Source organism: Vibrio sp. F13, from assembly GCF_020806305.2.
In the GTDB taxonomy this organism is placed as follows: Bacteria; Pseudomonadota; Gammaproteobacteria; order Enterobacterales; family Vibrionaceae; genus Vibrio; species Vibrio crassostreae_C.
Genome location: NZ_CP170175.1, coordinates 3168262 through 3224524 on the forward strand (window position 1 = coordinate 3168262; position 56263 = coordinate 3224524).

The following is a 56263-nucleotide window of genomic DNA, read 5'->3' on the forward strand; positions in this document are numbered from 1 at the left end:
TGACTAACTCATTACGTCAGATAGCATCATTATACGAAATTCCTGTAGACGAACGTGATTGGGGGATTTTAGATCTCAACTTAGGAGAATTTGTAGGATATGTAGGTGAATTTTACGAGGTTAGCTAACAAGCGCTTCAAGTAAGATTGTGCAACGCTTGGATTTGTAATGTTTGGTCTTCGTTTAATATTAAACGTGGTGTGTTTCTATTGCATTGGTTGCACCTATTTAGGACGTTATGTGTTTCATGAAATTGGAGGTAGATCTTGTTAGATAAGCTAATTGTTGTGGTATTGGGTGGTCTAGTTGGTTTCTCATTAACCCTCGTAAAGGAATCACTTGCAGCAAGAAAGTCTAAAGCCGCAGAGACGCACTATCTAGCTATTATCGTTACTAGTAGTCTTGAGCGTTTTATTATTGGTTGTCGAGAAGTTGTCACTGATGAAGGCTATGAAGATCAGCAAGGTTTAATGCGTTCAAATTCCCTAATTCCGACGTTCGAACCGCTAGAGTTAGAGGTTGACTGGAAAATACTCCCTCAAGATTTACTCTACAGCTTGTTAAGCCTCCCTCAGTTGATCAACGAAGCTAATGTATATATCTCTGCAACCAGTGAGTACGTGGCGACACCTCCTGATTATGAAGAGTATTTTGAAGCCAGAAAGACGAAGTATGCTTCTTTAGGTATGTTGGCTATTCAAATGTCTGAGCAACTTCGGCTTTTAGGTAACTTGCCTAAACGGAGAATAGAAGAGTGGGGAGATAAACAGGCGTTCCTACTGGCGCTAAAGGAGATCGGAGAAAGAGAGGTTGAACGGTTAGAATCTCGAAAGAGAATGTTCGATTCATTAAAAGCTCAAGAATACGGAAAATAAACTGTTCAGTACTAAGATCCAACGCTTAGTACTATCCATTTAAATCAGTGTTTCTCGATTAATAGAGTATCCTTGCATAGATGATAGCGCTGCTTGCACCTCTATTCATCATCAGTTTCACGGAGGAAACATGACAAGCGACCAATTATTGGAAAAGGCACTTTATAGCAGTGCCAGCATCCACCAACCTCATTCTTTAAAAGCTTATTTGGCTGCGAATCACCTTAATGATTATTTCGGCACAACCTACAATGTGTGGCTTAAAACGAGTGAGTTGATAGACCAAACTGAGATTGAAGTTTTAGGCGAGTACTCTGCAACGCTACAAGCGCCAAAGTTTACGGGTTTTCGTATTCAAAGGATATTGGATAATGGGGTATACCCAGCGGCGTATGCTGCTTTAATGCAGTGGTATGAGAATAAGGGCTTTCAAGACATCTTCTCGTATTACGTTTCACAGGCTTCTCAAACCAGCGAATACCTTTCCCACAATGTGACTATCTTATTGGCGCTGAATCGTGTCTACCGTGAGTTAGAGGCGTCTCAAGTTCCAGTATTCCTTAACCGCTTCACTGAATTTGTCACATCGACCCGTTCTGATAGTAAACGAAGCCCTGACACAAGCGAAGTCGTAGAGCTCAATAGCGTATTACAAGCATGCTTCAAACAGTTTGGTTTCTTTGGGCATAACCTAATTACGCTTACGTGGATATTACGTTGTAAGGAAGAGCTGTCGAAAGAGCAATATGACGCAATGCTTTCTAATCTCTATCAACAGGCCAATAGCCCTTTGGAAGATCCTGACGATGAGATTGATCAAGCTATCTTGGCGCAGTGTCAAAGCTCAGATAATTCAGATGAGTTCTATGACAATGTTCACCGATTGGTTTTTGGTTATACATTGAATCTGCACCAGATAACGTTAGCGGATGCATTGTGTTTTCTTCACGAAAGATTCCCTGAACATGCAGCAGAACTAAAATGTGTCGCAGAGTATCAGTGTCGTTTGTTAGAACAGTAAATTTAGAGATAGAGCCACCCGTTTCGTGGGGGTCTTAATCGATACGACAAGTTTCAGGCATACCTAACCCAGTGAGCTTGTTCTGCGTTTTTATCAGAGGTAGCCCTCAATTTATGGACATGACTAGAAACGTAGAAACCACTCTCCTGAATTTAATTGCAACAGTAAATCACATACAAACGTAGAGGTAGCGCACAGAATCGAAAAAGGGGATATCGCGATTACGGAATCATTGATCTAGCCGATAGTGAGATAGTGATAAGAGGTCGATAATTCGTTGTCGGACTAAATTAGAACTTTAAATCTAATTTCTAAGTAGTTGTTATCTCAGGAAGAGTTTTTGTGCTATGCGCCCCTATATTAAATACATTATCCCTATTTTAATTCCTTTCATTATCCTCGTAATGCCGCTATCAGCGTTTCCATTTGAAGGCCTTACGATTATTCAACAACGCGTTATCGCGATCTTTTTATTAGCGGCATTGTGCTGGGTGTTCGAGCCTATCCCGATCTACGCGACGTCTGTTGTTATTATCGTTCTGCAATTGTTGATGTTGTCGGATAAAGGGTTGATCTTTTTAAGGTTTGAGCATGGGGAAGAACATTTTGGTGAGTTGTTAAAATACAGCGACATCATGGCGACATTCGCCAGCCCAATCATCATGCTGTTTTTGGGTGGTTTCTTCTTAGCAATGGCCGCCACTAAATATCGATTAGACGTAAACTTAGCTCGCGTGTTGTTGAAGCCATTTGGACAAGACCCAAAGTTTGTGATGCTCGGCTTAATGTTGATCACTGGTATCTTTTCGATGTTTATGTCTAACACGGCAACAACGGCAATGATGCTCTCTATTTTAACGCCGGTACTGGCTGTGTTTGGTCCGAAAGACCCCGGTCGTGTAGCGTTTGCGCTTTGTATCCCGGTTGCCGCTAACATCGGTGGCATTGGTACTCCGATCGGTACCCCTCCGAACGCTATCGCACTTAAATATTTAGTTGGCGATAACCTCATTACGTTCGGTGAATGGATGGCATTTGGTGTGCCGTTTGTTGTGATTATGATGGCGTTAGCGTGGTTTTTAATAGGCTTTATGTACAAAGCTGACCAAAAGAAAATCGAGCTAAGCATCAAAGGTAAATTCCTTAAAACGCCTAAAGCCATTGCGGTGTACGTCACTTTTGCGCTGACCATCATTCTTTGGTTAATGGGTTCAAGCCATGGCATGAACTCTTACACCGTCGCTCTGATTCCTGTCGCTGTGTTCTCACTCACAGGGATCATCAATAAAGAAGACCTGAAGAAAATTTCTTGGGACGTATTGTGGCTTGTATCAGGTGGTATTGCGCTTGGTTTAGCGCTCGATAAAACTGGCTTAGCAAAGCTCGTGGTACACAGTATTCCGTTTGATAGCTACTCACCCTATGTGGTGTTGTTTGGAGCGGCGTTCTTGTGTTTGGTAATGGCAAACTTTATGTCTCATACCGCAACGGCTAACTTGTTAATGCCAATTATGGCGGCATTAGGTTCGTCTATGGCTTCACTCACGCCACTAGGCGGTGAGCTAACGTTAATTTTGGTTGTGACTTTTGCCGCTTCATTAGGTATGTCGCTGCCAATCAGTACGCCACCGAATGCGTTGGCTCATGCCACTGGTCATGTGCAAAGTAATCAAATGGCCAGAATCGGTATTATTTTGGGTGTGGTTGGTGTGCTACTGAGTTTTGTTATGGTGTGGGTGCTACATTCAATTGGTCACATAGGATAACGATACGTGTATCAACAAAAGCTAGAAGCACTGATCGAGCGCTATTTTAACCAAACAGAACGTCGGGTGACGTGCTGTGCCGGTAACACCATTATTGAACAATCAGCGTTAAACACTCGTTTATATTATGTGTTTAGTGGAGAACTGGAAGGGTTTTATACCGATGCGAATACACCGCAAGTGCGAGTATTTAGCGCGGGTAGTGGGGCTTTTATAGGCGTTCATAGCTTCTTTTCAGGTAATTGGACAGCATCTTCAACGGTTGTTGCTAAAACCGATGTTGAGTTAGCGTGGATCGATAAAGACACGCCTGCAGAAGATGAACGTAAATTTGGTCCTCTTACCGCACAGTTCACACCTGTAATTGTCAATGAGTTGTCGCGTCGTCAACGCCGCGCAACACAAGAAGCGATAGCGAAACAAAAAGCGCTAGAGAAGTTACATACTGCTGAGCAAATGACGACCTTGGGTCAATTGGCTGCAGGGATTGCTCATGAGCTTAACAACGCTATTGGTGTCGTAAATAGTAAATCTGGTCGACTTGAAACGGTCATCATGGATCTGCTTGAAGAAGTGCATCCAGAAGCCAGTCAATTTTTCGATTTTGGGTTAATGCATGGTCAGAAAACGTCGTCGTCAGAAGCACGAACACGTGGGCGACAATTTGAAAGAAAATATGGTTTAGACAAAAACATTGCTCGCTCTCTTGCAAAGGCGATTCCAATTGATGCTTTATCTGCAACAGACGTTATTTCAAAGCATTGGCTGAAAAAACCAGAAGAAGCGATTCGTTTTTGGCAGATGGGCTGTGATTTACATGATTTGCGTTTGGCATCTAGACACACCGTCGGCATCGTAAAATCGGTTAAACAACTTGGCAGAGTTGATATCGACACCGAAGAAGCGGTTGATATTAACGACTCCATTAACCATGCCTTATCGTTGCTACAAAGTGAGTTACGTAGAGTGTCTGTGCGATTGAGCCCTGCGGATTTACCGTCTTTTAAAGGCTCGAAAACAGAGCTCGTTCAGATTTGGGTCAACATTGTAAAGAATGCTTGTGATGCAATGTCGAATTCAGACGATGCCGCAATAGAGATTCAAACCAGATTAAGTAAGAAAAGGATATTAGTTACGATCGCGAATAACGGCCCTGAGATAGACGAGGCGACTCGCAGAAAGGTATTTCAGCCCAACTTCACCACTAAAAAAGGTGGTTTATCGTTTGGATTGGGCTTGGGTTTATCAGTAGTTAAGCGGATTGTGGCAGGTTATGGCGGAAGTATTATTGTGAAAAGTGATGCTTCTAAAACGGTATTTAGAATCAAGTTACCAATAGAGGGTGAACATGGAGAAGCTTAATTTAATCTGTGTCGATGACCAGAGAGAAGTACTGAGCGCAGTGATACAAGATTTAGAGCCGCTGGCGAGTTGGCTGAATATTGAAGATTGTGAATCAGCGCAAGAAGTGCTTGATCTCATTGATGAACTTGACGCAGAAGGCGAACACATTACCGTCATCGTGTCTGATCATGTGATGCCAGGGAAAACGGGTGTGGAGTTACTCACTGAAGTGTTCCATGACAGTCGCTTTCCGAATACCAAGAAAATTCTTCTTACGGGGCAGGCCACTCATACTGATACCATCAATGCGATTAATGCAGCAGGCATCGACCGTTACTTTGAAAAGCCTTGGCAAGCAAGCACATTGGTTGAGTGCATTCGTACTCTTGTCACTGAGTACATATTTGATCAAGGGCTTGATTACACGGACTATCAGAATGAGCTCGACCAGCAGGTTGTGTTCAGACGCTTGCGTTAGCCTCTTATGTTAGCGACTTACATTATTCACTAGTGTAAGTCGCTTGAAATTCTATGCACCGAAGGACGCTTTCTGAAGGGTTTTTCTTTGAAAGATGTAATCTTTCGCTGCTTATTTTACCTACCTCTTTTAGTCGTTCAGGTTTTGGTACTCAGTTATTAACACACTGGTTGCTGGCTTTAGTCTAAAACTCATACGCTACGCTACGCCAACGCCAACGCCAACGGATGCATTGTGTTTTCTTCAGGAACGATTCCCTGAACATACAGCAGAGCTAAAATGTGTCGCAGAGTTCCCGTGTCGTTTGTTAGAAAAGTAAGTCGAAATTATTCAAAAGTGATTCCTAACGCGTGGGACGTGGAGTTCTAAGCCAAATCGGTACTTACAACGTAAAGGACTAGGCTTTTGACGGCTTACTGCGTAATAATGCATTCGCCCACAAGTGGGGGTTTATAGTCAGTAGGATTTTAAAATGAGTGAGATTGCTCGCTTTATATCTGGTGAAGCGCCGGACAAATTTGGTCGAAATATAGAACAGTTATTGGCTTACAATCATTTTTGGTTGGAGCATGACCATAAGTACATTCAAGTGTTCTTCCCAATAGATGAGGGGACTAAGTTTAATCAACATGCCCCGTTGGTTACTCAAGAAGATAAGGTGCTTTTTGCTAATTCAGAAGCGCTCCGCACAGCTCATCTACAAGTGCTTGACCTGATGCTTGAGTTTTGGGGTATGCAGCGAAACGGGAGTGAAATATCTTCATCGTTACCACTTAGCCCGGCTAATCACGTATGGTTAAAGAATCATGACCATAACCAGCTAAGGTTAACGCGAGCCATTCGCAGTTTGTACTTGTTGGGTAATGAAGAGGTTGCGGCTCGGTTATGTGACTTTTTAGTATCAGCGGCGACCGAGACAGGGTTGGTGTCGGATAAAACCGTTCAGTATTGGCGCAATGCCTTGGAAGGTTAGGGTTTTTCTGTGCAGAGCTTCCGGCACTGCTCATAATTGATTCTCAATGCGCGGTATTTTGTACGATGCCGCTTTCTCTATATTCAACATTTGAATGCAATTTGTGGAATACATCAAAGTTAATTAAACTGATGGTAAGTTATTACTTTTCATTATGTTAGGGTTCTTTTCTTAAGGTCAGCGGATTAGGAAGAGGCTAATGAAAAAGGGATTTGTGATAGCGATATCAATCGGCTTTGTTGTCTTCTTCCTTGTTGGTCGTGAGCTTCAGTGGTTCGGGTCCAGTAATTCCGAGTCGTTTCCTAAACTTCCGGATAGTCCCCAATTTGTTCCTTCTATCGATTTCGACGGTGAGTGGCTAGGCCGCCGTATTAACACCACTGGCAATAATATGTGTGAACGCACAACCATCACCGGAACTATTCGTGAGGGTAAGGCTACTCTAAGGCTTACCTACAATGGAACACCGTTAGAGGGTTGGGTGACGGAAAACGGCGACTTACGTTTATATGCTAAACATCGCCAATGGGATTATCGTTTTTCCGCACGTGGCAGTGGCAGTAGATTTGACGGCCGATGGCACTTAACCAATGGGCCGTGCCAAGGAAGTTGGTTTCTAGAAAAGGTCGATGGCAAGTAGGGTTGTTACTACAAGACGCCGTTTAAAATTAACCAGCACAAGGTTCTTTTAGGAGAGATAAGTGATCAGATTAATCACCGTGTTCATTGTGGCTTTCGGGCTAGGTGCATATGCGAGCTTACATGTTTTGACAGACTATGTTGTGAGCATTGAAGACAGTCATAAAGCTGCGGTGCGGCAAGGTTTTGAAACCTATAAATATGCAAATACAAAAGACCTTGCCCCATTAATTAAAACATCGAACTTGTTAGCTCGTTATAGTGCTTGTGAATTAGAGGGAGATGAAGGCGATGCGATTGCATTAGCCCTGTCTATTAACGCTATTTCCTTTGGGATGTTATCGAAGCAAGCGTCTGACCTCGATCAAGACACCTTTAGGACTGGTTTGATGATGTACGGAAAACTCAAAGACAACGAAAAAGCGTCTGGTCAGTTAACTGAAATACTTACTGCGTACTGTAAAGATAGTCTTCGCTATCTATACGACTGTGAAAAACTTTCTAATTTGTTAGGCGAAGAATGGGATACACAATGGAAGGAAGTGAAACCAGTATGTACCTAAAAATGATTCAACATATACGGCATTTTGCTATGCCGTATTCAGATGTGATTTGAAAACAAAGGACACAATATGGAAGTAAGGTTGGTCAAAGGTTCAGAGCCTAAGTTCGCTGAATCGATCACCAAAACGAATATGGCGAGTTACTATCAAGCTCGTGGAATCGCTTGGGGTCATAGCCAGTTTTTACGCAGCTGGGATGAGCTGGATAACTATGAAATTTATGTGGGGGATCGCCGTATTGGTGTTGTTCGCTTCAGTTACGCTAGTGGTACAACGTTTCTTAGGGACTTGTAGATATTAGCTGACTGTCAAGGTCAAGGTTTTGGCTCTAAGTGTCTCGATTTGGCTATTGAACATGCGAACAATCAAGCATCGGCTCAGTTAGTGTTGCGCGTGTTCAGTGAGAACCCCGCCATTAAGCTTTATCAATCAAAAGGTTTTACTCAGTTGTCTGAAGTGAAAGGGCTCGTTGAAATGGAGCTGCCTTTAGGGTCATCATTGAGAGGGTGTCATGGATAACCGTATCCAACTAAATTTTGTTAAGTACTTATTTTCAGAGTTGCTGTTTATTGTTATTGCATTAGGTCTTGCCTATTGGATATTAGATGGTGATCGTTCATCGCTGCTAACCATAGGGCTGATAATTTGTGTTCCTCCATTAATAAAAATTCTAATGTTGTGGTGGAAGCTTCGCGATAGCTCGTTTGAAATCACGAACGGTCATGTACGTTTAAATGGCGTTGCTTGTGATGTGACTTTACAGCGTAGCTTTCTTCCGTTTGAAATTGGCTCATTCATCAAGCTTTCATACACGAAAGGTGCAATGCAGAAACACAATATTTACCTTTCTAAAGGTGCAATGAGCAAAGAAGAATGGAGCCGTATGTTAGCGTGTCGAACTAGGTCGCCATAAAGAAGCGACATCGCTGTTACTTGAGCTTTTAGTTTCCACGACGAATAGCGATGCGATTAAAGAGTACCAACGAGCGATCTCTTTATATGCTCAAGACCTAGATAAAACCTGGTAAGCAGCGCGTAAAGCTCATTAACTCACATAACAAAAAGCCTAAGCATCAATATGATACTTAGGCTTAAAGGCATAGTTTTTGTTCTTTAGGAAAGCGTTACGCTGAAAGCTCTTTACGAACGATCTCTGCGCCAGCACTTAGCGCATTAAGCTTCGCTGAGGCTATCTCGCGAGGTAGGGGAGCCATGCCGCAGTTGGTGCAAGGGTAGAGCTTGTCGGCATCAACGTACTTAAGTGTTTCACGTAGAGTGCTAGCCACTTCTTCCGGTGTTTCAATCGAATCGGTTGCAACATCAATCGCACCGACCATTACTTTCTTGCCTCGTACGAGCTCAAGCAGCTCAAGAGGTACATGAGAGTTGTGGCACTCTAAAGAGATAATGTCGATATTCGATTGCTGCAGCTTAGGGAAGACTTCTTCGTATTGGCGCCACTCGGTGCCTAATTGATAGAGAGAATTAAAAGTTAATACAAAAGAGAAAGTGAGTTATACGCTGGTAACGCATTGAAAATAAGAAATAAAAGATGAGTTTTAGCTCTAAAGTGAATTATTGAAGATTTTAGGACTTTAATGAAGAGCTCATGGTTAAGAGTTAAAACAGATGATATTGTGCGTAAAATGATCTTTTAGTTATGCTTTCTTTGCTCTCTGTAACACTCTTACCATGCGACCAAGTAATTGGAACCGGCCTTCAAACTCTTCTCCAATAAAAAATGGCTTATATGCAGTATTGTCACTTGTTACATGGTAGCCACCGCTAGCAAAATCATACTGAACACGCTTTACCAACACTTCATCATCGATTCTAAACACACACACGCCATCACGGGCCTGTTTAGGATCTTTTACCACTTCCACCAGCATTAGATCTTCATCCATCAATGTTGGCTCCATAGAGTCCCCACGTACAGGAACAATAGTTAATTCCTTCCCGTTCAGTCCTTGGCGGATAAGCCATTCCTTTGAAAACTCAAATCTGGCTACAGGGTTTTCTGAAACAACTAGACAGCCAGCCCCAGCACTAGCTTGAAAGTTATATTGAACTACCTCAACAACGTTGTCTTTTCTAACGGGAACTTCTACAAATTGTGCTGATGAGTCTTTACCAGTAGCAAGCCAATCAATGGTCACGTCTTCTGCGTTAGCTATTTTTAATAGCATAGATAGTTTCGGATCGCTTCTTCGATGTAATAGCGTCACTAAAGTGCTATGCGGCACATCCCAATCCTGTGCGCATTCTCGACCAACCCTACCATTCATCAGGCTTTCAATACGGTTATGTACACTTTCTAATGTACTTTCATCTAAAGAAAGTAATTTTTCATTATTACGCATAGTCTTTCTTTTAACTCAACTTATTGATTTATATGGAATAATAACTAGGAAAACCAAAATGCGAACAAAATACGAAAAGAAAGTTCAACTTTGCGCTTGATTTGTTCAATAATGTGATCAAAACTTAACTAACTTGATTAAGTTTGCAAACTAATTAGCGATAGTTAGTTTAGCGACTAATTAGCATATCAGTTTTTAGTTAGGGGATTATTATGTCTATTGAAAGAAAAGACATGCACAGAATCGATATAGTTGCAGCATTACATAAGAAAGGACTAACGCTAAAAGGCTTGTCTATAAAGGCAGGTCTTGCTGCTACAACGTTGTCTAACACCTTATCTCGTCCATGGCCTAAAGGTGAACGAATTATTGCTGACGCCTTAAACAAACACCCTAAAGAGATTTGGCCTAGTCGATACAGACAAAACAAGGCGGTGTGAGATGTGGGTTGATGTATCGCAATTATTGAATAGACCAGGCATGGCAGGCACACCTCAAGGTGTGAGATACAAGCTAAACCAACTAGGTGTTGTTCGAAAGCGTAAACGCCAAGGCTCTAAAGCCTTTGAGTACCATCTCGATTGCTTACCAGAAGAAACTCGTTTGCACCTCTTGCGTGACGTAGCTAAGCAGCAAACTCTACAAGCTGAAGACAGCCGCCATGTTCGTCAAGTTGTAACTCCTGATTCCGATGAACTATGGCTTGAGTACGAAGAAGCTACCGAAAGCAAGAAAGCTTCAACCAAGCAGCGCTATGAATTGTGTATGCGAGTTAAGGCGTATGTTGAATCAGGTATTAGCATGCGTAAATCAATGAAGCGCGTGGCGGAAGAGTCTGGAAGAACCTATTCCAAAATTGTGAGCTGGTTTTACAACATCCCAGGGTTGCAAACTAATAAGATCCCTGTGGAAGACTGGTTACCAGCCCTTCTCGATAGAATTGGCTCTCACGGTAAGCGTACCGCAGTCTTATCACCAGAAGCGTGGTCTATGTTTCAGGCTGATTATTTACGCCCTGAAAAACCAACCGTGACCGAGTGTTATAACCGGATGCTTAAAGCAGCAGAGCGTAAAGGTTGGAATGTCCCTTGTCTGCATACCATTCGTAGCCGAGTAACGAGTGACATCCCCTATGAACTTCAAGTGTACTGCCGAGGTGGTTTGTTTGCAGCCAAGCAAACCTTAGTCCCTGCGCAGCGTCGCACACGAGTCGGTATGCATGCTATGCAGCGCGTATCGGGTGATGGTCATGAGTTTCGTCTTCGCTGTCACCTGGAAGATGGCACGGTGCTTCGTCCTACCGTTTGGGTGTTCCAAGATGTCTATAGCTCCATGATTGTGGGCTACGCCATTGATATTACAGAGAACACTGAAATGTTAGGCATTGCTCTTTTCAACATGGTTTTAAACTTTGGTATCCCTGAAATGTTCGACCTTGACCGAGGCTCCGTGGCGTTAAGTGAAGCAATGACAGGGCGAACCTCACGCCCTAAAGCAACGGGCAAAGGCAAGTTAGAGCATAAAAAGTTTGATAACGCTGAGATTGAAGGCGCGATTACGGCTCTAGGCTCAAAAGTAAACTGGACTCGCGTTGAAGATGACAACGTAGGCCGTCAAGGTAACGCGCGAGCCAAACCTGTTGAGCGTTTGTTCCATTCTAAAGGTGGTATCGGTCAGTTTGAGCGCCATCCAGCTTTTGCAGGAGCCTACGCAGGTGAATCAGCCACCAGCAAACCCGCGAACTACGGTGAAGCCACAGTACCTGTTGAGTTAGTGGTTGAGCTATTTGCCGAGTGGGTGACCGATTGGAATAGCCTGGAAGGCCGTCGCAGTGAAATGGCACGCGGCATTCACAGCTATAAGCAAGTGTTTGAGCAAAGTTACACCCAAATACAAGTACGTAAACCCACCGCAACACAGTTGCGCCTGTGTCTGCACCGGACACGAAAAAGTGTGAAGGTTCATGGTGGCGGCCTCGTTGAATTAAACGCAGGGCGTTACAGCAAGCATTTATCGAATCGTTACCGCAGCCCACTGTTGTTCGAATACATCGGTCAAAGTGTTCATCTTCGCTTCAACCCTTATGACTTAACAGGCTGTGTGTATGCCTACAGTGAGCGTGGGGAGTTCATCGGTGAGGTTCCATTGTTTGCTGATGCGGCTTATGACGATTTAGGCGCGGCACGCCGTCAGAGCCTACACCAAAGTGAAGATATTAATCGAGCCGCGTGGTTAAAGGAGCAAATGGTCGGATTAACTAACGACGACCTTGCCCAGTTAACGCGCAGCAATGAGAAGCCCGAGCCATTGGGCGGTATGGTGCCGAGCCTTACTGAAATGACACCCGAGTTAGCAAGAGCGCCAGAGCAGCATCAAATGAACCCGAGTGAGTTTGAAGGCTTACTTGAGAAGAAAGCGGTGGGTGCGGATTTTGAACCCACTATGGATTTAGACGCATTAATGCAGCAGTACGGGAAAGCAAAATGAACCACATTATTCAACAAGTCCTTGCCGTGAAAGTCAGTGAAAATCTCAGTAATCGTAAGATTGCCAAAGAGTCTGATATTGGTGAAGGCATTCTAAGTAAGTTGCTTAATAACAAACCTTATACGGGCGACACCGAAACTCAGCTTCATAAACTTGAAACCTGGTTGAATACACGGTGTACCCAAGTTGAAGAGTTAGCAGATACGTCACTTCAAGAGCCTGACTTTTTGATGCTGCCAACCTCGGAAACGATTTGGAAACTGATGGACTTGGCTCGCACGATGCGCCGCTGGTCGATGGTTTACGAAGGCTCAGGCATTGGTAAAACCGTCACCGCCGAAGAATATCAACGCAAACACAACAACGTCTGGATTGTCACTGCTTCAAACTTGTGTAAATCGGCGCGGGCCATCCTCTCTGAGCTTTGTGAGCGCATGAATATTAAGGCATCCAACATGACAGTCTACCTCATGCAAAAAGCAATAGCGCAAGAACTAGATGGCTCAAACGGACTCATTATTATCGATGAAGCGCAATACCTTTCAGATGATGTATTGAATGGCTTACGCATCTTAGCTGAGCGCAAGTGCGGCGTGTTCCTTCTTGGCAATGATGTCGTGCGTACTCGTATGAGCGCGGCTCGCTCTCAAGTCAACATGAACCCGATTTGGAGCCGAATGATACGTCCAACCTGCATAAAGGTAACGTCAAATGGTGACATCAAAAGCTACATGCAGGCTTGGGGTATTCAAGACCAAGAGTTGTTTAAAGCGGCTTATGCCATTGTGCCGAAAACCACAGGGCAACTCAGAACACTCGCAGACATGATTATGTTAGCCAGTTCGTCAGCATCCCGAAACCATGAGCCGCTGACACCGAAGCACTTGGCCGCTGCTCACCACTACTTAAAAGAAAGCATAGGAGTGTAACCATGACACTGCTCCCCAACACCACCGAGACCGTAATGGCCTTGTTGACTAAGCACCAGCCCTGCACGTGTAAGGTTCTTTGGCAACAACAAGTTGGACGTGACCGCCTTGCGATCACCACCATTAAGAACCTGTTGATGCGTTTAAAAGCACATGGCGTAGTTACGGTTGGTGGGCAAGAAGGGAATGCATACCTCTATCAACTGACAGGGACCTCACCTTACTCCCCATGTCTTACTTGCCGAGGGAAAACTCTGAAATGGCACTTACACAATGGTCATTGTAAGCATTGCAGGCCCAAAAGAGGCAAAGGCAACAACCCCCAGCTGGATGCTGAGTTTCAATTTTTACTCTCTCCTGCTTACCAGTTATTAAACCAAGTTCTAAGTCCTTGGGAGGCAATATGAGTCGCAGAGAAACGGATGAATTTGTTTGGTTGCGTGGCGGTCGAGTCGCCAGCCGTAAACCAAAAGGCAAAGGTGAATTGGTGATGAGTGATAGACCTTTATTAATTGCTGATGCCGACATGGCAAAATTCGATATCAACATGAACTGTCAAGGCATCGAACGACACATGCAAGCCGTTAAGCTTAACCACAGCATTATTTATTGGGAGGCGTAATGGGACAGCAATCCAATCAAGACATTAAGCTCGAAGTGATTGTTCGCTTTGACCCAAATAACCAAAACGGTATCGGAGAGTCCTCTATCGTAGACTATCGAGCAGAAGCATTGACCCAATTGGAATCAAACACAGCCATCGCTGCTTACGGCGCAAAAGACACGGCTTACCAAGCCGTCAGCCAATTTTTAAAACAACAGAACGAGCTTATTCAAGCTGACCATTTTATTAAAACAGGAGCACCACAATGAATAAAACGACTCAACAACCAGAAGTAAGGCCAACTCGTCCAGCCGCACCGGAAGGCTTTGTGTATAACGCGGAAGGCAACCTTATCGCACAGTGTAATATTCCGGCTCATGAATTGCGTAAAGATGCGTTCGTCACCAGTTTGGTTAAGCAAGTAAAAACGCATCAAAAACACCTTCAAGCCTTCAAAGAGAACCTGGTAAAAGCCTTTGAAGAGTTTCGAATTGAAATGCTAGAAAGCTACGGTACGAAACTGCATACCCGTGGGAATGGCGATAACGTGGCGATGTTTAGCTTTGATGGAAAATACAAGCTCACTTACAAAACCGCCAAACTGAAAACTCTTGGTCCTGAGCATGATGCAGCTCGTCAATTGGCGCGTGACTACTACAATAGCCAAAAAGACAAACTGCCCCATGATGTGTTAATTGCGGTTCAAGATTTCTTTGTGAACGATGCCTCTATTGCAAACACCATTAGCTTTATTGGCAAGGACTTCCAAGACCCAAGCTTACGCAAGGCTCAAGAAGCCGCAAAAGATTCACTGTTGGTCATTGGTAGTAAGTCGTACTTCAATTTTTATGAACGTGATGATGAAGGCGAATACCAACAAGTCCATTTAAACTTCAGCAAACTGTAGGGATGTCATCATGGATAAAGTGACCACTTTAATTGGGACTAGTATCGCTGATGCTAAAGACTCACTGGAATGCATACTTAATGCAACGTAAGACCTACTTAAAAACTCTACTTTATCTATTCCTTTCGCTAAATGTGAATCAAGTAGCCTTAACTTAGGGGGGAATCACAAGGCATATTGAAACTCGTGTGTTATTATCTTTTTAATAGATATCAATAGACTATAGGGCTAAATAATGTTTCAAGAGCTATTGCAGAAGCACCTTGCGAGAGGTGTTTTAAGCAGAGGGCTGCTCTCTATCGATAGTGGAGCAATCGCTCTGGCTTCAGATCTTGGTCTGAAGAGGTCTGAAAATCAGGATAGAACGGCCGTAATGAAATTCCGCACTTCAACTGCTTTCTACACCCTTATAGCGGTTGTTGATGGTATGGGTGGAATGAGAGATGGAGAAAAAGCTGCCGAGCTAGCGATTTCAACATTTTTCAGTTCTGTGTTGGAAACAGTACACCTAGGTTCTGAACACGCAATCACGCAAGCAACCCTAACTGCGAATAATGCTGTCTTCGCATTTACCAATGGTAAGGGCGGAAGCACTCTATCTGCCATTCTACTGTGTAGCGACGACAAGAACATGACCGTTAATGTCGGGGACAGCCGAATTTATGCGAAAGATTCTGTCTTAAATAAAGTAATCAGGCTTTCCGTTGATGATTCATTAGCAGAAGCCGTCGGTGGAAGCGGAACTGAGCTACTTCAATTTATGGGAATGGGTGAAGGCATTAGGCCTCACGTCGCTCCGTTAACATCAGAAATAAGCCAAGTCTACCTGACAACGGATGGTGTTCATTACATTGAGCCTCAAACTCTATCTGACATTGTAAAACATGCGGGAAGAGTTACTCAGGTTGTAGAGCGTTTGATCGCTACAGCGCGTTGGTGTGGAGGACCTGACAATGCATCTATCTGTGCTGTTGATTTGGAGCTACTGAACTTTGAGGAGCACATAGATGATATAGCTGTAGTTCAAGTATCTGATCCGTTTACCTCAATGCAGTTTATTTGGGGTAACTCTCCGGTTGAACAAAAAATAGCACCTAAAAATCAGACTCGTAATGAACCTCAAAGTGATGAGGTCCTTTCTGAGCAAGCAGATGAAACTGATAACACAGAGAACTTAACTTCGACCGATGAAGAGGCGAAAGAGCAGCTTGATGAAGAAACGAAGGTTGAAATCAAAGAACGCCCGAAAAGAAAGGGACGTCAATCAAAAAAGAGAGTAGACAAGTCAGATTCAGAAGAAGAAATTCAAAATAAAATGACAATTTGTGATGAAGTCAGTGACGAAAAGGGCGAGGTAAAGGATGATTCTTCCAAGTAGATATGAACTCAGTGGTACGAACGATACTGGTGGTATGGGAGACATCCTTTACTGTAAAGATAATCACTTACAACGTGATGTTGTAATCAAGTTATTGAAAGGTGATGCAGAGCAAAGACGATTGTTTGATGAGCAACGATCTCTCATTCAGCTTCGCTCTAAACATGTAGTCCAACTGTACGATGTTGTTAACGTCGGCGAGCAAGTTGGACTGGTGCTAGAGTTCATTCAAGGTAATGATCTTGCCAACGGGGCTTATGGTACTGATATGGACGGGCTCGTAGAAACGCTTTGGCAAGTAGCTTGTGGGTTATCCGATATACATGAAGCAGGAATCATCCACCGAGATATCAAACCTAACAATATTCGTCGAGATGACTCCGATGTTATCAAAGTCTTCGATTTCGGTCTTGCCAGAAAACTTGATAGTGCTAAGACAAACAGCGTCATTGGTACTGTGGGATATATGGCACCTGAATTATGGCAAAATGGCGAAGTGGAATTTACCACTGCTGTTGATGTTTACGCCTTTGGTATCACTGCGATGGCTCTTGCTAATGCGAATGTTCCCCGAGAACTACTGGAGTACCCTCCCTTACCTTCAGGGCAAGGTTGGGTTCAAAATAGCTTACCCAGCCTAGATTCAGATATTGTGAACATCTTAGAACGATGCTTAGCCTACTCCCCTGCCGACAGACCAACAATCGCTGAGGTTGAGAAAGTCCTGAGAAGACATCTTCTAAGAGACAAGCACAAAGGTCTTATGGTTATGGAGAGTCAAGTCAAAGAACTTAATAGCCAAAACCGACGAGCGAAAATTTCTTCTACTTACGGTACTAGCTTGAATGGTGAGATTACCATTGAATACGACGGCTATGACTTCAAGGTTGCAGCTCTTGGTGGTGATGTAACGGTGAACAATGCTCAGGTAAATGTTGGGCATATTCTACCTGGTGCTTCTGTTATCACTCTTGGCACTCCAGCTAGAAGAGGCTTTGTTACCTTCGACATTTCAAACCCTGAGGTGGTTTCATGATTGTTCCTAATACTATTATCGCTGGTCGCTATGAAGTACTTGATCACATTGGTGCTGGTGGTATGCAAGATGTTTATCTTGCTGAAGACAAATTCCTCGGTGGTCAGGTTGCTTTGAAAACGCCTCAGCCGGGACAAAAAACTCGTCGTTTCCAAGCTAGTGCGGTTATTGCAGGCAAGGTAAACCATCACAATGTGGCAAAAACACTAGATTACTTTGAAGAAGAGGGTAACGTTTACCTTGTAGAGGAATTCGTTAACGGTCAAACTCTTGAAGAAAAGATTGAGCAACGAGAGTTTCTTGACCCTCACCTAGCAGCTAGAACATTACATTTGTTAGCTAAAGGTATTCGTGCGTCACACATTCAAGGTGTAATCCATCGAGATTTGAAGCCAAGTAACATCATGGTTGATCCTAGTGCTGGTGTCGAAGAACTGAAGATCACTGACTTTGGCATCGCTACTTTTACTGAAGAAGTATTTAACGAGGAAGCTGAATCAGGAGATATTACTCGTTCTACATCTGGCACAGTAAAAGGGGCTCTTCCATTTATGGCTCCAGAGATGATGTTCCGAAAAAAGGGAGACACCATTACGTGCGCATTAGACATATGGTCTATAGGCGCAATGATGTTCAAGCTGATGGCTGGTGAATATCCTTTCGGTGTTTTTCTTGAAGCAGCTGTTAACGTGAAAAATCAAGAGAGACTCGATTGGCCTGCATTTATGACTGCTAATGCTCAATTTCAACCTCTATGTCGAGAGCTTCAAAGCATTGTCGATAGCTGTCTAGAATATGATCCTGCAAAACGCCCAACCGCAGATGACTTAGTGAGAATGTGTCAGAACCTATGCTATCAAACATCTGAACGCCATGAAGCAACTGTATATCGACTAATTCAAAACGGTTACAGTGGCTTTGCAGAAAGCCAGAGTCACGACGTTTTCTTTAGTGTTCATAGTCTTTATGGTGCTTCTAGAGTTCCTAATGGGAGCAAAATTTCATACTCGAAATTCCCGGGTCGCCCTAATGCCAGAGCTCATCCAGTAATTATCGAAAAGTAGAAATAATTGAGCCGCGGTCAAAGCGGCTCAATTATATCATTGCGATTTCAAGTGTCATTATTTGCTACTGAAAAAATCACACTGCATGAACTAAATCCTGCCATATTTGTACCATTCATTACTCTCTTTCAACTACATTTCGTTAACCAACATCAACTTTTTTCTTACAAACGCTTCCAGATGCATAAACTATGAACAATAACTTATTGTGAGTGAGTAACGTTTATGGTCATGTCTTCCGCTCGTATCGGGCGACCTAAAGTCGATAACCCCAAATCTCAAGCCGATAGAACCCGCGAGAGTCGTATGCGCAGCAAGGCACTAGGTCGAGTCGAACGTAAGTTTATCCTCGATGCCGACAGTGCGGTTCTATTTGATACGCTGCGCCGAGATGCTGGCTTCTCCACCAAAGAAAAATCCGAGTTCTTTGCGGCGCTGCTGCTTCGTGTCGCCAACAAGAATTGGCTCGGCAAACCTTTCACCTTACCCATTGAGGAGGCGCTATGAAAATGAAGATAAATCGTCATGCTTACTATGGCTTGGTGCATAAAGGTGTGAAAGCGTTATTGAATGACCGCATGGGGTTTTATGATGACGATGAGTATCGCAACTACCTAGGCATTCAAACGGGGCAGACAAGCTGCAAAGACTTGAGTGATGATTCGTTGCGTGAGCTAGTCGCAGAGTTAAAGCGTCAAGGCTATTTGGAAGACTCTGCCAAGTTTAAAAAGCGCCTGGGAGGCAGTTCGTCTCGACAGCCATCCAACTTACAATGGGCAAAGCTAGCGGCGTTGGCTAAATCTATGGGCTGGCAAGGATTAGATGCCCCCGCATTGGATAGCTTTGTGAAACGCACGGTAAAAGTCGAACGTGCTCGCTGGCTCACTCGTGACACGATACGTGCTGTGATTGTGGGACTGGAACGCTGGGAGGCATCATGTCAAGGCGAGTAAAGTTTCGGGCCGAGCCTCGCTATGAGGTGCTTAACCCTCGGACTCAAGAAGAGCTCGAGGCGCTCTTACTGGAGATGTATCCCGATAACCGCATCGCGGCAAGCGAGTTTCAAGCCGCGCTCAATCCCATTGATAAAGCGATCATCAAAAGTGATCTAGGTATTCGTAACTGGTACACCCCTAAAGAGCTGGCCGAGTACCTATGGAGAAGGAGTAATTATCATGCCATCGAAACCGATCCGTATGCTTCCAGCCTATGAGGTATTTAATAGCTGCACTCGCACCCAGCGCAACCACGTGCGAGATGGCTATTTCTTTGCCTCTAAACTGCAAACCTGGTTTGTGTTCGTAAAGGACAAAGGTGAAGCCGCCAATGGTAAACCAGAAGAGCAGCTCAGTCTGTTTGGGTAGTGGGCAGTGATTGAAGAGTTTGAATGGCGCTTGCATCCAGTTTGGAGCAAGCGCCATTTTTATTGGTGTAACCGTAGAATGTTCGATTGCGCTCTATCTTACAGGCGCACAATCGAAAGTACGTAAGCCAGACAGCATCACGGCTGGCCGCTTCGCCATAAGTCAGCGGCTTTTGGTCAAACGGCTGCTCACACTCCACCAAGTCACTCACTGGTGGCGATTGGATAAGGTCCTGGTATTCATACTGAGTGACAATCTTAGTATCCTGACACCCAGCCAACAGGATAAGTGATAGGCTCAGCACTGCATATTTCATGTTCAAGCTCCTTTTCCAATTGTTCGACGCGTGTTTTTAACTGATGCCGAGCATGGCGCTCTCGAGTCGACGTCTCATCCGCGACTTGCTGCGCCTCACGCCTTTGAGTGGTTAATGTCGTGATGCGCTTAGCCAATAAATGGTTGGTGGTTTCCTGGCTGGTAATGGTCTCGCCTAGCATTTGGTTACTAGCCTTTAGCTCACTGGTGTAGTGGAAGAGCTTATAGTTGACCAGTAAGCTCACAATGAGTATTGCGCCGCCTAACCAAAAAGCCGTGCGTTTGAGCTGGCCTAGAACGCCCATATTATTGCCATCCATTCAAACAAATCGCCATCTCTTTATCTCGCCGTTTGGGAATACCTTCGCAACCACTGCCTTTAATGCGGCAGTCTTTCTTATTAACATAGACCCAACGCGGGTATTGCAAGCAGGCTCCGCGATGGTCTCCTTGATTAAAGGTCTTGAGCAAGGTCGAACGAGCAAAGTTACCCGCGCCGAGGTTGAACACAAAACTCACCATCATGTCGTATTCCGCTTGGCTCGGCGTTTGTGTGAGATGTTTTTTCACCACGCTCTCAGCACTGGCCACATCCTTAACAAAGTCGTGGGCGATTTGCTCATTTGTTGCCGTGTCACCTTGCTTCACCTCTTGAGTATGCCCAAGACCGAGAGTCCAGGTGTTGGCGCTGCATTGGTAGGCTTGAGCGCGGCAACCTTCTTCATTTGCAATATGACGCAGACCAGGCTCACTGACACTCAAGGCGTCATCGATGTTAAACACGATGGCCAATACGGCGGTGATGGAGCACACCAAGGCTTTCGCTGCATTCGCTTTCAGACTCATGAGGTTTCCTCCGAATCCATCACGTTGTCATCACCGGTTTGTAAGCGAGCCAGCTTGGCTTTATTGAGTTGAGTCGCCACCGCATAATGGCGAATGGCCATACAACCCGAGATAATACCCACAGTGATAGCAACGAGTTGCGCAATATCATTGACACCAAAACTGACAACCGTGGCCATCACGGACGTACCGACTTTCTTTAGACCCGCTAAGTCCGTGAGGGACATCAATATGGCTTTCATTCCCGTTTCACTCATTGGCTTTTCTCTCTCTTATTATTGTTATTCAAAGGTTTGTTGACTGCTTTCAGTGATAACTTCAAAGGTGACGGCCGTGAGGGTGATAAGCGGCCTTTGTTTTTGGGTCACCGGTTTCGTCTCTGTAATGACTTGACCATCGCTGCCAGTCACCGCCCCTTTAGCTAGGTACACCCCTTCAATACGTTGGGCCAGCGACGTTAAGGCTGCAGGCACTATGTCGCGTCCGTGCTGCGTCTTCCACGTATTAATGACGGCTTCAATGTTGGTTTTTGCCGTCATTTGAATGGACTCAGCCAATGAGGCGTAGTCACTGAAGATCTGCAGGTGAAAGCTGGCCGTTGCCCTGACATCCGTTGCATCCACCACGCGCACCAAATCCCCCATAGGCACTCGCTTATCCCCTGAGCACTCTGACTTAATCAAGTCTTTGATGGCTTGGTTAGGAAGCGAGCCATCTTGCAAAATGGCACTGATTTCAATTTCATTCGGGGCCGGAGTCCAAACCGACACGTTCTTAATTGATGAACTGCTTGAGCGAGCAAAGTACTCATACGCCTCGTACGGCCCAGCCACACTGAACTTTGACGGCGAAATATAGATTCGATAGGCAAAATCATCATCACCCTCAATCTCAGAGCCACCTTGTGTGGTCTCAGTATTGGCCACACGTTCAAGGGCATCCAATGGCGTAACAGCTTGATGGATTTGTCCGGCTAAAAAGCCATTTCCCTGAAGGCCAGTTTCGATGCACTCTACGCTCGTCTGAATGCTCTGTGTGCCCGCACTGACCACCACCTCTTCCAATGTTTCAAACAGAGTTTGGTTATCCACGGCAATCACTTGATAGCCCTTAGCAATGACAAAGCCAGTATGAGGGGTAAAGGTAAAAGCCATTACCGTACGGGCCTTTGAGGCGGGCAACCGTTCGGTTTCAGTGAGCAGTCCAAGGTTGTCTAAACGCTCTTTTTCTGCAAACGGCAGCAAGTTCTGTTTGCTTTCATAGTTAATGAGCGCTTTGAGCTCGTTCTTCTCATACGCGATTTGCTCAAGATGAAACGTTTCTGGGTCGTTGATGCCAGGATAGTGCCCTGTGCCTAGTTGGTAACGCTGCTTGAGGCTGACAAGGTCGGCGTTATAATTCACCTCGACCAGTTGCGGCTCTGGGATATTAGGGAATCGATTGGTCATATCAGTTCGCTCTTGCTAGTTGCGCGCTGGCGGTCCACGAACGTCCACTAATGGAGGTCGTCACGGTGGTGGGTTTCCAGCGGTTTGGCACGTTGCCAAAGTTTAAAAATTCAATCAAATGTGCGGTGGTTAACATGATATTGGTCACTGACATGCGTCCTTTCGCGCCTTGTTTCCCGTCTGCGCCGTTTTGTAAATAGGACTCGGCGTAAGCTCTGGCGTCTGCCATGGATTTCACGTTGTCGATGTTGTGCAGCATCTTCACTCGATCGCCCGTCGCGGTGGCATCCCCTGCACGATAGCTAAAAAGCTGCTGGGCTTGCTGGTCATAACCATTGACTTCGACCGCTACGTACTTTGAACGAGCGCTATCGGGTAAATTGAGAGCGGTGAGAATGTCTCGGTTTAAGGTGTCAATTTGAATCACGTCGTCTTTAAAGTTGCCCATCACAAGGTTCTTGCCTTTGATGGCCATCGGCACACTGGTTTGCTCTGACAATCGAGTTAAGAATGCGGGGGTGGTTTCATCTCGCTGCTCAATGCGAGCAAATTGAAAGTCAGGCGTATCAGGCGCTTTGATAAACGATAGGCCGCTCTCTTTTGCCCAAGACTGTGCAACGCGCTCAAACGTGACATTCTCTTGTACCAAGCACTGCTGATTGTCGATAAAACCTCGCTTGATGGTGGGCGGTTTGGCGTTTGCACCGACCATCACATCATCAGGCCCAATCTTGAAGGACACTTCATCAATACTGAACTCTCCCCACAACCACTCGTGACGCTGACCGCTTTCATCTAACCAGCCAATGCCTGGCGTTAAGGTGTCCCCTTTGGTGGGATACCAGGCCTGACAAAAACGGCGGTCTTTGTTAAACAAAGTGAGAGACAAGGTATCTGTACCGGTTTGTTTGCTTTCCATCACATCGGTATAGGTCATGGACTTGACATAGCGACTGAGCTCAGCGGTCACATCCTTTCCCGCCCAGTGCAAAATGGCGAATGGACGGATAAGCCCTGTTGCGGTTATGCCCATGGTGGCGTCTCCACAGTGACTGTGTTCACCACTTTCACCGCAGGGATGTTGACGGTTTCCCCTCCGCTAAAGGTAAAGCTGGTCATGGCTCGGGTCAGCTCACGGTTGGCATCAAATAGCGCATCGACTAAGGTTTGATTGGTGACGCTATAGGCGCGATAACAAATCTGCTCCCAGCGCTCGCTCTGGCGTGCAATTAAGGTATTCATGAACGCACTTCCACGATGTCCAGTTGATAGTCCACACTGGTCACCACGCCACTAGGCAGCGTTTGAATATTGGTGCGGGTGATTTTACGAATACAAAACTGCCCATGCACCATTGAGCCCACGACCAAAGCGCGAGGCACGCCATTTTCGCCCATTAATTCGAGCCGCTTGGCCATCTTTGTGATGTCGACAAAGTGATTATTAAAGGTCAGATCCAATAAGGCGGTGTGCTCATCTTCACCCATATTCTGGTGCGCGGGATAACCGTTAATGAGGTCTTGTTTGTTGATCTTAAAAGTGCGCGAGTCGCTGATTTTGTTTGGCGTGAAGCGCCCCTTAAAGACTAAATCACCAAAGCCGCCCCACTGGGAATAATTCGTTGTTTGTTCTGTCATCTATGATTCCTCATCACTGATGGTGTGACTCTTACCCGTGAGAAGGCTCTTGGCGGTGATCTCAGTCACATCAGGGTTGGTAAAATGTTTGTGTACGGTGAGCACCAATGTGGCTTGCCAATCTTCGCGCCAAGTAAAGAGATCGTCTTTGGGGTCAAAGTCATCGTCTTGTTTTGGCTCACTCCAGCCGGATGATGTTTTTCGAGCATCGGAAATCTCTGCATCGCCCACGACCGTCAGCCGCTCCCAGAATTCACCAAAGCCAGCAGGCAAGTCTTCACCAATGTCTTTTAAAATAATCAGGTCATGGGTGAGATAATCGGTCATGCGCAGGTTGAGTTGTATCTGCTGACTAGATAAAAAACACTGCGTGTTCCCGCCGCTGACCCTGGCTGAAATCACCACATCAAGGAGCATTTCATAAGCAGCGAACGAGGCTTGTGTCGTCAGTGCCAGCCGATTCAACGCGCGGATACCATTGAACATCACACGCACTTCTTTTCTGGCCACCGCATTGGAGGGCTCAATCACCGCTTGCATGCCAAGTGAGGTTTCCAGTGTTTTCTCTAATGTTCGAATCACTTTCATTGGATTGCTGCCTTTAACTGCTCTAATGCCATTTCTTGCTGCGCTTGTTGCTGCTCGGGACTTAAATACATGAACTCACGACTGGAGACTTTGATTTGCGGCGTTCGGATGTACAGCACATAGAACACGCCTTTCTCTGCGCCTTTGTTGTTTCGGTTGGCTTTAGTCTTCACCTTTTGACCAAAAGCCTTACCCCCCAAGGGTGCTCGTCCCATGATGGAATGAGGCCGGTAGAAAATCTTCCAGCCTTGAAGCTCTAATCCTTCCAAGGTTTTACGCACCCCATACACCTCGGAGCGTTTCTTTACCTGCTTGTTGACCGGTATGGCGAGCTGTTTGGCTTTCTTCGCTTTGATCACGCCGCCATTGTTAATCAGTGGCGCATGGGCTTTGTTGGTGCCTATGCGGTATTCCTCTTTGCCAGCCTTGTACGTCAATGAGGCGTAGGTTTCACCTGTATCAAACAGGGGGTTAGCCCCTGCGTTCTTGGTGTTTTTGGTCAGCGGAGCATTGGGTTTAAACGTGCCGTTTTTCATGTTGTTGCGCACACACTGCAAACCAAAGGGAGCCAACGTCTCTGGCAGACCCTCAATCGCTTTGGTGGTGTTATGCAATGCATCAAGAAAACCTTTCATCGCTGATACGCTCCATTGAACGGTGTTTGAACCAGGCTTAAATTCTGCCTTTTATTTAGCGGCCATCTGCCGAACGGAAGTTAATCAACCCTTCGGGGGATAAGCTGCACGCTCACGAGAACAATAAGAAGGAAACCCCATGGCCCCACGCTCAAAGGTGGAATTGCACGGGCTGCTTGAGCGCGTCATTGAGATGTACACCGTGGACAAAATGAAGCTGGACGATATCGCGGAGGCGCTCAAAGAAGACGGCTTTGATATTTCACGTTCGTCAGTGCATCGTGTGCTTCGTAGTAATCAGGAGTTGATTGAAGAGCAGCGTCTGGTTCAAGAGCAGGCAGAGGTCTTTCTAAAGGAATTCAAAGACAGCCCCAACACCGATATCTCAGAGCTGAACTTACAAATCATGCAGCGCTACATGTTCAAAGTATTGCGTGAATTGGAGTTTGGTCCTGAGTCATTTAAAGATCCGAACAAGCTGGCCAACTTGTTAGCGCGACTATCGGATGCACAGGTGAACCTTGACCGATTGAAAGTTGAGTTTCGTAAAGGGGTCGATGCGGCAAAGGCCGAGTTTGAAAGTCAGCTTACCGATATACTCAAAGAGACGCGCCCCGAGCTCTTGCTTGAGTTGGTCAGCATCATTCAGAAAATTCGTGTCGACCAAAAAACGAAACGAGGCCGTCGATGAGCGGCCTCTTTGGTGGATTGTCCGATGCGGATTTAGAGAATATTCGAGACAGTGCGCATATCGCCGCTGAGGACAAATGCGCCACGAAGAAGACCCAAGCCCAAGCGCGGCGTGATTTAGCCCGAAAAGAAAAAGAAGAAAAGGCGCGTCGAAAGCGCCGTGCCAAATCTAAACGTGACTTTGCATATTTCTGTCAGACCTATATGCCGGATGCGTTCACACTTGAGTTCAGTGAATACCAGCTCGCACTGACTCGCTTGGCCGCCAATCGAAATTTGAATCATCAAGACGAAGCGCTGTTCAAAGCGCTCATTGACCCGCGCGACCACGGTTTTATCAAACAGCCCCTTGCGCTTGAAAACGGCAAGCGTGGTCAGTATGAGGGCATTCTCGATATCGAACCACGCGATCACGGTAAAACCACCCGTAATACTCAGGCCATGCCTTTATGGCTGGCGCTTAATCATCCTGGTTCATTCATTGTGATTTGTGGTGCGTCTGCCGATAGCGCCAAAGAGATGATGGACGCCATCAAAGATGACTTAGAAGATAACGAACTGATTCTGGATGATTATGGGGAGCAGCGAGGTAACACCTGGACTAAACGCAAAATCAAACTGGCCAATGGCTCTTCCATTGTGGCGGTCGGTCGTGGGCAGCGGCTGCGTGGTATTAAAAACAAGTACCAACGTCCGACTCACATTATCTGTGATGACTTGCTCGATGACAAAGAGGTGGAATCGCCGACACTGCGTCGTCAGGCGGAGCGCTGGTTCAAACGCGTTATTATGAATCTGGGCAAAGGGGCGCTGACCATCATCGCCAACACCATCATGCACCCAGACGATTTACCGTCACGTCTCCTTAAACAAATTGAAGATGGCCGTTTGCCTAACTGGTTGGGGCTGCGCTTCAGTGCCATTACCCCGTCGGGGCATTCCTTATTTCCAGCACGTTGGAGTTTGCAAGAGTTAGACAATAAACGTATCGCGTCAGGCAGTGCTTGGTGGACGGAATGGATGAACCGTCCTATCGCCGATGAAGAGGCCGACTTTAAGGAAGAGTGGTTTGTCTACTTCAAACCTTATGAATTAGATCTTCGAGATTGCACCATTGGTATGGCGATTGACCCTGCTACGGGCCTTAAAAAAGGTGACTGGTCCTTTATTGCCGTGGTGGCTCGACACAAAATTACCATGGTGGATCATGTGTTGTTTGCCAAAGGCTGGAAAGAGTCTGACCTTAAGTTTGCCCAACGCATTGTGGATGTGTTTCTACAACACAGGCCGTCCTTTGTGATGTTCGAAACCGTTGCGTTCCAGAAGATTTACAAAAAAGAAGTGATGCGTTACGCCAAGAAGAAAGGCGTGCGCCTTCCAGTTCGTGAGTTCAAAGGGGGCAATAAGCAAGTGCGTATCAAGTCGCTCTCGTCACAGGTAGAGAACGGACTTATCCAATTCTTAGAGACTCAGACGCTGCTTCGTCAAATGTTTTTAGAGTTCCCTCGTGGCCATGATGATGGGCCCGATGCGGTGGAGATGGCCATCAGTGGATTCGAGTCTGGTTTTGTGGGCGGCGCAACACCACAAACGCCCAAGTCAATCAGTAGCGCCGCGAAAGCGCTCTCACGCTTTGGTGGTGGTGCTTTGCGACGAATGATGCGTTAGGAGTCTCTATGTTCAACAAACTCGCAGAAATGAAAACGAAACTCAGCGATGTGCTCTCCATGCTGCGCAAGCTGGTGTGTATTGGCAAAGTGAGCAAAGTGGATGCCGAGCTAAGGCGCGTAAAGGTGACTTTCCCTGGTCTACGTTACCCTGAGTCAGATTGGTTGCCTGTGCTGGGCTTTCGTAGTAAGAACGTGAGCATTTCGTGCAACCTTGAGCCTGGTGAGCAAGTGCTGTGTCTGTTCATTCCTAGCGGTTCAATGATGTCTGGTTTTGTGCTTGGCTCGATGGCGAACAAATCAGCAAAGCCCTATATCGCGAATGTTGATAAGTTTGGTGTCCGGTTTAAAGACGGCACAATTTTGGAATATGACCAAAGTAGCGCAACGGGCGTATTAAAAATTAAAGGTAACGAACCTGCTCTCATCGTAAACGAGTCCGGTGTAACCATTGATAGCCCTAAATACACCGTCAATGCACCGACCATTTTACTCAATGGTCAAACCCATATTACCAAAGCGCTGACGGGGGATATGACAGCAACATTTACCGGACTCGTCGGGGCCGCAGGATATGGTAGTACAACGGGGGGGGCAGCCGTGATGAACAGCGGTGCCACCATGAAAGGCTCGGTGACCATCAATGGTGTCACAGTCGCCGTGATTAGCCATAAACACAATGACGCAGAAGGCAGACCAACGTCCACCGCAAACCAATAAATGACAAAACGCCCTCAGAGCGATTCTGAGGGCGCTTAATTTCTATCGGGTGTGAATGTTCAAATAATTTTATTCAAACTCATTCAAACCGGATTTCAAACGAATTCAAACGGGGTACGCATGACCTACTCACTCAAATTTGCAGGAAGCGGACGAAACACCGATTTGGTGGCCGATATCAAGCAGTCACTTTTTATGATTGTGTACACCGGCAAAGGCGAACGGATTTATATGCCGGATTACGCAGCGGATGCATTGGAGTACATTGATAAGCCTCAATGGGAAGTGCAAGGGTTGAAAGTGTCCATTGCTGAATCGGTGGCTAAGTATGAGCCTCGAGTCAAACTCGACAGTATTGTGGTCACTCAAACCGATTTGCCACAGGGCATTATTGGCATTAAGCTTTCTTGCCAAATCCTCGCCACGGGGCAAAGTGACGTGTTCGATTTTACTAACGCTTAAGCCTGCCGAACGGAAATTATCCTCCAATAATCTCAGATACTGACTCCACTGATGAACAGGAGACAGTATCCATGGCCGAATTACTTCACGGCATCCGAACCATCGAATCGCTCACAGGTCCCATTTCGGTCATCGAAGTGTCGTCCAGTGTGATTGGTGTGTTTGGCACCTCTGAGTTGGCAGAGCCATTAAAGCTCTACCACACCACCAATTACGATGACGCGAAGAAGGCCTTCGGTGAAGGCTCGCTCGCCAATGCCATTCGTCGCGTTCACCACTATGTACCAAGCAACTCCATTCTATCAATCCCTTTAGGTAAGGACAGCGACTTCCCTGACGTTGAAACGCCAGCGGTCTCTGGCGTCACGATGAGCACATCCAGTGTCGCTATTTATATTGATGATGGCGCAAGCTTACCTGTCACGATTTTAAACCCTCACACTTGTCGCATTGCGTACAGCTCGGACAATGATCTCATTGCGACCGTGGATGCTAATACGGGCGTGGTAACGCCTGTGAAAGCCGGTATTGCTAACATTACCGCCTTGGTCACCTTTAATGATGGTGAGAATGACGTAGATGAGGCCCATGTCTATGGCGTGACGGTCGCACAAACCAATCCAAACGCAGGCAAGACCATGAGTCCAGCGACGCTGGGTGATTCTGTTGCGACAGCGTTCTTAGGCGCAGACTCTCAGCCGAACGCGTTAACCAATACGTATGAGCAAACTGCTGTTTGGTCGATTGATGATGAAGCCATTGCCTTGGTTGATAGTAGTGATGGCACGATCACACCACTTTCAGAAGGTCAAACGGTGGTCGCCGTGAAGCTCGCACCCAAGAGCAACGTCAGCTACACCAATGACAACGATATGACCATTAATGTGGGGGATGTTGCTGGCATTGAGCTCACTTATGTACTGACCGTTTCCCGTGTCACCGATGCGCTGTTGGCTAAATTCATGGAAGCACTGCCGCTACTGCGTAAAGCGAAACAGAGCTACGGCTTTTCATCCAAAATCAACATGGCTCCAGGCATTTTACACAAGGATGGCGCAATGGGACTCGCTGTGGCAGCGGTCAGTACTATCCGCGGCATTTGGGTGGGAGATATGCCAGAGCATATTTCAACAGCCACTGAGGCGTACGCTTGGAAGAAAAAGTACACCTCACAACGAGCGTATGTCGGCTGGCCACGTCCAAAAGTATTAGATACCGACGGCGCAACGGTGGTTGATTGGTACGCGCCAAGTCTGTGTGGCCTCCTTGCTCAGGTAGACCGCAACCAAACCGAGCAGAACATTGTGCCGGAAACCGGTTACTGGTGCTCGCCATCAAACTACGTCATGGCCGATGTGATTGGCCCTTCCATTGAGCTCGATTACATCCCAAGCGATCCATCGTGTGATGTGAACTACTTAAACGTGAACGGCATTGCCACGCTGATGAACCATGGCGGTTGGAAGAACTTTGGTAACTACTCCACCGCGTTCCCAACCAAGAGCGATTACCTGTCATTTATTTCAGTTCGCCGCACAGCCGACATCCTAGAAGAAAGCATTGAGGACGCCACTCGTCAGTTCTTAGACTTTCCGATGTTCACCAGCCCAACGGACATTGCTAATACGACCTGTGGCCGCGTGAAAGATACGGTGAACGATTATCTTCGCTCGAAAGAAGGCACCGCATTGGTGTACAGCAATGTGTCAATTGATGCCGGTGACAACCCGCTCACCAATCTGATGCAAGGCAAAATTAAGTACCGCTATCGAATGACACCGCCTGTGCCTATGCAGAGTGTGGAATTTGAAGCTGAAATTTACGTTGAAGGGTTAGAAAGCGCCTTTAACAAACTGATTGCATGAGGTAAGTCATGGCAGAGAAAAGTGTGGTCTGGCGTGACCAGATGGCGTTCATTAATGAAACCCAATACGTCGGACGCGTAAAAAACGCCAGCAGCGACCTACAGCGCAAGATGGCCACGGTGGGCGGCTTAGGTGGGCTGGGTGATGTCGAAGTGCCAACCGGCAAGTACGAAGCCCCAACGGCAACGGTGGAGTTTCAATCGGTGGCGCTTGGCGATGTGGCTCAGCTGACCAATAACGATGGGTGGATCAAGCTGCGCCTAACGGGACAAGTACGCATGCTGGATTCCGAAACAGGGACCAAGATTATTGATGCGGGTATTACTCGTATTCATGGGTTTGTGAAAAATCCACCGGTTCCTGGTTATAACGATGAAGGTTCGCCGTACACCGCCAACATTGCTGTGCATTTTATTGAGATCAGCAATACCTCTGGACGCGTATTCATGCTCGACATGCAAACCGGTGCGAAATACCCGCCGGATGCACCAGGGCAATTTGGTATCACCGTGACCTTGTAAGGAGTCGATATGCGAATTCGTAAGTTGGAAATTGTGGCAGATGGCATTCAAAAAAATGGTCAACCCGTCACGAAAGCGCAGCTCGAATCGGTGGTTCGCCATTATAAATCGGACGCCCGCCCGCCTGTGACCCCAGGTCACCCAACCAAAGGCAGCGATCAGATTGCCGCGTTGGGGCGAGCGTCCAACCTCAGAACGGAAGCTGGCAGTGGCGATAAAAGTGGAAAAACCGTCCTTGTGGGTGAGGTGATTTACACCCCCGAGATGGAAACACTGGAAGACTCAGGCAAGTTTGAAGGTTTCAGTGCTGGCATCCATCCAGTACCGGATAAAGAGGGTGAGTGGTACATGCACCACCTTGCCTTCTTGGGGCAGCTTCCTCCGGCGGCGGACACGAAAACCCGTGATGTGGTGGATCTAAGCGATAGCGACTTTTGTGATGACGCTATCTATCTCAGTGCAGATGTCGGTACTCAACCTGGCTCTGATGACAATGAAACAGGAATAACCATGAAGAAAGACGAACTCAAAACGCTGCTTGGCGATGTCGTCAAAGAGCAGCTTGACGGTATGGGGATTAAACCTAATACGCCGCCAGTTAAAAAAGAAGGTGAGCAAAACAAAGATGGAGAGCCGACTAAGACCGATGACGACAAATCAAACGGTGCGGTTACTGCGATGCAAGAAACGTTGGCAGGCGATCGTAAGGAAACACTGACCGAGCTAGCGGACTCGCGTGAAATGAGCGACGAGCTTCGCAAGAGTGTGAAAGTCATGATTGAAGGTGCTTCGTCGATTGAACTTTGCGCATCAGGCGACGGTAATCGTTACAGCCAGCTCAAAGGTATGCTGACTGCGATGCCTGAAAAGAGCGCGACCCCACCTAAAAAGTCAGCGTGGGATGCATTGACTCAAAATCTAGAGCTTGCCGATGGAGGCAATGCTCAAAAAGATAACTTTGATCCGGAGGGTTGGTAATGGAATTTGGAATGAAAACCACCATCAAGGGCGCACCCGCCATTGTCGGCAGTTATACCGGTGGCAACGTCATCCAACAAATGATGGTTAATGGCATCACCGATTTAGAGCCAGGTCATGCCGTGGTGATCACTGATGGCATGATCACTGGGCGTTGGGACGGCTCCCCGTTGATCACCGTTCAAGATGATGGCGCTGGTAATCTTACCGTCACTCAAGTGACGCTAGGGGTAGTCACCACCAAACAAATGAAAGGTGATGGGTCTGTTTCAGTACTTCGCCTTGGCGCGTACCTTCGCGACCGTGTGGTGCTTGCGGATGATTCAGCGCTCACTGCGTCTAATGAATTTACGCTGTCTTGCGTTCAACTCTTTGCAGAAGGTGCCTGGTTATGAGTCCTCTAGAGCAACAAAAAGCCAAACAAGATGGTGTGTTTTCCAAAGCGCTGCGTGACGCGTCGAATGCCTTTGTTCAAATGGGCGCTCACCCACGCACACTTCTGCACCATTCACGCCGTAACGATTTGATTGAGCAAGCCATCGCGAAGCTTCAGCTCTTAAAGCGTGAAGGGGAGGCTTACCATCAATTAGGTCAACCGATTGTGGAAGCAAAGTTAAAAGCGGATGTAGAAAATAATTCAAACGATAACTTAAAGCTTGAGCCTGTCGGTTTTCGTAAAGTAGATGACTCACCGGTTGTGTACTCAGAGCTTGGCGTTGATGTGCAAAGCGGTGGTTTGAATCTTGTTCTCAATAACCCTTACGAGCAAATCGTAAAGTACACCTCTAGTGATGAAGCCGTGGCCACCGTCGATGAAAAATCAGGACTAATCACTCCTGTTAGTGACGGTGAAGTAACGATTCATGTTGCCCTAACGAAAAAAGGGGAATACCCACGCGTCGAAGATAGCGTTGGTTTGGTGATTGCGGATGAGCCAAAAGAAGACTCAGAGCCATCTCCCGATGGTGACGCGCAATCAGACAACAACGCTTCTGAGTCAGGCTCTGAAAAATAACCCCACCCATTAATGCATGCCGCTGTTTAATAAGCGGTTATAAAGAGAACAAAGCATGGATATTATTGATATTTTACGCGGTCTGTTAGCCCCTCAAGAGTGGGCAGAGCTGCTAAACAACTACAAAAAGCGCAAGTCAGTGCCAATGCGTATTCGCAAGAAGGTGTTTGGGGAGGCGGTGTTTTACCCAAGCGTGCGCATCCCCTGGAATGTGCTCAAAGAGACCCTGTCTAACATTCCGGTGGTACGCCGTGGTACGAAAGCGTATCAGCTTGGTGGCAATGACTTAGAAACTCAATCTATCGAGCCACAAGGTTTTTCGACGGTATCGCATGTGTCAGCGGCGGAGCTCAACAACCTCAAGGCATTAGGCTTAAAGAACATTCAAAAGTTTTTTGAAATGCTTCAGTTTGGTGTGATGCGCAAGATTGAAGTCTCAACTGAAGCGCTGTGTGCTCAATCGCTGACAGGTAAGATTGCCTACCCAATGAAAACCGCAGACGGCGCAATGGAATTGTTCGAAGTGGATTTTGGGGAAACCCTTCGCTACAACTTTGACAGCTCACTGAAAGCCACAGACGCCACCATCGAACAAGTGTACACCGCCTTGCAAGAAATGGATGAAACCATTCAAGCGAAAGGTTATGGCGCAAACTTGGAAGTATTGAGTGGTAAAACGTTGTTTGCTCGCATTGTCACCTTAGCAGGGAAAAATAAATCCAACGTGCTCGATGTGAAAGTCAGCAAGGGGCAAGTCAATGTAGGCGGCTACCTCATTAATCTTGAAAATGGTTCATACGAAACCATGGTAGGCGGTACGAAAACCCGCGTAAAAACCGTTGATGATGACAAGATGGTGATGATTGACCTTGAGGCAGGCCACACACCGTACTATGCCGCGCTCGATGATTTGGACGCAGGCCTTCAGGCCTTACCTTTCTTCTCGAAAGTAAAGAAAGTCGACGATCCAAGTGGCGCGGATGTGTACACCATGTCAAAGCCTTTGCCTGCGGTTGTCGTGGATGCCATCTGCTGGGCCGATGACGCACTGAAGTAAGGAGTGATAATGGCTATTACCCTTACCGAGTTAAGAGCGATGGTCAGCATCCAGGGAGTATCGAGCTCCCTGGATGAGCAAATCTACCACTCCTTAACTTACAACGATGAGAACAACACTCAAACTGCTTGTCAATCAGCCGCGCGTTGGTGCTATGCCTATCTTGGTCAAAAGAATGCCTTGTCTCGCCTTTATAGCGAGGATGACAAAGAAGTGTTGGCTGAAGGCATGACTCAAAGGGCGATTTACGAGTTAGGTGAAATTAGCGAGTTTGATTTTGATGATCGCAAAGACGAAGCGCTCGCATTAATCAACGCCTTGCTTGGTCTTAATCATGGCACTGAAAGCGGTGCTCAATACACAGGAGTTGCGATTGCCCATGATAAAGAATCTCACATTATCGTCCCTTATCGCTCGGCTTCCCACCGACGTTATCGTTAATCACTACCCATTACCAGCAGAGCTCGGCAACGCTCGCTACCAAAGCAGCAACTACTATTTTGGGGCCATTCGCGCCATGCTGCTCGATGAAGAGGTGGCATCAAGCATTGAAATGCGTCATGCCACGGCCATGACGGTGCCCTACGTCATGGAAGGCTCAACCAGTGACATCGAGTTTTACAACGAGGTGATGGCAGACTTTGATTTAGAAATGTTGATGGAACAGATGTTAAGCGCGACGGAATTTGGTTTTATGCCAGTGGAGCTTATCTGGGAGAAATTCGGCTCACAGCTTTGCCTCACCCACTCAGAGCCCAAACGCCCTGAAGACTTCCGTCTATTAAAGGATGGTACCTTAGTGTACGGCGCTGTGGACTACACAGCGAAAACGCCTGTAGCAGGGAAAGTCATTCCCGTGCTGCGCAATGCGACCACTGAGCGTCCATACGGCGAAACTATCTTAGAGTCAGTGTGGCCTATTTGGCAAAGTAAGTGGATCAGCTGGGCCAACATCGAGCGCCTTGGTGAGAAGTACGCGATCCCAACGGCGATTGCTCTGGCTGAAAATGCCAATGGCGGGGATGACGTACAAGCGATTGCCAACTCGTTAGCCCCTGTGATGAACGGAGATGCGGTGGCACTCTCTGGTGTAAAAGAAATCGTCACCCTTGATGCCAACGGTAAGGTGGATGAACTACTTCGAACCATTGAATACATTGATAACAAAATCGCCAAGCGCATCACCGGTCAAACCTTGACGAACGGTAATCAAAAATACGGCTCTCGGTCATTGGGTGAAGTCCATGAAAGAGCGGGCATGCGCGTCTCCAAACGCGATGCTCGCATGGTGCATAAGACACTTAATGATACGCTGCTTAAATGGATTTTCTTAGCCAATGGTCGTGAAGGCAGCCTCAAAATTCGAGTGGATGAGGACGCTTATAAAGAGTTGGTGAACAACATTGTCGACAGCCCCTCTTCCAGTCGTGAATCCACGTATCTTTCAGATGCACCAGGAAAGCATTTATGTCTGCTTTAAAGAGTCTTGATAAAAAAGAGATCGATAACCTCACTAAATTACAGCGCCTCGAAAATGAGGCGCTTTCATTAACCGTCAAAAGCCTTTCAAGCGAACTGGAAGCCGCGTTCAAAGCGTATTCAAACCCAGGCGATATCGATATCACCCAAGTGACAACGCAATACACCAACATCTATGCCGCTTCGATGATGGTGAGCTGGCTGCTGGGCCAAGCGCATATCCATAATGCGATCAATGATGCCAGCGATAAACCTATCGAACTCACTTACGCGCCGATTTATCTTGCCGTGGATGAGGTGCCTTTTCAGGAAGCGATTGATTCACTCAAAGCTATGATACCGACCGATACCAAAGCGTATCGTCAAATGGAAGCGGCGATGAAGCTGCGCGCCTTTACGGTCGCGAACGTCTCCAGTATTGATGCGGTCAATCGCGTCAAAAAACGTTATGAAGACGCATTAGAAAGCGGAGCATCACGCTCTGAAACGTTAGGGAACCTCCGTCAACTTCTTGAGCAAGAAGGACTCTCTCAGGTCAATCCTTATTGGTTAGAGTTGCATTATCGCAACAATATGATGACCGCATATAACTCAGGCCGTTGGACTCAGATTGCCTATAACGACTTGGTGGAGTTTCTGGTTTATTCGTCGGTGCTCGATTCAGGCACCACAGAGCTGTGCAGAAAGCTCGATGGCGTGATTAAGCCCAAAGACGATCCATTTTGGGAAAGCTTTTACCCGCCCAACCACCATAAGTGCCGTGCGACAGTGTCAGTGTTGTCACGCAAGCAATATGAAGCACTACCCGCATCGATGCGACAGGCCTCAGCCGAAGTCAGTGGCACAGACTTGGATAAGGATGCGACGACTGGCAAAGAGCATCAGTTTACTAGCTCGCCATTAGTATCAATGAAAACGCTGCCAGCATCGATGATGGAGCGGGCGCAAAAATATGGACTGACCCAAAGCATTCTCAACTACTCTCACGCACAAAGTAAACACGTCTTAAAAGAGCAAGCAGAAGCTGTCGCTAAACAAGGTTTATCTGTGACCACACTCAATAACGCGATAAAGCAATCGCCAGAGCTAGAGCCGTTTCGGGAAATGATACAAGAGAAGTTGATGACCTCGCCTGATGAGGTGTTGTTCGCTTTTGATGAGCTGGGAAGTGGTGAATTTTTACCTAGCGTGCAGTTTGTGCTTGAGTTAGATGATTCACTCAGAGGCGTAGCGTTTGCGAGTGCGTATGGCAATACACGGGTCTACCGAGTAAGCGCTATCGCTCAGCAAGTGCTTTCCAAACAGATGTTTATTGAAGTGCGATAACAACCTTTCATTTTAATTATTTCAATTGCTTGATTTATAGGCAGTATGACCGCATAACAATACATTGTATTCGTCAAATATTTAGTCCTTATGCAAATCAAAAAAGAATTTGATTACTATCAAACATTACACCAAACCATAACGCATGCTTTGCTTCATCTATTGTTCCAAGTATCGGCTAGCTCGCGTTTCGTACCCATTGCAAAGCGTAATGAGATTTTATTGAAATATCTAAAGCCGAAAATGAGTGATAAGGCTTACGCTGCGATTAAAAAAGACATTCGCTTGATGCTTCAAGCGGCTCGAACAAAAGAAGGGAACTTAGAGATGAAGCTCTATCAACTTAATGACCAGGCTAAAAAGACCAAGCTCGCTGGTGCGGAGAAGCTGTATTCACTGCTCGTGCACCTATATGACGAAGAAGGCATTGAGTCGAGGCTTTTTGAGGAAGGAACTGAGGCAGAACCGAGTGTTTTGTATATGTTAGAAGAACATATTGAACAGGGTTTCGACAATATGACACAGATTAGCCCTCTGTCTATGTTAATTCAACATGAGAGAGCGTATGACCTCATTGACAGTATTCATCGACATGGTTTGTTTATCGCAGAAATGAAAGAGTGGAATGCAAAAACGCATCAAGCTCACCTGCTGTTACATCCTGCAGAGCTCTAATTAACTCAAGTTATCATCACAAAGCACTGGCTATTCCCGGCACACCATACTAGTGTCGTGTTCACGTTGAATTTACATGGAATTTCAGCATGTTAACGATTAAACCTGAACATAAAACGCTGGTGAGTTTGATTATTGAACAGTCTAAACAAGGTCATGTTGACCCTATCTCTGTATCCCAAATGCTGCCTGAGCACTCTGTCCATCACGTGGCCTTTGTTATCGAACAGCTTTCACAACAGCCCTATCCTGATTTAACGCAATTAATTCGAAATAATTAACTGTATAAATACACAGTTCCTCGTGATAAGGTTGATCGGTGTTTTGATGCCTTGAGTACCTGAGACCCAAGACCTTTTTGATAAAGGAATTGGAGAGGAAGCAACAAAACGCCGCCAGCTTTAATTCGTTATTGCTGGCGGCTTTCAACCGCTATTTGTGTTCAAGGCTCTTGCTAACAGGAGATAAGAATGCACCAACACACATTGCACGATGGCCGTGCCAGCCTCATCCATGCCGATTGTTTAACCTACCTTAAAACGCTTGAAGACAACTCCGTTGATCTGATTTTAACCGACCCACCATACTTCCAAGTCAAACGTAATGCCTGGGACAATCAGTGGCCAGATGTCGCTTCATTTCTAGCCTGGCTCGATGAAGTGCTTCTCGAGTTCTGGCGAATCCTTAAACCCTCAGGAGGTCTTTATCTGTTCTGTGGTTCAAAGCTGGCCAGTGATACTGAAATTCTCATCAGAAGCCGCTTTGAAGTGTTTAACCACATCATTTGGGCCAAACCGTCAGGCCCATGGCGAAGAATGCACAAACCGGACTTGCGCATGTTCTTTCCGTCCACCGAACGTATTTTATTTGCTGGCCACTATAACGCTGAAGGCTATGCCAAAGGTTGCTCTGGTTACGCTTCTCAATGCAATGAGCTCAAGAAACACGTATTCAAACCTTTGATGGATTACTTCATCAATGCTCGTAAACAACTTGGTGTGACAGCAAAAGAAATCAATGCGGCAACAGGGACACAAATGTGCTCTCATTGGTTTAGTGAAAGCCAATGGAAACTCCCCAACAAAGCGCAATACCAAAAGCTTCAACAGCTTTTCGCAAGTAAAAAGGGAGAATTAACGAAGACGCATGGCGACCTAATGGAGGAGTATGACGCTTTAAAAAATAACTACCAAAACTTGGTATTGGAATACGATGATCTAAAAGCGCAATACGAACATTTACGTCGACCGTTCTCCGTCACCAGTGAGGTGCCTTATACCGATGTCTGGCAGTTTGCACCGGTGCAATATTATCCAGGTAAGCATCCCTGCGAAAAACCACAAGACTTACTGCAACATATCATTACCGCCAGCAGCCGTGAACATGATGTGGTGCTCGATGCGTTTATGGGCAGTGGCTCTACAGGTAAGGCGTGTTTGAGTTTAAATCGACGTTTTATCGGCATTGAAATGGAAGAGGAAACGTTTGAACAAACGCTGGAGTCGATGAGAAATATTCAATATTAGTTTGTAACTTAAAAAGAAAAGGCGCTTAATTGCGCCTTTGTCATATTGAGTTGTACAGCCACTCGTCCGCTTCATTGAACATCTCTTCCAAAAGCGCATGGGCTTTCTCTTTTTTGGTTTTATCCCTTTCCATGATGTCCAGATGATTGTTTTCACCCTTGCGAATACGGACACAAACATCGGGATCGAGTACCGACAAACGCTTTTGAATTTCAGGCTCAATCAAAGAGAATGTCCCTTTGGGTAAACCAGAAGCTTTGACGATCATATCAACGCGCATAATAAACTCTCCTTTTAAATGTACTGTATGAAAACACAGTATATTTATTTTTAGTCGAGGTCAACATGATCCATATCTTTCCAAAGATCATCCATCACATCATGCAATGTCTGTTTGAGCTGAGGCGTCATATCACGCAGGGCTGCCACTAAGGTTTGTGCCATCACATCGGCCTCAGAGCTCACCGCTTCCAGTTGAATGACAGGTGCAAAACTCACTTCGATTGTGGCTGGTGGCTGACTGATGGCGTTTCTGGGTTGCATTGTCGCAGATTGAACTGTTTGCTCCACTTGAGCGACAGCCTGTTGGTTAACAGGATCATCCTTACCATTGAAAATATCGTATAACCAACCTGCAATCTCATCACCCGCCACAGAGCCAGCAATCGCACCAGGGACGGCACCAAAGCCACCAAACAAACTCCCCGCGAGACCGCCTAGTGTGGTTCCAGCCGTGGCTCCAATACCACGCCAAACTCCTTCCGTATCTCCTTCAATGGCGCTCATGCCAATAGAGGCCGCATTCAAAGCCGTACCAATGACGGGGAGTTTCTTGAGAGCGCCTTTACCACCATTTATTACTTTTTCCCCAGCAGAGGACCACGGGCTTGCTCCTTTGGCGACATTGTTTACTGGTTTCGTGGCTGACTTTGTAAATAATCCAGTTGAGGTCGTACTTAGAGCTCGACCCACCACTGGCAGCTTTTTGAGAACACCTTTACCGCCATCCATTACCTTTTTCCCCGCACTCGACCAAAAGCTCGGCCCTTTAGCGACCTTCGCCACCGGCTTAGCCGCAGATTTGGTAAATAAGCCACTAAACATGCTCGCAGGTTTGAAGCCACCTTGAGAGCCCATTGCAGTGCCAAGAATTTTACCCAAGGCTTTTTTACCAAGGCGGGCAGCAATCATTCCCCCGAAAGCTGTTGCGCCTATGCCGCCGACAAGACCCGCATAACCCAATCCAGAGTTCTCGTTCATAGCTCCAGTCGCGGAGCCTGTCACATTGGAAACCGCTGTCCCTAAGTCATCAAACTTATCGATTAACTTAGCCGCACTGTTCGATACTGTGTCAGTCGTCGCATTGAATGATTGCTTGGCTTTGTCGATAGAAGTTGATACTCCTTGAGCGGCATCATCAAGAGAATCAACACCGTCAAAGACCTTTCCCCCTTCTTGCAGACCTTGCTGCATTGCGTCTAAACCGTTGGTACCAATATCTTCAGAGAGGATTGTGCCACCGATGGCTTCAAGAATGGGTTTGACGGTGGCAGCATCGGTTTTGTTTGCACTATTCACTAGAGCCAATAGTGCTGCATAGTTGTTACCTGGCGCATTGCCTGTTTCAACGTCACTGCGTACTCGGTAAGCGGCTTCTTTAATTCGGTTACGCAAATCGGTATCCGTGATGGCATCAATGGTGCCCGCTTTATCGCCTTGCCCCACCAATTTGGCAAACTCATCGCTATCACTAAAACGAGCCATAAAGGATTCTTTAAATGAATCACCTACCTTATCTGTATTCCAAACACCGGCTTGACGGGCGCGAACAATAGAGGCTGCAAATTGGTCAAATGAAATCTTGTCACCGAGTAGAGGCGAGTATTCAGCGAAAGTATCGAGCAAATCCCCATTAGCATCACCGACCATTGAGCTGGTGGCGTAAACCTTATTCGCAGCCTCCTCGATGCTGATGCCGAATCCTTTTGAAATATTGGCAAGGGCGCGAACGGTTTCGGGTGAGGAATAGTCAGGGAAAATCTTTTGTAATTGGATAGTGGCTTTTGTTAATGCCTGAGTATCTTCGTCACCTAAATTTTGCTGTTTAGCGAGGGCTTGAGTAGCGAAAATGCTCTCTTGGTCTGCACCATACATCCGAATCAAGTCGGTACGAAATTGGCGTTGAGAGGTCGATTGCACCTCTTCTAATGAATAGCTACTGCGAGCAGCAAGGAGACGTTCATTTCGAGACTTATCATTCCCCGCCCAGGCGAAGCCTGCTGATGCCATGGCCCCTCCAGCAATCGCCCCCAGCTTTTCAAAGTTTTGTAACTTGCCGAGCTCTCGACCTTGCTCTGAAATCTCTTTATTGGTTCGATTGAGTTGGCCTTGCAGCCGTTTCTCTTCTTGGGTGATGTCATTGACATCGAGACCCGCCTCTTTTAATGAGTGGCCTAAGCGTGATACTAATCGCTCATGCGCTTTAATCTCATTGGTGCTCTTCTGGTGAGCCTTCGTTAAATCACCAAGCTCACGCTCTGTCGCAGAGATAGAAGAGCGAATACGGTTTTCATCTTGAGTTGTGCTTTTTAGTTTTGATTGATATGCCTGCAATGTGCGCACAGCTTGTGCAACGGCCCCCGTTTTTTTCTTAAACGTTTTGGTATTGGTGCTGCCAGCGTCACTTAACCCCGCCAAATCGGTACGAAGCTTATTGATGGTCGCTTGCAGTTTGGATTCTTCATTGGCCATGATTCGAGATTGCTGTGTCACTTTGGCAAGCTCAGCCTTCAGTTTGGGGAGTTCATCCTTCTTTTGTCCTAGAATTTTTGAGTATTGTTTTTCAGCTTCGGTCAATTGTTCAATGGCCGATTCAGCCTTTTTAAAGGCATCAACATCCGCGGTGGTTTTTTGCAGCTGCTTAAACTCTCGCTCCAGCTTATTCGATTCTTTTTCAATCTTTTTCGACTGCTGAGTAAACGCATCTTTAACCCCAACAATGAGCTCTAACGCGTAACCACTGTCCTTATTTATTGCCATGATTAAAGACCTCTATGAGATACGTATATTGCGCCCAGTCGGCATTGAGTAATTCGCCAACGGAGACAAGACCTATTTTCTTGTGGGTGAGCAGTCGAAAAGAGTGATCAAAAATATTCTGTTTGATTCGTGCGAGGTTTAGCTCTTTCCCATCAGGTGAGCCAAGTTGATGTGCTCTTCATAGGGCAGGTTAATCAGCATGTCGACAGGAATAACCACTTCGCCTTTCATACCCAAGTTCGTGAGCTTGCCATGCTCATCTCGCTTCTCTTCAGTGCGTTCGCCAAACACTAAAATGCTCGAGGCAATGTGCGCGGTGATGGCATCGTTAGATTCAAAACCGTATTGCTCTTTGGTGAAACGCACCGCTTCAATTCGGTCCTTAACCAGCGCTTTGCGCACACGCTTAGCACAGTTGAGTTCCATCCCACCAAATTGAACCGGAGTGTTCAACATGCAGATATCAAACTCCATCATTGCACGGGCAATATCTTCCAAAGTGAAGGTTCGAACTTCTGATTCTAATTCGGTTTCAACGGTGTTTTTAGTTTGATTTTTAGTGCTCATAGTTTATCTCGTTGTGAGTAATTTAGAGCCTGCATTGTGTCTTTATATATAGCGTCCATCTGCCGAACGGAAATTATGTGGTCAGGTTTGAATATCCTATAACCACTGGATAAACGAGACGAAATAATGCTTCCCAAAATCTTAAAGCAAGACGTTCGACTTCGAACGCTGAGTTTCCTGACAACGGAAGAGATGGACGAGCTTCGCTTAGCCATTCATGGCCTTCAGGTTATCGATATTGATAACGTCCACGAATCTTACTTACCCTGGCTTTCTTGGTGGTTTCGTGTCGATACCTGGGATGATTCCTGGACGGTCGCGAGAAAGCGTGAAGTCGTCAAAGAGGGCTTAGTGCTGTATCGATACAAAGGCACGGTCTGGGCTGTAAAACGAGCGTTGGACCTAACAGGTTTCAACCCAACGCTGACGGTTTGGCATCAAATGAACCCAATTGGCGCTAAAGGCACCTTTTTGGTTGAAGTGATTCAAGACAAAGGAGGGTTGAATCAAAAAGACTATGAGAACGTCGTCACGCTCGTTGAGAGCAACAAACAAGGCTCTCAACATTGGCAAATGACGATAAAAAACAAGCCGTCGATAGGAGGGATATTCAGCGTTGCGATTTCAAAAGGACGCAACCGAATTACCTCTAAAAATTTTCCAACTAACCCAACGTTAATTGGCGGACTGTATTCAGCGGTCACCCTAAAGAGTCGACATCGCATGACTATCCGAAATAAGAGTAATGAAATATGAGTTTAGGATCTGCACAAGAGCACACGGCTGTGCTTACCGATAAGGGTAAAGAGCTGCTGGAAGCGGCCTACCAAAGTGGGCAAAAGTTATTGATTGAGCAAATGTCTCTAGGCGATGCAAATGGTTCAAGTGTCACGCCGACACCGGATGTTACACAATTAGTGAATGAGTTCGGTCGACAAGATATTAATGAGGGCAACACACAAGAGCACTGGTTCAATGCCATTGTCTATGTTGACGCGTCACGCTTTGCTGAGCACTTTATCAATGAGTTTGGGCTGCATGATTCTGATGGTAATCTCATAGTTTATAGCTCGTACCCCTCAACACTCATCCCTTCTGTTGATAATCAATACGTTCAAATCGAAATTGAGTGCTCAATGGATTTATACCAAGCCTCGGCGGTGACCATCAATATAACGCCAATTATCCCTCATGCTACGGAGCTAGAATCGGGAATTGCACGTATCGCCACCGATGCTCAAGTTGATGCAGGAACCGATGATTCTGCATTCCTTACCATAAAGAAACTATTACGTAGAGCGGCAACCACCTCACTAGCGGGTGTGGTCCAACTGTCTAATAATTATAAAGGAACAAGTCAAACGAAAGCTGTTACAGAAAAAGCCCTTAGTGAAGGGCTTGCTCCAATGTTCAATCCTGAGAATCCACAACTGCTTGGGGCATTAAACCTGTACGTTTTTTTTACGGCAAATGAGGGTGAACAGATAAACTGGGAACTTCCTGATGAGGTAATTGGATCGAGTTTTGTTTTAGTGGATATAAAAACAACAATTCAGTACGAACGCAATATTAAGTTACGCGCTGCATCCAACTGGAGTCCAACATCAAACTCATCAGGGGGGCACCATAAACAATTTAATTTTACAGCAGGAGCATCAGGTGATGAGCATGGCACCTTACAAACTATTTTAATTCCGTGTGTAACAGAAAATAAAAAACCAGTAAAAGGCATGAAATTCACCCTGTCGCGAAACCTGACCAGACCAGGGGAAGTCGCTCCAACCTTTGAGATTACAGTTAAATCAGCATGGAAATAAAGTATGGATACAATCACAGAGAAAATCACAATACACCTCGACAAAAACTCCTTGGTCATTGCTGTAGGTAAAGTGGCTAGCGAAAGAATTATAGAATCGTTTGACATTGACACAAACGAGCTTCCCCTTCAGTTTTGGGAGAATATTAGTTCTTATTCTTATATTAACGGTAAATTTATTCAATCAGATAAAATTGACGTGTCTCAAGAGGCGTCATGGCAAAAAAACAAACTATCCGCCATCAATGCTGCAATTGCCGAGTATCAAGCAGACATGATGATAGATGAACGGTATTCAGAGCTTAGAGTTGGAACTTATAGCGAAGAAGATTACTTTAAATTGCTCGGTGATAGAAAATTACTCATTGAATATGTTCAACAAGAGGACTTTCCCGAATGCGGTCGTCCTATGCTCTCTAGTTTAGAAGGGATAACGTAACTTTATATGTCAAGATATGCATTTATGCATAACATCAAATCATGACAGAAATCACCTCTCTCGTTTCGTTATATCCCGCTTTATTTCGGGTAATTTCGGGTCAATAAACGTTTTAAGTTAAAAATACATGGTGTTTTAAGTTTCGCTCGCAGCTGTCACTAATGTCTTTTTCCAATCCGTATTTGCTTTAATGCCGTAGCCATAACAAATATGGACTGCTGTTTCGCACTTAAGCCCTTCAATGGCTCTTTCCAAACAAGCGATGCCCCAATTGTTCACTTCATCAAAAAACACGTTAAACGCAGGTTCATCGAACTGAATAATATCCACGCCTGCCGCTTCAAGTTCTTTGGCTTCTTCGTTGAGGATCTTTGCAAATTCCCACGCCAGTTTTTCACGGCTTTGGTAATGCGCATCGTAAAGTGTATCAATCATGGTCATAGGCCCCGGCAGAGCCCATTTGATCGGTTGGTCGGTTTGCTGACGTAAGAACTTCGCATCTTCAACAAACACAGATTTCTGACGAGAAACTGGGCCTACAACCGTCGGTACACTCGCATCGTAACGGTCGCGGATTTTAACGGTTTCACGCTTTTCAAAATCAACGCCATTCAGGTGTTCAATGAAGGTCGTTACAAAGTGTTGACGTGTTTGTTCGCCGTCACTCACAATATCAATGCCTGCTTGCTGTTGCTCGTGCAGAGAGACACGCAGCGCATCTTGTTTGCCGTCTGTGAGTTCATCGCCTTGAAGTTTCCATGGCGACCAAAGCGTCTCTGGTTGTGCAAGCCAAGACGGTTTCGGCAAGCTGCCCGCTGTTGAAGTCGGTAATAGTGTTTTCATAATAATATTGCCTATCCTTGGGTGGTTTGAGAGCGCAATAGACGATTAAAGTGCGTAATTTGCCGACCAGTTCTCTAGAACTGATTGGTATGGCTTAATGAACTTCTCTTCTGCGAATTTACCTTGTTCAACAGCTAGCTGGCTTCGTTCTTCACGGTCGTACACGATTTGAGTCAGCGAGTGATCCAAGTTTTTCAAGTTTGGTTGGTAACAGTTACCCGCAACCGCGTTCGCGTTGTAAATCTCAGGTCGGTAGATTTTCTGGAACGTACCCATGGTACTGATGGTGCTGATAAGCTCTAGGTTAGAGTAATCGTTCAGCAGATCACCAAAGAAATAGAAGGCCAAAGGTGCAACACTGTTAGGCGGCATGAAATAACGAACCTGTAAGCCCATCTTTTTGAAATATTGTTCAGTTAAAGAAGACTCATTCGGTTGGTATTCAAAACCTAATACTGGGTGTTGGTTTTCAGTGCGGTAATAGGTTTTATTATCTGACACGCTTAAGCAAATAACAGGTCGTTTATTAAAGTTCTTTTTGTAAGCGTCAGAGTTAACGAAATATTTAAAAAGCTTACCGTGTAAGTCACCAAAATCTTCTGGAATGCTGAATTTATCTTGGCCTTTATTATGATCCAATAGACGTACGCTAAAGTCATAATCTCGAACATAAGAAGAGAAGTTATTTCCGATAATGCCTTCAATACGCTCGTTAGTTTTACGGTCTACAATATTGGTTTTCAGCACTTCAATTGAAGGGAATGCTTCGCCGTTGCTTTCAATATCCATATCAACAGAAATGATTTCAAGCTCAACAGAGTAGCGGTCGCCCTTAGGGTTATCCCAGTGCGCTAACGCGTTGAAACTGTTATCGATCATTTGTAGTGCATTGCGTAAGTTCGCTTGACGGCTGTCACCGCGAGCCAGGTTAGCAAAGTTGGTAGTGATACGCGTGCTGTCTGCAGGCTGGTAGTTTTCGTCGAGGCTAATGCTCTTAATCGTAAAATTAAATTCTTTATTCATGCTGATTTGGTATCCCAATTTTTTTTCTGATTCTCTCGGTCTTTAGTATTAAAACGGCTTTTATTTTTTGCTTGTGACCGGATTAAGAATCGAAGGCTATGCTGTCTGAAATTAATGCTTAGTAGAATTAATGTCGTATAAAGTTAATCGCTTAAGGTTTTTATACGTTGATAGGTTGACCATTAACAATGGTATTACTTCACATTCAACATGAGGAATATTCATGATCTATTCTGTTTGAATATTTTAGTCGGTGTCAGTTATATTAATTAGCTTGATGGAAATATAACCGCATTAATAGTGTGTTATTTAAGACGATTAATTTAATTAAGAGATGGATGAAATGAGTGAATTGCTGTTGTTGATTTTCTACTGTGCGTTACTGGGCAGTGGTGTTGGGTTTCTAGCCGGTTTGTTAGGTATTGGCGGAGGGCTGATCATTGTTCCTGTGTTAAGCAGCATTTTACTGTATTTAGAAGTTCTACCATCCGACCAAGTTGTTGTCGCGGCGATTGCTACCTCGTTGGCATCGATACTGTTCACTTCAACATCTTCTGCACTCGCTCACCACAAGAATGGCAAAGTGCCTGGGATCTGGCGCCTTGGATCATGCTCGGTGTTGCTCTGGGTGCATTGGTTAGTGGTTTTATGGCGGCGTTGTTACCGGAAAAAGTCGTTCGTATTGTGTTTGCTGTGAGTGTGGTTCTGATTGCGATCAAGATGTTCTTAAGCAGCAAAAATGATGCGCCTAAGGAACGAAAACTGCCGAACAAAGGCGTGCTCACTGTGCTGACAACCATTACGGGTGGCTTATCTGCCATGATAGGTATTGGTGGCGGAGCATTGCTGGTTCCGCTATTAACGTTCTTCTCTGTCGGTATGAAAAAGGCCATCGGTTGTGCCTCGGCTTGTGGCATTGTGATCGCGTTGTTTGGCTCGATAGGTTACATCAGTTCAGGCAGCAGCCACTTTGCTCTATCAGATGGCTTTGCTGGCTTTGTTTATCTGCCTGCGCTGTTGGGTATTGTGTGCACGTCTTGGTTTACGGCTCCGTTAGGCGCAAAAGCCACCAACCATTTACCGGTTCCAACGATTAAGAAAATCTTCTCAGTACTGCTGGTGGTTATCGCAGCAAGCATGGTTGCTCGTTAATAAAAGATCGTTCAAGTGTGAATATACAGAACAAAAACGAATAAATTGATCAACCACCAATAATTAGAAAAGGGCAGTTTCATAACTGCTCTTTTTTTGTTTATCGGTCTATGCTTATACAACTATGTACATGAGTATATTGATAAAACCGTTTAGTTATGAACAGTTCACCGCTATAGCTAAATGTATTTTGTTTGATTCAACGGAATGCTATCAATGAGTGATTTATGGATCCTTTAACGCAGGGCGTGTTAGGCGTTTCTTTGTCACAATCTGCCAGCAAAAAACAACATTTGGTTGTTGCTGGGGTATTAGGTCTGCTCTCTGGGTTGGCTCCAGATTTAGATGCACTGATTAAGTCTCAAAGTGACCCTTTGTTGGCTTTGGAGTTTCATCGACAATTTACCCATTCACTCTTCTTTATCCCCATTGGCAGTTTGATCTGTGCCTTGGTTCTGCATCACCTGATTGCAAAAAGACGTGGGCTTACTTTCAAACAAAGTTGGCTGTTTTGCGCTCTGGGTTATGGCACTCATGCACTGTTAGACGCTTGTACCACTTATGGTACGCAGTTACTTTGGCCTTTAACCAACGCACGCTTTGCTTGGAACACCATATCAATCATCGATCCTGTTTATACGCTTCCCATTCTAGTGTTGCTTGTGTTTGCGACGTTAAAACGAGCGCCTTGGCTAGCGCGTGTTGCGTTTACTTGGGCGCTAATTTATCCAACATTAGGGATGATTCAGCGAGACAGGGCAGAGGCGATTGGGTGGCAATTAGCGCAAGAAAGGCAACACACACCGATTCGATTAGAGGCAAAACCAAGCTTTGCGAATATCTTGGTTTGGAAAGTGGTGTACGAAACAGAGGCTCATTACCATGTAGACGCAGTGCGGGTTGGCACATCGGTAAGCACGTATCCCGGAGAGTCGATTGCGAAGCTGAATGTTAGCAGGGATTTACCTTGGCTTGACCCGGACTCTCAACAAGCCGAAGACATAGAACGTTTCCGCTGGTTTTCAAATGGTTATATCGCTCAGGACCCAACAGACGAGCTGCGTATTATCGATGTCCGATATTCAATTGTACCAAATCAAATGAAAGCACTATGGAGCATCAAGCTATCAAAAGCAGTTGATGCAAACGCGCATGTAAAATACGAAACTCATAGAGACAACACGCCAGAGTCGAGACAGATCTTCTTCGGTATGCTCACTGGCGATAAATGAGCTAGTTTTAAACTGATCTGCACCGTCAATACTGGATGCTACGTTAAGCGACTTTCCATACGTTTAGTTATCTCTGAATTGTTAATTTAGGGGAAGCTATAGCTCATTTATGCCCGTGCGACCTGAAGTCGTATGAAGCGTTGTTCACCACGACAAGAGTGAACCATCTGTATCACCAGATGACCCTAAGATCCTGAATAAAGTAGCGGATCTGACAATGTAACGAAACTTGGCCGTTAGGCTGAGTGGGAACAAAATCGTGAGAGGATGTTCCTCCTGAAAACCACAATTCGGGTAAGTGCTAGGGAGTCAATATGATGAACGTATGTGAATCCATTAAAGGTGCGTCATATGATGAAGCAGCGGAAGTGGTTAATACGCTGTGGCCAAAACGGCAACGAGAGTCGGAAAGGAGTTGGGCATTGGCCTTTCGTGATCAAAGTACTCTCCGCACTAGAGTGGGCATCTAAGTTGACATTTTACGTAACATACGGAACAGGGTAAGCCTGTATCGCTCCCTATGGGAAAGCCCTTGTGGCCGATAGTGATGCGGGTAAAGGAGGTCGGAGAAAGCGAAGGCTGCATTGTAACGATGCAGATACAGACTCGTGTCTGGTCACGAAAGTGAGCCCACTTCCGACTGGTCTTTCGTTGCGAGAGAGTTTGAAGAACTTTATTTAAGGAGAAACGCAAATGATGATTTCTAAAGAGATTAGTGCCTCTCCTGACAGTGCTCAATGGCAGTCTATCGACTGGAAACCTATTGAGTCGCATGTATTAAAGCTTCAGATGCGTATCGCAAAGGCAACTAGAGAAGGTAAACACGGTAAAGCGAAAGCCTTGCAGTGGATACTAACTCATTCTCGATCAGCCAAGCTTCTTGCAGTAAGGCGAGTATCTCAAAATAAAGGTAGTAAAACGTCTGGAATAGATGGTGTCATCTGGAACACAGATGCACGCCGCATAAAAGCAGTTAATCAATTGAGTCGAAAGGCGTACAAAGCCCAACCGCTCAAGCGTATCTACATCCCTAAAAAGAACGGCAAGCTCAGACCATTAGGCATTCCATGCATGATTGACAGAGCGCAACAAGCCCTCCATCTTCTTGCATTAGAGCCTATATCGGAAATGCTTGCTGACCCTAATAGTTATGGATTTAGGCCAAATCGCAGTACTGCCGATGCAGTTGGGCAGTGTTTCAAATGTTTGGCATTAAAGAAATCAGCTAAATGGGTACTTGAAGGGGATATTAAAGCTTGTTTCGACAAGATCGGCCATCAATGGCTTCTTGATAACATCGTTATTGATAAGAGAATGTTGGAACAATGGCTAAAATCTGGCTTTATGGACAAAGGTCTGTTTTATCGCACCGATGAGGGAACACCGCAAGGTGGGATAATATCACCAACCTTGATGCTAATGACTCTTGCTGGACTTGAGCAGCATATTAAGTCTACGGCCCTCAAAAAGGGTAGTAGAGCCAATTTCATTGGATACGCCGACGATTTCGTCGTCACCTGCGCTTCAAAGTAAGTGTTGGAGAACGATATCAAACCGTTGATCGCTGAATTTTTAGCGGAAAGAGGCTTAACATTATCCGAAGAGAAAACGCACATTACACACATCGATAACGGCTTTAACTTTCTAGGGTTCAATCACAGAAAGTACAAAGGGAAATTGCTCATTAAACCGAGTAAATCTAACACATTGCTGTTCTTGAGTAATCTGCGCGAACTCATCAAAAAGCATGCAACAACCTCTGTAAACGATCTTATCAAACTGATAAATCCGAAATTAAGGGGTTGGGCTAATTATTATCGCCATTGCGTGGCTAAACAGGTATTCGGATATGTAGGTCATAAGCTATTTCTTGCATTATGGTACTGGGCAGTGAGGCGTCATCCGACAAAATCCAAAACTTGGGTGGCCCTTAAATACTTCGTCAACCGAAAAGGCCAATGGCATTTTCATGGTTGGCGGAAGATCATGGATATGGATTGCCAGTTCAATCTCTTCCAAATAGCCAAAGTACCGATCGAGAGACATGTAAAAATCCGAAGTGCAGCGACACCATATGACCCTCAACACCAAAAATACTTGGCTAAGAGAAAGTCAAAAAGGCAAGCTCGCAACTCTTGGAAGGAGCCTACTCTCGCTGCTTTATAAGTTGCTGGGTATCAAACGATGCCTTCGTGAAGGCTTGAGCCTAGTGCAGTGAAAGTTGCACGCTGGGTTCTTAGGGGGACGGCACTTGGTAACAAGTGTCGTCTACCCGACCATTGTGTGTTCACTTCGATGAGTGAACTACATCGGCAATCTATTTTTACAATACATAAACTAATGGTTAGGAAAAGGCCCGACACATTTTCTTTCTTCACTCTAGGTAGTCAGCATATTTAGATAGTATGGACAATAGGATAGAGTCAGACCATACTCCAGTCAAAAAGCTCATCGAAGCGATTCAAGATCTTTAAAGGTTACGGAGACTGAATAAGAGTCAATTTGATTGTTGGTTACTCTGTGACCGGGGGGAGGTGAGAGTGCACGAGGGGTCAGCGTTTTTGAATGAACTCTTCAATACCTTTACAGTTGAAGTATAAAATGAGGCGGCCAAATAGCCGTCCCAGACACACCATCTGACTTGTTTATCCACTCATTCCTTTAAGCCAAAAATTAATTCAATTTCATCATCAAGTCTTCTGCCCGTTGGTATAAAACCAAGCTTTTGATAAATAGAGAGCGCATTGCCTTTTTCTTTATCCATCGTGGTCAGGGAGACGCCTTTTAAACCGGTAATGGAAGCGTATTTCTTACTGAAGTTAATCGCTTGACTCCCCAATCCTTTTCCTTGGAAACGATGGTCAATCATGACGCGCCATACATATAAATGCTCCTTTTGAAAGTGTTCATCGTGTGTGTCCAGTATTCTAGGGTCAATCAGAGAGATTAGCCCCGCAGGTTTATTGTTTAAGTAAATACCATAGTTGATACTATCGTCGTTAAAACTGGCTTCTGCAAGCCACTCTGCGTTGTTAGCAATGAGTTGTTTTTGAGACTCTTCCACTGAGAGATCAATAATGTCATTGATAATGGTATTGTTTATTTTTAAAAAGCTAATTTTATTCATGCTTATTTACCTTGGGTAGGTGTTTCATTAAAAGTAACTGGCCAATGTAAGGATCTTGATAAGCTAATCTTGAGTTATCAAAATGGTAATGTCGCTTTTGCTCCTGTCTTTTAACATAGACTCTTCAAGTATCTTATAGATCTCTTTATCTGGCGCATATTAGAACGCGCCAATTTTTTTAATTAAGGTATATGTATGTCTTAATTAAAAACGATGATGGAAGTTATTGTTTCCTTTTTGCCTGCCCCCATGACAGAAATATTAGTTCCAAGCGTTGCCCACGATGATTCAAAAATAGGGTACGTATAGTATTTTTACAATAGTGCCGTCACAAAACCCAAAACAAACTCCCTGATAGAATGCTGACGAGTGTGATTAAAGATAACTTTAATGTGTTCTCAGCCAGCTACATTTTGTATATCACTTATCAGCTAAAATGGTGGCCAATATCTTATCGCCTTTGCATTCAACACTGACGTTCATTCCATTGACGAGTGCTCTCTCATTAGGCGCACTTGCTCTCATATCGAGTCCACTTGTTTAAATTTGGACAACTAGTTCGGTAAGCGTTAAAGAAAGAGTGCTGGTTACCCTGAAGTTTTAGTGTAGGCCACATCTTGATGTTATCGAAGATGGCCAATCGCAATGCAAAAATAGACACAGCCCTGGAATATTGAAGCTAATGTTATCGAAAGCTTTTCTGCACTATTTTTTTAGTTTGCGTAATTGGTGTAGCCAAACTTAACACCAATGATACGAACCGCCATATAAGTTTTAACTCATACCATTTGACGTATTATTGCGGAATCTTTTGTCTATGACAGTATGACTTTGTAAGTAAAATCATTACATAATGAAAGCGTATTTATTAAGTTGCCAGTTCAAACCTTGATGTATTGTTTTCATAAAGTTCAACGTTAATGTCGGTTTTATCTAATAGTCATAAGATGTTGCTCCTAATGAATTGATAGCAGCGTAGCTTCTTACGTCTAAAGCGGGACTGTATTGGATAAACCTGTGATAAAAATACAACGATTCACAAAAATGCTGTGCTTGGCCGACATATCACTCAGATTGACATCACTCATGGAAGTTGATTAAACGACTTTATATACTTGTAGTAATTCATTGTTTACTAAATTAGTAAAATCACTGACACGCTTTTGTCCATTTCCTTCCAACTACAATCGTGATGACCAAATTAAAAAGGAGGTCATCATGGTAGTTTTCAACAAAACGAAACGAAGTGGCGTCAAAAAGCCTTTTCGGCTTGAGGAAATTTGGCGGATCAGAACCAGATTAGAAATTGAAAATAATTTGATGCAGCTTGCGTTGCTCAACTTAGCTATTGATAGCAAACTTAGAGCAAGTGATTTGCTCGTTCTCAGAGTTTGCGATGTATCTTCGCAAGATAGGATATTTAACCGCGTTAAGCATATCCAGCGCAAAACAGATATTGAAGTTCAATTTGAGATAACGACAAGAACTCAACAGAGTCTAATGAAATGGATTTTGATGGCTTCGCTACATGACAGCAATTTTATTTTCCCAAGCCAAAGGCGAAAGCAACAACCGATTAGCTATTCGTACTATCGATACTTAGTGAGGAGATGGGCTTCTAATCTGGGGTTGGATCCTAACTTGTATGGCACTCACTCGATGAGGCGAACAAAAGCGACGTTAGTCTACGCAAAAACGAAAAATATCCGAGCGGTGCAGCTACTACTTGGTCATACCAAGGTAGATAATACAATCCGCTATCTTGGGGTTGAATTAGAAGATGCATTGTTGCTTTCAGAAGGTACTGAGTGTTAATCGAAAAGGAACCTAAATACTTAGGTGTTTCAATTGCTATTACGCTGAAAGTTGTTACCCATTCACCGCTACACTTGATTATTTTCAATACATTAAGTGCAAATACTACTAATCTGTCCAAGGTTTAGATAGCCTTAAACAGATTAGGTATACACAAGCTTAAATTAAACGTTGGAACGCGCGTTTTTCTTCTTTGATTTATAGGCTTTCATTGAAATTCTTAAAGCAAGCTGTTTTTGTTTAATTGAAATGAGTTGTCTAGTTACGACCTTATGGTGTAACTCTGTGATAAAGTTTTTTTCCCAAGGCGTAAGGCGGTCAAACCTCAATAAAATAGTGTCATTGAGTACATTGAACAACTCGTATTGGCTTTTATCCATTCGACTGCTAAGCATTCAATTAGAGCACTTAGCTAGAGAAATGACGTTAAGGCTTTCTACTTTCTCATTTTTTCCTAAGGTAATGATTCGATAAGAGATCCCACTCTCTAATAGTGGTCTTATTTCGATGTTGTCACAAAAACTAACGGCGACTTTTTCTACTAATCGGTCCATATTCAAAGTTTTCTTTTTTACGAAAACAAGAGTGACACTATCGCCCTCTGACTGTGCATTTACGAGTGTGATTGAGCCTAACTCTTGTGGAAGTTGGCTTGAAATAACTGTCGCTCTATAATCGGCAAGTCCATTAGATTTTATTGGGCTTATCTGACAACCGTTAAGCATGACACTGACGAAGAGAATTACAGTTGTTCGTAGCATTATGCGCTCCTTCTTCCTTTCTTCTCCCTTTAGGTGCCTTAAAATATTTATGGATATAACGTGAAGACATAGAAGATAAGAGCGCACTGTAATCTAAACTGAATGTGACTTTTTCCCCTACAAGTAGTGGTTTCTGTGAGGATTCAAGGACAAGGTGATCGCTAGTTGAAGACATGATCTTAATCCCATTCGGAGCCTTAAGCCCGCCGACACAAACATCTTGGCGGCCTAATGCCAGAATAGCTTGCGATACCTCCCCTCTATCTTGAAGGTTTTCTTTTTCACCAAAAGCATTTAACCCCCGACTTCCCCAAGGCAAAGTCGGTTTAATTTTGGATTCAATCACTTCAGCGGTCAAAGAAATCGCATCCGTATGTAAGCCTTTGATATTTTCGTGCTCTAAAGGCTCACAGCCTAAAAAAATTGCTTCTCCTATACGAAGGTGATTGACTCGAGTTAAGCCTGTTCTCTGAAGAGCCCAGTTAACTGAAGCAGAATTACCCCCTGAAATAATTTCTAGATTGATCCCAAATGTAGCTTCAATTCCATCGGCAAGATCAGAAAGAATATTCATATTTTTATCATCTGGAGCGACACCATACCGACAAGCTAAATTCGTACCAATTCCTTTTATCGTGATGTTTGGTAAAGAAATAATCTCACGGATAAAATCAATCACGCGATTAGGCATCACACCTTCTCTGAGATCGCCAAGCTCAACCATAATAATAATATCGTGACGGCAATTTTGTTGTTCCGCTGCATGTGAAAGCCTCTGAATCACTTCAACTTCAGAGTTTAAACTCATATCACTGTATTTTATTACGCTCGCCACTTGACTGAGCATGGGTGTACGTATCAGCATTTTGGGGATAGAAATGCCAGATTCAGTCATCTTTTGAAGATTTTCGATTCTTGAATCGGCTAACATTGGTGCGCCAGCATCAATAAGAACTTGTGCGATGATAGGGTGACCGAGGAAGGCTTTTGTTACAGGCGTAACGGATATATTTTTCAGTGAGAGCTGAGTAATCAGGAATTGAGCGTTATGGTGAACTTTCCCACAATCGATGTCTAACCTAGGGTAGTTCACCCTTTTTCGGCCAGTTTACTTTCTATTTTAGGGAAAGCTGACGTTACGATGTGCAACAGATGTTCGACAGGTTGTGACAAGACATCAGTAACAGGTAGACCAAATTCGGTAGTGT

General features: G+C 45.2%; 64 protein-coding genes and 5 pseudogenes (2 of these 69 running past the window's edge). 47 read left to right on the forward strand and 22 right to left on the reverse strand.

The genetic code is table 11. The features are described from left to right. From LMH68_RS14440 to LMH68_RS14490, 11 genes and pseudogenes are all read left to right on the forward strand, one after another. On the forward strand, nt 1-128 hold the end of the coding sequence (locus LMH68_RS14440; RefSeq protein ID WP_229647035.1) for a hypothetical protein. The gene continues 529 nt to the left of window position 1, outside the view; only the last 128 of its 657 coding nucleotides appear in the window; its start codon lies beyond the left edge, outside the window; the stop codon is at nt 126-128. A 138-nt stretch (nt 129-266) separates the two neighbouring features. Continuing rightward, entirely contained in the window at nt 267-875 is a 609-nt protein-coding gene (locus LMH68_RS14445) for a hypothetical protein (RefSeq protein ID WP_229647034.1), read from the forward strand. A gap of 130 nt (nt 876-1005) precedes the next feature. Then, a complete protein-coding gene (locus LMH68_RS14450) occupies nt 1006-1896 on the forward strand; it encodes a hypothetical protein (protein ID WP_229647033.1) in 891 nt (296 codons plus the stop codon). 347 nt (nt 1897-2243) lie between these two features. Further along, complete coding sequence (locus LMH68_RS14455; protein WP_102332139.1) at nt 2244-3662, forward strand: SLC13 family permease; 1419 nt, start codon at nt 2244-2246, stop codon at nt 3660-3662. A gap of 6 nt (nt 3663-3668) precedes the next feature. After that, nucleotides 3669-5024, forward strand: coding sequence for an ATP-binding protein (locus tag LMH68_RS14460; RefSeq protein WP_017069973.1), 1356 nt, complete (start codon nt 3669-3671; stop codon nt 5022-5024). Continuing rightward, nucleotides 5011-5484, forward strand: a complete 474-nt coding sequence (locus LMH68_RS14465) for a response regulator (RefSeq protein ID WP_017063648.1) — start codon at nt 5011-5013, stop codon at nt 5482-5484. The genes LMH68_RS14460 and LMH68_RS14465 overlap by 14 nt, the downstream gene beginning before the upstream one ends. Before the next feature lie 472 nt (nt 5485-5956). After that, nucleotides 5957-6457: an opioid growth factor receptor-related protein gene (locus LMH68_RS14470; protein ID WP_017062405.1), complete on the forward strand. Its 501-nt coding sequence runs from the start codon at nt 5957-5959 to the stop codon at nt 6455-6457. 199 nt (nt 6458-6656) lie between these two features. Continuing rightward, the gene (locus LMH68_RS14475; protein WP_017062406.1) at nt 6657-7097 is read left to right on the forward strand and encodes a hypothetical protein; all 441 of its coding nucleotides are present in this window, start codon (nt 6657-6659) and stop codon (nt 7095-7097) included. Between the two features lie 61 nt (nt 7098-7158). Further along, nucleotides 7159-7659 carry a hypothetical protein gene (locus tag LMH68_RS14480; protein WP_229647032.1) on the forward strand — a complete coding sequence of 167 codons (501 nt, stop codon included), beginning with the start codon at nt 7159-7161 and terminating at the stop codon, nt 7657-7659. Nucleotides 7660-7728: 69 nt separating this feature from the next. Beyond that, nucleotides 7729-8178: pseudogene (locus tag LMH68_RS14485) on the forward strand (GNAT family N-acetyltransferase). Beyond that, a complete protein-coding gene (locus tag LMH68_RS14490; protein WP_017070653.1) occupies nt 8171-8572 on the forward strand; it encodes a hypothetical protein in 402 nt (133 codons plus the stop codon). Before LMH68_RS14485 ends, LMH68_RS14490 begins: the two are co-directional and overlap by 8 nt. A gap of 211 nt (nt 8573-8783) precedes the next feature. Here the strand turns inward: LMH68_RS14490 and LMH68_RS14495 are convergent. Together LMH68_RS14495 and LMH68_RS14500 are read right to left on the reverse strand one after the other, a co-directional pair. After that, nucleotides 8784-9131, reverse strand: a pseudogene (locus tag LMH68_RS14495) (methionine synthase); the annotation flags it as partial. Nucleotides 9132-9317: 186 nt separating this feature from the next. Continuing rightward, complete coding sequence (locus tag LMH68_RS14500) at nt 9318-10022, reverse strand: S24 family peptidase (protein ID WP_136985805.1); 705 nt, start codon at nt 10020-10022, stop codon at nt 9318-9320. Between the two features lie 212 nt (nt 10023-10234). On the opposite strand from LMH68_RS14500, the gene LMH68_RS14505 reads away from it, so the two are divergent. From LMH68_RS14505 to LMH68_RS14565, 13 genes are all read left to right on the forward strand, one after another. Beyond that, complete coding sequence (locus tag LMH68_RS14505; RefSeq protein ID WP_048615410.1) at nt 10235-10462, forward strand: helix-turn-helix domain-containing protein; 228 nt, start codon at nt 10235-10237, stop codon at nt 10460-10462. 1 nt (nt 10463) lies between these two features. After that, entirely contained in the window at nt 10464-12509 is a 2046-nt protein-coding gene (locus LMH68_RS14510; RefSeq protein ID WP_229647031.1) for a transposase domain-containing protein, read from the forward strand. Continuing rightward, a complete protein-coding gene (locus LMH68_RS14515; RefSeq protein WP_048666276.1) occupies nt 12506-13438 on the forward strand; it encodes an AAA family ATPase in 933 nt (310 codons plus the stop codon). The genes LMH68_RS14510 and LMH68_RS14515 overlap by 4 nt, the downstream gene beginning before the upstream one ends. A 2-nt stretch (nt 13439-13440) precedes the next feature. Beyond that, nucleotides 13441-13845: a BlaI/MecI/CopY family transcriptional regulator gene (locus LMH68_RS14520; protein WP_136984520.1), complete on the forward strand. Its 405-nt coding sequence runs from the start codon at nt 13441-13443 to the stop codon at nt 13843-13845. Further along, nucleotides 13842-14060 (forward strand): hypothetical protein, encoded by a 219-nt coding sequence (locus tag LMH68_RS14525; RefSeq protein WP_048666278.1) that lies wholly within the window; start codon nt 13842-13844, stop codon nt 14058-14060. Before LMH68_RS14520 ends, LMH68_RS14525 begins: the two co-directional genes overlap by 4 nt. Further along, nucleotides 14060-14311: a hypothetical protein gene (locus LMH68_RS14530; RefSeq protein WP_229647030.1), complete on the forward strand. Its 252-nt coding sequence runs from the start codon at nt 14060-14062 to the stop codon at nt 14309-14311. The genes LMH68_RS14525 and LMH68_RS14530 overlap by 1 nt, the downstream gene beginning before the upstream one ends. Next, nucleotides 14308-14949 carry a DUF3164 family protein gene (locus LMH68_RS14535; RefSeq protein WP_229647029.1) on the forward strand — a complete coding sequence of 214 codons (642 nt, stop codon included), beginning with the start codon at nt 14308-14310 and terminating at the stop codon, nt 14947-14949. Before LMH68_RS14530 ends, LMH68_RS14535 begins: the two co-directional genes overlap by 4 nt. A 235-nt stretch (nt 14950-15184) precedes the next feature. Further along, the gene (locus LMH68_RS14540) at nt 15185-16327 is read left to right on the forward strand and encodes a PP2C family protein-serine/threonine phosphatase (protein ID WP_048615417.1); all 1143 of its coding nucleotides are present in this window, start codon (nt 15185-15187) and stop codon (nt 16325-16327) included. Further along, on the forward strand, nt 16311-17363 hold the full coding sequence (locus LMH68_RS14545) for a serine/threonine-protein kinase (protein ID WP_048615418.1): 1053 nt from the start codon (nt 16311-16313) through the stop codon (nt 17361-17363). The genes LMH68_RS14540 and LMH68_RS14545 overlap by 17 nt, the downstream gene beginning before the upstream one ends. Continuing rightward, nucleotides 17360-18427, forward strand: a complete 1068-nt coding sequence (locus LMH68_RS14550; protein ID WP_048615419.1) for a serine/threonine-protein kinase — start codon at nt 17360-17362, stop codon at nt 18425-18427. The genes LMH68_RS14545 and LMH68_RS14550 overlap by 4 nt, the downstream gene beginning before the upstream one ends. A 225-nt stretch (nt 18428-18652) precedes the next feature. Next, complete coding sequence (locus LMH68_RS14555) at nt 18653-18934, forward strand: hypothetical protein (protein WP_048615420.1); 282 nt, start codon at nt 18653-18655, stop codon at nt 18932-18934. Then, nucleotides 18931-19380 (forward strand): regulatory protein GemA, encoded by a 450-nt coding sequence (locus tag LMH68_RS14560; RefSeq protein WP_156168099.1) that lies wholly within the window; start codon nt 18931-18933, stop codon nt 19378-19380. Before LMH68_RS14555 ends, LMH68_RS14560 begins: the two co-directional genes overlap by 4 nt. Before the next feature lie 222 nt (nt 19381-19602). Continuing rightward, nucleotides 19603-19791 carry a hypothetical protein gene (locus LMH68_RS14565; protein ID WP_136984526.1) on the forward strand — a complete coding sequence of 63 codons (189 nt, stop codon included), beginning with the start codon at nt 19603-19605 and terminating at the stop codon, nt 19789-19791. Here the strand turns inward: LMH68_RS14565 and LMH68_RS14570 are convergent. The 10 genes from LMH68_RS14570 to LMH68_RS14615 are packed head-to-tail and all read right to left on the reverse strand — an operon-like array spanning nt 19775 to nt 25260. Further along, nucleotides 19775-20107 (reverse strand): hypothetical protein, encoded by a 333-nt coding sequence (locus LMH68_RS14570; protein WP_197090246.1) that lies wholly within the window; start codon nt 20105-20107, stop codon nt 19775-19777. The two genes, LMH68_RS14565 and LMH68_RS14570, sit on opposite strands and share 17 nt — an antisense overlap. Then, a complete protein-coding gene (locus LMH68_RS14575) occupies nt 20049-20426 on the reverse strand; it encodes a hypothetical protein (protein WP_229647028.1) in 378 nt (125 codons plus the stop codon). Before LMH68_RS14575 ends, LMH68_RS14570 begins: the two co-directional genes overlap by 59 nt. Then, nucleotides 20413-20952, reverse strand: coding sequence for a lysozyme (locus LMH68_RS14580; RefSeq protein ID WP_048615422.1), 540 nt, complete (start codon nt 20950-20952; stop codon nt 20413-20415). Before LMH68_RS14580 ends, LMH68_RS14575 begins: the two co-directional genes overlap by 14 nt. Next, entirely contained in the window at nt 20949-21209 is a 261-nt protein-coding gene (locus tag LMH68_RS14585; protein WP_048615423.1) for a hypothetical protein, read from the reverse strand. Before LMH68_RS14585 ends, LMH68_RS14580 begins: the two co-directional genes overlap by 4 nt. Before the next feature lie 24 nt (nt 21210-21233). Beyond that, nucleotides 21234-22400: a baseplate J/gp47 family protein gene (locus tag LMH68_RS14590; RefSeq protein WP_136984528.1), complete on the reverse strand. Its 1167-nt coding sequence runs from the start codon at nt 22398-22400 to the stop codon at nt 21234-21236. 1 nt (nt 22401) lies between these two features. Beyond that, nucleotides 22402-23433 (reverse strand): phage late control D family protein, encoded by a 1032-nt coding sequence (locus LMH68_RS14595; protein ID WP_048666291.1) that lies wholly within the window; start codon nt 23431-23433, stop codon nt 22402-22404. Further along, nucleotides 23424-23642, reverse strand: a complete 219-nt coding sequence (locus tag LMH68_RS14600) for a tail protein X (protein WP_048666292.1) — start codon at nt 23640-23642, stop codon at nt 23424-23426. Before LMH68_RS14600 ends, LMH68_RS14595 begins: the two co-directional genes overlap by 10 nt. Further along, the gene (locus LMH68_RS14605) at nt 23639-24037 is read right to left on the reverse strand and encodes a phage tail protein (protein ID WP_229647027.1); all 399 of its coding nucleotides are present in this window, start codon (nt 24035-24037) and stop codon (nt 23639-23641) included. Before LMH68_RS14605 ends, LMH68_RS14600 begins: the two co-directional genes overlap by 4 nt. Continuing rightward, nucleotides 24038-24625, reverse strand: coding sequence for a hypothetical protein (locus LMH68_RS14610; RefSeq protein WP_229647026.1), 588 nt, complete (start codon nt 24623-24625; stop codon nt 24038-24040). Beyond that, entirely contained in the window at nt 24622-25260 is a 639-nt protein-coding gene (locus LMH68_RS14615; RefSeq protein ID WP_229647025.1) for a hypothetical protein, read from the reverse strand. The genes LMH68_RS14610 and LMH68_RS14615 overlap by 4 nt, the downstream gene beginning before the upstream one ends. Before the next feature lie 139 nt (nt 25261-25399). On the opposite strand from LMH68_RS14615, the gene LMH68_RS14620 reads away from it, so the two are divergent. The 16 genes from LMH68_RS14620 to LMH68_RS14695 all read left to right on the forward strand — a co-directional run bounded on the left by LMH68_RS14620 (nt 25400) and on the right by LMH68_RS14695 (nt 39241). Then, nucleotides 25400-25951, forward strand: a complete 552-nt coding sequence (locus LMH68_RS14620; RefSeq protein WP_048666296.1) for a phage protein Gp27 family protein — start codon at nt 25400-25402, stop codon at nt 25949-25951. A 203-nt stretch (nt 25952-26154) separates the two neighbouring features. Beyond that, a complete protein-coding gene (gene terL / locus LMH68_RS14625) occupies nt 26155-27618 on the forward strand; it encodes a phage terminase large subunit (protein ID WP_229647024.1) in 1464 nt (487 codons plus the stop codon). A gap of 8 nt (nt 27619-27626) precedes the next feature. After that, a complete protein-coding gene (locus LMH68_RS14630) occupies nt 27627-28337 on the forward strand; it encodes a phage baseplate assembly protein V (protein WP_229647023.1) in 711 nt (236 codons plus the stop codon). Nucleotides 28338-28457: 120 nt separating this feature from the next. Next, the gene (locus tag LMH68_RS14635; protein ID WP_048615433.1) at nt 28458-28799 is read left to right on the forward strand and encodes a GPW/gp25 family protein; all 342 of its coding nucleotides are present in this window, start codon (nt 28458-28460) and stop codon (nt 28797-28799) included. A 71-nt stretch (nt 28800-28870) separates the two neighbouring features. Next, nucleotides 28871-30664: a phage tail sheath family protein gene (locus LMH68_RS14640; RefSeq protein ID WP_048666299.1), complete on the forward strand. Its 1794-nt coding sequence runs from the start codon at nt 28871-28873 to the stop codon at nt 30662-30664. Between the two features lie 8 nt (nt 30665-30672). Continuing rightward, nucleotides 30673-31185, forward strand: coding sequence for a phage major tail tube protein (locus LMH68_RS14645; RefSeq protein ID WP_048666300.1), 513 nt, complete (start codon nt 30673-30675; stop codon nt 31183-31185). Nucleotides 31186-31194: 9 nt separating this feature from the next. After that, complete coding sequence (locus tag LMH68_RS14650; protein WP_229647022.1) at nt 31195-32163, forward strand: hypothetical protein; 969 nt, start codon at nt 31195-31197, stop codon at nt 32161-32163. 11 nt (nt 32164-32174) lie between these two features. Continuing rightward, a complete protein-coding gene (locus tag LMH68_RS14655; RefSeq protein ID WP_229647021.1) occupies nt 32175-32558 on the forward strand; it encodes a hypothetical protein in 384 nt (127 codons plus the stop codon). Continuing rightward, nucleotides 32555-33178 (forward strand): Ig-like domain-containing protein, encoded by a 624-nt coding sequence (locus LMH68_RS14660; RefSeq protein ID WP_229647020.1) that lies wholly within the window; start codon nt 32555-32557, stop codon nt 33176-33178. Before LMH68_RS14655 ends, LMH68_RS14660 begins: the two co-directional genes overlap by 4 nt. Before the next feature lie 55 nt (nt 33179-33233). After that, nucleotides 33234-34235 (forward strand): major capsid protein, encoded by a 1002-nt coding sequence (locus LMH68_RS14665; protein ID WP_229647019.1) that lies wholly within the window; start codon nt 33234-33236, stop codon nt 34233-34235. A gap of 9 nt (nt 34236-34244) precedes the next feature. Then, entirely contained in the window at nt 34245-34676 is a 432-nt protein-coding gene (locus LMH68_RS14670; RefSeq protein ID WP_048666304.1) for a hypothetical protein, read from the forward strand. Continuing rightward, on the forward strand, nt 34615-35715 hold the full coding sequence (locus tag LMH68_RS14675) for a DUF935 family protein (RefSeq protein ID WP_229647018.1): 1101 nt from the start codon (nt 34615-34617) through the stop codon (nt 35713-35715). The genes LMH68_RS14670 and LMH68_RS14675 overlap by 62 nt, the downstream gene beginning before the upstream one ends. Then, entirely contained in the window at nt 35703-37040 is a 1338-nt protein-coding gene (locus LMH68_RS14680) for a phage minor head protein (protein WP_229647017.1), read from the forward strand. The genes LMH68_RS14675 and LMH68_RS14680 overlap by 13 nt, the downstream gene beginning before the upstream one ends. Nucleotides 37041-37130: 90 nt before the next feature. Beyond that, nucleotides 37131-37715 carry a DUF2913 family protein gene (locus LMH68_RS14685; RefSeq protein WP_048615442.1) on the forward strand — a complete coding sequence of 195 codons (585 nt, stop codon included), beginning with the start codon at nt 37131-37133 and terminating at the stop codon, nt 37713-37715. An 89-nt stretch (nt 37716-37804) separates the two neighbouring features. Beyond that, complete coding sequence (locus tag LMH68_RS14690) at nt 37805-37996, forward strand: hypothetical protein (protein WP_048615443.1); 192 nt, start codon at nt 37805-37807, stop codon at nt 37994-37996. Between the two features lie 189 nt (nt 37997-38185). After that, a complete protein-coding gene (locus LMH68_RS14695; RefSeq protein ID WP_048615444.1) occupies nt 38186-39241 on the forward strand; it encodes a DNA-methyltransferase in 1056 nt (351 codons plus the stop codon). A 40-nt stretch (nt 39242-39281) separates the two neighbouring features. On the opposite strand, the gene LMH68_RS14700 is transcribed toward LMH68_RS14695, so the two are convergent. The 3 genes from LMH68_RS14700 to LMH68_RS14710 form a co-directional block, all read right to left on the reverse strand. Further along, a complete protein-coding gene (locus LMH68_RS14700; protein WP_048615445.1) occupies nt 39282-39521 on the reverse strand; it encodes a DinI-like family protein in 240 nt (79 codons plus the stop codon). A gap of 50 nt (nt 39522-39571) precedes the next feature. After that, nucleotides 39572-42280 (reverse strand): phage tail tape measure protein, encoded by a 2709-nt coding sequence (locus LMH68_RS14705; RefSeq protein WP_229647016.1) that lies wholly within the window; start codon nt 42278-42280, stop codon nt 39572-39574. Between the two features lie 138 nt (nt 42281-42418). Next, nucleotides 42419-42847: a hypothetical protein gene (locus tag LMH68_RS14710; RefSeq protein ID WP_048615446.1), complete on the reverse strand. Its 429-nt coding sequence runs from the start codon at nt 42845-42847 to the stop codon at nt 42419-42421. Nucleotides 42848-42973: 126 nt separating this feature from the next. Here LMH68_RS14710 and LMH68_RS14715 point away from each other — a divergent pair, with 126 nt between their 5' ends. Genes LMH68_RS14715 through LMH68_RS14725 form a run of 3 tightly spaced genes read left to right on the forward strand, consistent with a single transcriptional unit; the run spans nt 42974 to nt 45102 of the window. Beyond that, on the forward strand, nt 42974-43603 hold the full coding sequence (locus LMH68_RS14715) for a phage tail protein I (protein WP_082151264.1): 630 nt from the start codon (nt 42974-42976) through the stop codon (nt 43601-43603). After that, nucleotides 43600-44664: a phage tail protein gene (locus tag LMH68_RS14720; RefSeq protein WP_048615447.1), complete on the forward strand. Its 1065-nt coding sequence runs from the start codon at nt 43600-43602 to the stop codon at nt 44662-44664. The genes LMH68_RS14715 and LMH68_RS14720 overlap by 4 nt, the downstream gene beginning before the upstream one ends. Nucleotides 44665-44667: 3 nt before the next feature. Further along, nucleotides 44668-45102: a hypothetical protein gene (locus tag LMH68_RS14725; RefSeq protein ID WP_048615448.1), complete on the forward strand. Its 435-nt coding sequence runs from the start codon at nt 44668-44670 to the stop codon at nt 45100-45102. Between the two features lie 153 nt (nt 45103-45255). On the opposite strand, the pseudogene LMH68_RS14730 reads toward LMH68_RS14725, so the two are convergent. Next, nucleotides 45256-45945: pseudogene (locus tag LMH68_RS14730) on the reverse strand (methionine synthase); the annotation flags it as partial. Between the two features lie 45 nt (nt 45946-45990). Further along, nucleotides 45991-46968, reverse strand: a complete 978-nt coding sequence (locus tag LMH68_RS14735; protein WP_017064213.1) for a DUF1852 domain-containing protein — start codon at nt 46966-46968, stop codon at nt 45991-45993. Nucleotides 46969-47311: 343 nt separating this feature from the next. Between LMH68_RS14735 and LMH68_RS14740 the strand changes: the two are divergent. The 3 genes and pseudogenes from LMH68_RS14740 to ltrA all read left to right on the forward strand — a co-directional run bounded on the left by LMH68_RS14740 (nt 47312) and on the right by ltrA (nt 51518). Further along, nucleotides 47312-48120, forward strand: a pseudogene (locus tag LMH68_RS14740) (sulfite exporter TauE/SafE family protein). A gap of 227 nt (nt 48121-48347) precedes the next feature. Then, nucleotides 48348-49352: a metal-dependent hydrolase gene (locus tag LMH68_RS14745; RefSeq protein ID WP_229647015.1), complete on the forward strand. Its 1005-nt coding sequence runs from the start codon at nt 48348-48350 to the stop codon at nt 49350-49352. A 693-nt stretch (nt 49353-50045) separates the two neighbouring features. Continuing rightward, nucleotides 50046-51518, forward strand: a pseudogene (gene ltrA / locus LMH68_RS14750) (group II intron reverse transcriptase/maturase). Nucleotides 51519-52005: 487 nt separating this feature from the next. On the opposite strand, the gene LMH68_RS14755 reads toward ltrA, so the two are convergent. Beyond that, nucleotides 52006-52479 (reverse strand): GNAT family N-acetyltransferase, encoded by a 474-nt coding sequence (locus LMH68_RS14755; protein ID WP_004734802.1) that lies wholly within the window; start codon nt 52477-52479, stop codon nt 52006-52008. Nucleotides 52480-53697: 1218 nt separating this feature from the next. Here LMH68_RS14755 and LMH68_RS14760 point away from each other — a divergent pair. Further along, nucleotides 53698-54294: a tyrosine-type recombinase/integrase gene (locus tag LMH68_RS14760; RefSeq protein ID WP_016792302.1), complete on the forward strand. Its 597-nt coding sequence runs from the start codon at nt 53698-53700 to the stop codon at nt 54292-54294. 164 nt (nt 54295-54458) lie between these two features. Here LMH68_RS14760 and LMH68_RS14765 read toward each other — a convergent pair whose 3' ends face one another. The 4 genes in view from LMH68_RS14765 to LMH68_RS14780 are tightly spaced (each overlapping or abutting the next) and all read right to left on the reverse strand, a layout consistent with a single transcriptional unit that may run on beyond the window. Then, complete coding sequence (locus tag LMH68_RS14765) at nt 54459-54689, reverse strand: hypothetical protein (RefSeq protein WP_065584872.1); 231 nt, start codon at nt 54687-54689, stop codon at nt 54459-54461. Further along, complete coding sequence (gene gspS2, locus LMH68_RS14770) at nt 54690-55055, reverse strand: type II secretion system pilot lipoprotein GspS-beta (protein WP_016788065.1); 366 nt, start codon at nt 55053-55055, stop codon at nt 54690-54692. It abuts the gene before it with no gap. Next, nucleotides 55012-56148 (reverse strand): alanine/ornithine racemase family PLP-dependent enzyme, encoded by a 1137-nt coding sequence (locus LMH68_RS14775; protein WP_108209345.1) that lies wholly within the window; start codon nt 56146-56148, stop codon nt 55012-55014. Before LMH68_RS14775 ends, gspS2 begins: the two co-directional genes overlap by 44 nt. Beyond that, a protein-coding gene (locus LMH68_RS14780) for a DUF1611 domain-containing protein (RefSeq protein ID WP_102394470.1) crosses the window boundary here: on the reverse strand, nt 56145-56263 show its 3' end. Its footprint extends 1087 nt past the window's final position; only the last 119 of its 1206 coding nucleotides appear in the window; the start codon falls outside the window, past its right edge; it ends in the stop codon at nt 56145-56147. Before LMH68_RS14780 ends, LMH68_RS14775 begins: the two co-directional genes overlap by 4 nt.

Coding starts and splice junctions, on each gene's coding strand:
- LMH68_RS14450 (WP_229647033.1), top strand. CDS start 1,006: ATGACAAGCGACCAATTATTGGAAAAGGCACTTTATAGCAGTGCCAGC.
- LMH68_RS14455 (WP_102332139.1), top strand. CDS start 2,244: ATGCGCCCCTATATTAAATACATTATCCCTATTTTAATTCCTTTCATT.
- LMH68_RS14465 (WP_017063648.1), top strand. CDS start 5,011: ATGGAGAAGCTTAATTTAATCTGTGTCGATGACCAGAGAGAAGTACTG.
- LMH68_RS14470 (WP_017062405.1), top strand. CDS start 5,957: ATGAGTGAGATTGCTCGCTTTATATCTGGTGAAGCGCCGGACAAATTT.
- LMH68_RS14475 (WP_017062406.1), top strand. CDS start 6,657: ATGAAAAAGGGATTTGTGATAGCGATATCAATCGGCTTTGTTGTCTTC.
- LMH68_RS14490 (WP_017070653.1), top strand. CDS start 8,171: ATGGATAACCGTATCCAACTAAATTTTGTTAAGTACTTATTTTCAGAG.
- LMH68_RS14500 (WP_136985805.1), bottom strand. CDS start 10,022: ATGCGTAATAATGAAAAATTACTTTCTTTAGATGAAAGTACATTAGAA.
- LMH68_RS14505 (WP_048615410.1), top strand. CDS start 10,235: ATGTCTATTGAAAGAAAAGACATGCACAGAATCGATATAGTTGCAGCA.
- LMH68_RS14510 (WP_229647031.1), top strand. CDS start 10,464: ATGTGGGTTGATGTATCGCAATTATTGAATAGACCAGGCATGGCAGGC.
- LMH68_RS14515 (WP_048666276.1), top strand. CDS start 12,506: ATGAACCACATTATTCAACAAGTCCTTGCCGTGAAAGTCAGTGAAAAT.
- LMH68_RS14520 (WP_136984520.1), top strand. CDS start 13,441: ATGACACTGCTCCCCAACACCACCGAGACCGTAATGGCCTTGTTGACT.
- LMH68_RS14525 (WP_048666278.1), top strand. CDS start 13,842: ATGAGTCGCAGAGAAACGGATGAATTTGTTTGGTTGCGTGGCGGTCGA.
- LMH68_RS14530 (WP_229647030.1), top strand. CDS start 14,060: ATGGGACAGCAATCCAATCAAGACATTAAGCTCGAAGTGATTGTTCGC.
- LMH68_RS14535 (WP_229647029.1), top strand. CDS start 14,308: ATGAATAAAACGACTCAACAACCAGAAGTAAGGCCAACTCGTCCAGCC.
- LMH68_RS14540 (WP_048615417.1), top strand. CDS start 15,185: ATGTTTCAAGAGCTATTGCAGAAGCACCTTGCGAGAGGTGTTTTAAGC.
- LMH68_RS14545 (WP_048615418.1), top strand. CDS start 16,311: ATGATTCTTCCAAGTAGATATGAACTCAGTGGTACGAACGATACTGGT.
- LMH68_RS14550 (WP_048615419.1), top strand. CDS start 17,360: ATGATTGTTCCTAATACTATTATCGCTGGTCGCTATGAAGTACTTGAT.
- LMH68_RS14555 (WP_048615420.1), top strand. CDS start 18,653: ATGGTCATGTCTTCCGCTCGTATCGGGCGACCTAAAGTCGATAACCCC.
- LMH68_RS14560 (WP_156168099.1), top strand. CDS start 18,931: ATGAAAATGAAGATAAATCGTCATGCTTACTATGGCTTGGTGCATAAA.
- LMH68_RS14565 (WP_136984526.1), top strand. CDS start 19,603: ATGCCATCGAAACCGATCCGTATGCTTCCAGCCTATGAGGTATTTAAT.
- LMH68_RS14570 (WP_197090246.1), bottom strand. CDS start 20,107: ATGAAATATGCAGTGCTGAGCCTATCACTTATCCTGTTGGCTGGGTGT.
- LMH68_RS14575 (WP_229647028.1), bottom strand. CDS start 20,426: ATGGATGGCAATAATATGGGCGTTCTAGGCCAGCTCAAACGCACGGCT.
- LMH68_RS14580 (WP_048615422.1), bottom strand. CDS start 20,952: ATGAGTCTGAAAGCGAATGCAGCGAAAGCCTTGGTGTGCTCCATCACC.
- LMH68_RS14585 (WP_048615423.1), bottom strand. CDS start 21,209: ATGAGTGAAACGGGAATGAAAGCCATATTGATGTCCCTCACGGACTTA.
- LMH68_RS14590 (WP_136984528.1), bottom strand. CDS start 22,400: ATGACCAATCGATTCCCTAATATCCCAGAGCCGCAACTGGTCGAGGTG.
- LMH68_RS14595 (WP_048666291.1), bottom strand. CDS start 23,433: ATGGGCATAACCGCAACAGGGCTTATCCGTCCATTCGCCATTTTGCAC.
- LMH68_RS14600 (WP_048666292.1), bottom strand. CDS start 23,642: ATGAATACCTTAATTGCACGCCAGAGCGAGCGCTGGGAGCAGATTTGT.
- LMH68_RS14605 (WP_229647027.1), bottom strand. CDS start 24,037: ATGACAGAACAAACAACGAATTATTCCCAGTGGGGCGGCTTTGGTGAT.
- LMH68_RS14610 (WP_229647026.1), bottom strand. CDS start 24,625: ATGAAAGTGATTCGAACATTAGAGAAAACACTGGAAACCTCACTTGGC.
- LMH68_RS14615 (WP_229647025.1), bottom strand. CDS start 25,260: ATGAAAGGTTTTCTTGATGCATTGCATAACACCACCAAAGCGATTGAG.
- LMH68_RS14620 (WP_048666296.1), top strand. CDS start 25,400: ATGGCCCCACGCTCAAAGGTGGAATTGCACGGGCTGCTTGAGCGCGTC.
- terL (WP_229647024.1), top strand. CDS start 26,155: ATGCCGGATGCGTTCACACTTGAGTTCAGTGAATACCAGCTCGCACTG.
- LMH68_RS14630 (WP_229647023.1), top strand. CDS start 27,627: ATGTTCAACAAACTCGCAGAAATGAAAACGAAACTCAGCGATGTGCTC.
- LMH68_RS14635 (WP_048615433.1), top strand. CDS start 28,458: ATGACCTACTCACTCAAATTTGCAGGAAGCGGACGAAACACCGATTTG.
- LMH68_RS14640 (WP_048666299.1), top strand. CDS start 28,871: ATGGCCGAATTACTTCACGGCATCCGAACCATCGAATCGCTCACAGGT.
- LMH68_RS14645 (WP_048666300.1), top strand. CDS start 30,673: ATGGCAGAGAAAAGTGTGGTCTGGCGTGACCAGATGGCGTTCATTAAT.
- LMH68_RS14650 (WP_229647022.1), top strand. CDS start 31,195: ATGCGAATTCGTAAGTTGGAAATTGTGGCAGATGGCATTCAAAAAAAT.
- LMH68_RS14655 (WP_229647021.1), top strand. CDS start 32,175: ATGAAAACCACCATCAAGGGCGCACCCGCCATTGTCGGCAGTTATACC.
- LMH68_RS14660 (WP_229647020.1), top strand. CDS start 32,555: ATGAGTCCTCTAGAGCAACAAAAAGCCAAACAAGATGGTGTGTTTTCC.
- LMH68_RS14665 (WP_229647019.1), top strand. CDS start 33,234: ATGGATATTATTGATATTTTACGCGGTCTGTTAGCCCCTCAAGAGTGG.
- LMH68_RS14670 (WP_048666304.1), top strand. CDS start 34,245: ATGGCTATTACCCTTACCGAGTTAAGAGCGATGGTCAGCATCCAGGGA.
- LMH68_RS14675 (WP_229647018.1), top strand. CDS start 34,615: ATGATAAAGAATCTCACATTATCGTCCCTTATCGCTCGGCTTCCCACC.
- LMH68_RS14680 (WP_229647017.1), top strand. CDS start 35,703: ATGTCTGCTTTAAAGAGTCTTGATAAAAAAGAGATCGATAACCTCACT.
- LMH68_RS14685 (WP_048615442.1), top strand. CDS start 37,131: ATGCAAATCAAAAAAGAATTTGATTACTATCAAACATTACACCAAACC.
- LMH68_RS14690 (WP_048615443.1), top strand. CDS start 37,805: ATGTTAACGATTAAACCTGAACATAAAACGCTGGTGAGTTTGATTATT.
- LMH68_RS14695 (WP_048615444.1), top strand. CDS start 38,186: ATGCACCAACACACATTGCACGATGGCCGTGCCAGCCTCATCCATGCC.
- LMH68_RS14700 (WP_048615445.1), bottom strand. CDS start 39,521: ATGCGCGTTGATATGATCGTCAAAGCTTCTGGTTTACCCAAAGGGACA.
- LMH68_RS14705 (WP_229647016.1), bottom strand. CDS start 42,280: ATGGCAATAAATAAGGACAGTGGTTACGCGTTAGAGCTCATTGTTGGG.
- LMH68_RS14710 (WP_048615446.1), bottom strand. CDS start 42,847: ATGAGCACTAAAAATCAAACTAAAAACACCGTTGAAACCGAATTAGAA.
- LMH68_RS14715 (WP_082151264.1), top strand. CDS start 42,974: ATGCTTCCCAAAATCTTAAAGCAAGACGTTCGACTTCGAACGCTGAGT.
- LMH68_RS14720 (WP_048615447.1), top strand. CDS start 43,600: ATGAGTTTAGGATCTGCACAAGAGCACACGGCTGTGCTTACCGATAAG.
- LMH68_RS14725 (WP_048615448.1), top strand. CDS start 44,668: ATGGATACAATCACAGAGAAAATCACAATACACCTCGACAAAAACTCC.
- LMH68_RS14735 (WP_017064213.1), bottom strand. CDS start 46,968: ATGAATAAAGAATTTAATTTTACGATTAAGAGCATTAGCCTCGACGAA.
- LMH68_RS14745 (WP_229647015.1), top strand. CDS start 48,348: ATGGATCCTTTAACGCAGGGCGTGTTAGGCGTTTCTTTGTCACAATCT.
- LMH68_RS14755 (WP_004734802.1), bottom strand. CDS start 52,479: ATGAATAAAATTAGCTTTTTAAAAATAAACAATACCATTATCAATGAC.
- LMH68_RS14760 (WP_016792302.1), top strand. CDS start 53,698: ATGGTAGTTTTCAACAAAACGAAACGAAGTGGCGTCAAAAAGCCTTTT.
- LMH68_RS14765 (WP_065584872.1), bottom strand. CDS start 54,689: ATGCTTAGCAGTCGAATGGATAAAAGCCAATACGAGTTGTTCAATGTA.
- gspS2 (WP_016788065.1), bottom strand. CDS start 55,055: ATGCTACGAACAACTGTAATTCTCTTCGTCAGTGTCATGCTTAACGGT.